Raw genomic sequence first — 57671 nt, 5'->3', positions numbered from 1 at the left:
CGGTGAAGCCGTGTCCCATGGCGTCGCCGATGAGCAGGGCACAGCGGTCGTCCCGGTGGGTGACGACGTCGTACCAGTCGCCGCCGACCTCGGTGCCCCGGGCCGGGATGTAGCGGTGGGCCAGGGTGATCCCCGGCGGCGGGACGAGGCGGCGGGGGAGGAGGGCCCGCTGCAGGGATTGGGCGGTGCGCGCCTGCCGCCGGTAGAGCCGGGCGTTGTCGATGCAGACGGCGGCGCGGCCGACGAGGTCGAGGGCGGGGTGGACGTCCGCGGTGGTGATGGGCGCGCGTCCGGGGCGCCGGGCGAAGACGGTGAACCCGAGGGTGCTCCCGCGGGCGATCAAGGGAATGATGAGCAGGTTGGTGTGGCCTGACCGGTCGTCACCGCCTTCGTCCTCCTCCCTGATGGCGTCGTGGACGGTCCACTGCCGTCCGTCCTCGGCGTCGAAGAGGAGGGGCTGGCCGGTGGCGACGCAGACGGCGTACGGCGAGTTCGGCAGGTAGACCATGGCCTCGTCGACGGGGAAGGCGCGGGTGCAGGGGGCTTCCGTGGTGTCGGCGACGGCGACGGCGAGGCGCCGTAGGACGGTCCGCTCGTCGGCTTCGCGTTCGCCGTGGTCGTCGGCGAGCATCTGCTCCAGGAGGTACACGGCGACGGCGTCGGCGAGGAGGGGGATGGCGGCGTCGGTCAGTTCGGCGGCGGTGCGCTGGAGGTCGAGGGTCGTTCCGATGCGGCGTCCGGCTTCGTGGAACTGGGTGGGCAGCCCCCGCGTCTCGGTGGGGGTGAGGGTGAGGAGCGAGGCTCCGGCGTCACCGGCGAGCGGTTCGAGGTGGATTTCGACGGGGCGGATCCGGCCGTCGGCGCAGAACAGCTCGGTCGTCTCCCGCCAGGTACGGCCTGCGGCGACGGCTTGGCAGGCGCGGGCCACCGCGCCTGCGGTCGGGCGGGGGAAGAGGTCTACGACGGCGCGGCCGAGTGCGTTCCGTTCGTCGTGGCCGAGCAGCCGGGCCGCCCCTCGGCTCCAGCCCGTCACGTGCGCCCGCCGGTCGAGGACGACCCCGGTGGCCGGCATCAGGTCGTGAACGCCGATCGCCAGTGATTCATCCGTCCTGGTGTGCATTCTGATGGCAGACCGGCTTTCGTGTTGACGCGCGCTTTAAGGTGGAAGCACGGACCGTACCGAAGGCGACGACTAATTACCACTGACTCTCGCCGATACAACACCATTTCGATGTTTCGGGAAACGTGGTTTCGGAATAAGCTCGGGAAAAATCTTCATGCCGAGTCTGTGGGGATGGCGACTGTGGAATCCGACTGGACGCTGGGCGTCGACGCGGAACGGCCGACCCTGGCCAGGGTTTACGACTACCTGCTGGGTGGCACGCACAATTTCGGCGTCGATCGTGACCTTGCCCACGGGTTGCTCAAAGTCGAGCCGCAGGCTCGCTCGGTCGCCGCGGCGAACCGGGCGTTTCTCCGCAGGGCGATTCGCCGGTTGAGCGCCCAGGGCATCCGTCAGTTCCTCGATCTCGGATCGGGTATCCCGACGCAGGGCAACGTTCATCAGATCGCCCGCGAAGCCGACGAAGACGCGCGGGTCGTCTACGTGGACATCGACCCGGTCGCCGTCGCGCACAGCCGGGCCATTCTCGGGGACGACCCGAACGCGATCGTGATCCAGGCGGACATGCGCCGCCCCGGGGAGATTCTGGCGGACCCGGCGGTGCGCAAGACGCTCGATCTGAGCGAGCCGGTGGGCGTGCTGCTTCTCGCGGTGCTGCACGCCATTCCCGAGGACGACGACCCCTACGGGCTGGTCCACGGTCTGCGCGACGCGGTCGCCCCCGGCAGCGCGGTGGTCGTCTCGCATCTCACCAACGAGGACCCGTACGGCACGTTCGAGGCGTTCGAGCAGCTCTCGGCGCGTTCGACGACGGCGGCCGTGGCGCGTTCCCGGACGGAGATCAGCAGGTTCTTCGAGGGCTGCGACCTGAGTGAGCCGGGGGTCGTGTTCATCCACGAGTGGCATCCGGACCCGCAGGACGACCCCGTCGACCAGCACAGCACCCTGATCCTCTGCGGGGTGGCCTTCAAGCCCTGAACCGGTACGGCATGCGGCGGGGGGACGCCGGTGCGGCACGGGCCGGGACGATCTCGTCACCTTCCGAATCCTGTCCGTAGTCGGTGCGGGGAACTCCGGTCCCGGTCGGCGGGTGTCGGGAGAGCGCGATACCGGGAGACGGAGGGTGGGCTTCCCGGCCGGTGGCCGGGATCCGTGCTGAGTTCCAGGGGAGAGCGGTGATCGTCTGCTTGCGTGGCCGGCGGATCGGCCGCCCGCGGTCGATTCTGCCAGACGGCGTGGTCGCGCACATGGTTCAGTAGGGATACCGGGAGCCGGCCTGATCGGCGCACGGAGGTCGGCGGGCGGCCTTCACCGGCGGATTCCAAACCGCGGGCCGTATGCCGTCACCGGCCGGCGGAGAGGAACCTCCGGGCGAGTCGCCGCCCGAGGGCGACCGCCTGCGCGTGATCTTCGATCACCTGGATCCGGGCCTCGGGTCCGGTGAACAGGATGTAGGTCACCCCCGAGGCCGCCCCACCGGTTCGGGGGTCGGGGTCGATCCCGAGGTTGACCGCCGCCCGGTAGGAGGCCTCGCCGATGACCCTGCTCGGCCCGATGTCGCCGACCACGGCGTACGCCACCTTCCCTTCGTAGATCACCGCGGCCACGGTACGGCAGCCGAGCCCCCAGTCCCGGTAGTCGAAGAGCCGGCTCGGATAAGGCAGGACGACGAACGGCAGGGAGGAGGCGTCCAGGTGCCGTCCGTCGGACTGCCGGCAGGCGGTGTGCGGCTGGTAGCAGCAGTCGCTGCGCTTGTTGCACTCCGGCGTCCGTTTCCCGTCGCAGTCGATGTCCATGTCGGCGGTCCAGTGGACCACCCCTTCCCCTCCGCAGATCGGAACGGTCGCGGTGCCTCCGGCGTCCCGCCGGTAGCGGCCGGTGGAGATCTGGGCGCATTCGGCGACCTCGTCGAGGAGCCGCCGGGCCATGGGCGGGCCGGACTCCTCACCGGCCGCGTGGTCCGCGGCCGCGAGGAGCGGTGGGGTGACCACGAGCAGGGTCACAAGGAAGGTTCTGGTGAATCGCATGGCTTCCTCCCGGCCTCCCCACGGCGGGGCGCTCCGCCACCGGCGGCCGCCGGGCGGCGGAGGGAGGCCGGCGTCTGCCGGGACCCGTCACCGATGGAGCGATACTCAGCCTGTGCGACCCGGGGGACGGCTTCGGCATGCGACGCGCTGTTTCACGCCGCTTTCTGGGCATCCGTTTACCGATCGGCGAATCGTTTCCCGGGAGGGCCGTATCGGCTCGACGTCCAGGGTCGGCCCCGAGCCGCCGGGGCGCGGCGGCCCCGACGTCGGCTCCGCGGGTCCGCCGGTGACGGCGGGATCCTGTCGCGAGACCCCGTGGGCGGTGCTGGCCAGGAGCGCGCCGACGGTGACCGCGACGACGACCGCGATCGCGAGCTGGCTTCGGGAGAGCCGTCCGCCGCGCTCCCCGTGCGCGGCGAGTTTGATGCCGACCATCGCGGTCCGCAGGAGGACGCCGCCCACCACTCCGAGGAGTATCGGCACCGCCCCGGCCGGAATGGGGGCGACCGTGGCGACGAGAGCCCCGACGGCCGGGCTTAGACATGCCGTCGCCAGCCACGGGCTCACCCGCTGCTTCGCCACGGTGAGCAGTGCCGTGAGCGCGAGTCCCTCACCCGCCGAGTGGATCACCAGGGCGATCGTCATCACGACGGACAGACTCAGCGCCACCGTCGCGCCTTCGATCGCCCGATGCGCGGTGAGCGCGATCGCCGTGCCGGCGCCGCCGAAGAGTGCGGCGCCCAGAACCTTCCGCAGCCGGCGGTGACGTCCGGGCGCGTGCTCGCCGACCCGGCGTCCCCCCGGGTTCTCGTCGCCGCAGCCGTCGCGGGTGAAGTAGCTGAGCACGAGAAAACCGGTGACGGCCGCGATCGCGACCAGCCAGATCGGCACGCCGGCCTCAACCGCGTCCATCCAGGCGTGGGGGAGCAGGTCCGCGACGGCGACGGTGAGCATGATCGCGGACGCGATGGCGAGCCAGGTCGCCACCCGGGCGGAGTCCCGCCGGGCCAGCCACGCCCCGGCGAGCGTCGACAGGCAGATCAGGAGGGTCGCGGACCAGGCGCCACCGGGGACCGACCAGCCCGTCGGCGCCGCGGCGACCTGGGTCCAGTTCACGACGGGCATGGGGCGGCCTTCCGTCGAGGCGTTGAGGAAGACGCCGGGCTTTTCCGGGCCGCCTGCCGCGGCCGCCGGTGGGGGAGACCGGGCCGGTACGGCGGGGCCGCTTGATCGGGTGAGGCGTCCACGGTCCGGTCCGGCCCGGCGGTCCGGCGGGGTACGGCCGGGTTGCGCGGGTTCACGGTGCCGTCCGAGGCCGGGATACGTGACCTTCGGCGAGGACGTCCTCAAGCGTGGGCGGCTCCGCGGGTCCGGACGGTCTTGCGGGCCTGGCCGGCCGCCCGGTCGGCGAACGCCGTGGATCCGTCTCGGCGGGTGGGGACGCCGGCTGGGGCGAGGTCAGGGCCGTCAGAGCGGTCTGTTCTCCGTCGAGCTCGGTCAGGACCGCGCGAAGCCGGTGAATCTGATCCTCCAGGGCGTCCCGAAGCCTGGCCCCGTGTTCGGCGAAGAGGCGCCGCGCCTCTTCACCGGCCCGTTCCCGTTCCCGCTCCGCGTGGTGGACGTCGCGGGCGTGCCGCGAGATCTCCTCGGCGTGCGCGCGGGCGGCCGCGACGATCCCGCACGCCTCCTCGCGTGCGGCGGTCACCGCCTTGTCGGCGGTCTCCTGGGCGAGCGTGATGATCCATAAGGCTCGATTCGCCGGCGGCGAGACGTCGGGGGAGCCGGCCGCCGACCCCGCCAGGCGGTCGTTGAGGTCGGCGTTCTCCCGGATCAGCAGGGTGAGGGCCGTTTCGACCTGGCGGAGGAAGGCGTCCACCTCGCCGAGGTCGTAGCCTTCCCGGAGCCGGACGGTGGTGAAGACCTTTCCCCGCACGTCGGCGGGGGTGAGCAGCCCGGTCGCCGGGCGTGGGCTGAGCCGCCCGCCCGGTGTCTCCCCGGGCGCGGCGTCGCTGTCGTGTTCCTCGTGTCCTTCGAACATGGCCTCTCTCCCCGAGTTCTCCTGTGAGTGGTCGCGATGCCCCGCGGGGCGGGTCCGGGCCACCGCGACCGGGGGCGGCCGGCGGCGGTGGCCCGGGGTGGACGGACGGGTGGGGGTCAGATGCGCCTGAGGTAGCGCGCCGAGGACCAGCCGAATCTCCCCTTGGCGGCCGGGACCAGGACCCAGCCGCGGCTCTTCACGCAGGAGCCGCTGATCCGGGCTCCGCGGTGGAACCGGCCGATGACCCGGGTGTTGAGCGACCGGCCTTTGCGGATGTTGAGGTGGCTGCCCCGGTCGACTTTGACCACCTTGTAGTGGCAGACCGTGACGGCGGCCGGGCGCGCCGTCCGCCGGGGACCGGTGTCGGCGCCGGCGGCGGCCGGCGCCGACACCACGGTGATTGCCGCGGTGGTCAGCAGGGCGGCTACGGTTGTCAGAGGCTTCATCGGGATTCTTCCTCTCTCGCCATACATCGCGGGGCTGCTAACAGATGAGCAATTGCTCAGTTGCTGTGTGTGACAAGAGTGGTTATGCCAGCGGCAAACCGACGGCAAACGTACTCTGGGTAACGAATTAATTGCTCTCGGTGATGTCGCGATGGAATCTCCGGAGATCCGGGGTGTCGGGCAGGTTTGGACGCACGCCCTGGGCGGGTACGCGGCATCGAAAGGGCGGCTCGAAAACTTGACCAGCTATTCAGAAATGGTGGACATGCTTGACCACCGCCCCCACGCGGAGCGTGCGGAGATCCGTGGGACGACGGTCACGGCCGCGGAGGCCGCGCGACTGGCGGAGCTGTTCCGTCTGCTCGGGGACCCGACCCGGGCCCGGCTGCTGTACGCCCTGCTGGAGGCGGGGGAGCTGTGCGTCTGCGATCTGGTGGCGATGGTGGAGGTGACGGACACCGCCGTGTCCCACGCGCTGCGGCTGCTGCGGACCGCGAAGATCGTCGCGAGCCGTCGCTCCGGCCGGATGATCTACTACCGGCTCGCCGACTCCCATGTCCGGATGCTGCTTGAACTGAGCCGAGAGCATTTGTGGCATTTGTCGCCTAATCCGAGAATGTAGCGATACGGCAAACCGGTACAAGCCGGTAATTTTCCGTGATGACTGAAGTGGTGTTCACCGGAAACACGGACACATATGATCGTCGCTCAACGGCGAGTCCACGCATTGTGGCGCGGTGCTGTCGACGAGTCTGATGCTGAAAGTCTCTTCTGGGAGAAAATGTCCCCGTGATCGTCAACTGCGTCTTCTACAACGGTGAAAAGGACGAACGGGTCGATGGGGATCTCAGTGACGCGCTGGATCACGCCCGGTCCGTCGAAGGCGGATTCATCTGGATCGGGCTCCACGAACCCGACACCTCGGAGTTTGATCTCGTCGCCGAGGAGTTCGGGCTGCACCCGCTCGCGGTCGAGGACGCGGTCCACGCCCACCAGCGCCCCAAGCTCGAGCGCTACGACGACACCCTCTTCATTGTATTGAAGTCACTGCACTACGAGGAGGAGAAGTCCGACATCACCGTCGGTGAGATCATGCTTTTCGTCGGCCGGGGATTCGTGGTCAGCGTGCGGCACGGGCAGGGCAACCCGCTGACCCGGGCGCGAAAGCGCTTCGAGAAGCACCACGAGCTCAAGCGGATGGGTCCGAGCGGGGTCCTGTACGCGGTGCTGGACGAGGTGGTCGACAACTACGTCTCCATCGCCCAGGAGGTCGACTCCGACATCATCGACCTGGAGAACCTGGTCTTCTCCAGCACGCGCGGCAAACCGGTCGAGGCGATCTACTCGCTCAAGCGCGAGGTGCTGGAGTTCCGCGGCGCGGTTCAGCCGCTCGTGCCGGTGGTGCGGGAACTCGCCGGCGGCGGGGTCGAGGTCGTGCCCACGGAGATGCTGCATTACTTCCGGGACATCAACGACCATCTGCTCCGGGTCACCGGAAGCGTGGACGCCTCCAACGAACTGCTCACCTCGGTGCTCAACGCCAATCTGACCCAGGCCAACTCCCGGATGAACGAGGATATGCGCCGGATCTCCGCCGTGGTCGCGATCATCGCGGTGCCGACCATGATCGCCGGACTGTACGGGATGAACTTCGAGTACATGCCGGAACTCGGCTGGACCTTCGGATATCCGCTCGTCCTGACCGTCATGGTCGTCGTGTGCTTCATCCTTTACCGGCTTTTCCGGCGGAACGGCTGGCTGTGACCCGCCGCCCGGGCCGCGTCGCCGTACCCCTGCGTCCGGAGTCCGGAAAGAAGATGTAAGGATCTTCTTTCGGCCAGGTGGATGATCTGGGGCCAATCTCACGGTAAGGTCATCCAATCCGCCGGGCGGGTCGCGAGACCACCGAGAATTCGGTGTTTCACGGAGGAGAAGACCCCCCGTTGCCTGCCCTGGCCGCCCCTCCCGATACGATCCGCGGACGTCCATAACGCATAAAATGGACATGAATACGTTGCGTCAGGAGATGACAGATGACGATTGCCGTCGCCCTGGGTGAGCTGACCGTCGCGGAGCGATTCCGTGGCCCGGAGGGGAGAGCCAACGGCGGGTGGATCGCCGGCACCCTCGCGAGCGGCCTGGTCAGACCCCAAGGTACGGCCGTCGAAGTCACCCTCCGCGCCGGCACCCCCCTCGACGTTCCGCTGACCGTGGCCACCGCCGAAGGCGAGGCCCGGCTCACCCGGGACGGTGAGCTGCTGGTCGAGGCCAAGGTGGTGGAGTCCGCGCCGGTCCCGCCGCCGTTCGTCTCGGTGGTGCGCGCGGCCCGGGCCGAGGAGGGGTACGCGGGCCGGGCCGAGGAGGGGTACGCGGGCCGGGCCGTCCACCCCTATCCGGGATGTTTCGTCTGCGGACTCCGGGAGCCCGGCAGCGGTATGCGGATCTTCCCCGGTCCGGTCGCGGGCACCGATCTGATCGCCGCCTGCTGGATGGTCTCCCCGTCGGTGACCACGGAGAGCGGCGAGGTCCCCGAGGCCGCGATCTGGGCCGCGCTGGACTGCCCGTCGGGCTGGGTTCACCTCCAGGAGGGCCGCACCGCGCTGCTCGGGCGCCTGACCGCCCAGGTCCACCGGCCGGTCTACCCGGGCGGCACCTACGTGGTCGTCGCGCGTTCCGGCGGAGGCGAGGGACGGAAGCTGTACGGCGAGAGCGCGCTCTACGAGGGCAACGGCACCTTGATCGCGTCCGCCCGCGCCACCTGGATCGCGACGGACCGATCCTGATCACAGGCGAGATCACTGAGCTGTACAACGAGAATCCTGCCCGATTTCGGGCAGGATTCTTGGTTTTCCGGGGGTGGCCCGGCTACTGTCCGGGGTCGTGAGGCATCACCATGAGGATCTGATCGCGCATCTGACCAGGACGACCCCGCTGGGCGAGGGTGAGGCGGCCAGGGTCGTGGCCGATGTGCTCAGCTACTTCGGCGAGTCCGCCGAGGACTTCGTCCGGCGCCGCCACACCGAGCTCCAGGCGCGCGGGCTCACCAACGATCAGATCTTCCAGGTGGTCGCGGCCGAACTGCCGCTGCGCAGGGTCAGCGCGCCCGACCTGTCCCTCCGCCAACTCCGGCGGATCGTGTACGGCTGACGCGGGCGGATCGCGCCGCGGCCGCCGTACCCACCGCCGTCCCTCGCAGAAGGAGAAACTCTGAAATGTGTGGCATCGTTGCCTACATCGGGCCAAAGGATGCGGTGCCGATCCTGCTCGAAGGGCTCCAGCGGCTGGAGTACCGCGGCTATGACTCCGCGGGAATCGCCGTCGGCACCAAGAACGGCGGAATCGGGCACCGCAAGGTCAAAGGCCGGGTCGCCGACCTCGCCAAAGCCCTGCCCGCGCGGCTCAAAGGCGGTCTCGGCATCGGGCACACCCGGTGGGCCACCCACGGCGAGCCGAGCGACGAGAACGCCCATCCCCACCTCGACGCCGCCGAGCGGATCGCCGTCGTGCACAACGGGATCATCGAGAACGCCGACGAGCTCAAGGACACCCTCAAGGGCCGGGGCGTGGAGTTCCGCTCGGAGACCGACACCGAGGTGCTCGCCCACCTGATCGCCGCCGCCGTGGCGCAGGGCGGGGAGCTGGAGGACGCGGTACGGCGGGCGCTGCGCGAGGTCGTCGGCACCTACGGCATCGCCGTGCTCGACGCGGAGCGCCCGGACCGGATCGTGGTGGCGCGCAACGGCAGCCCGATCGTGCTCGGCATCGGCGAGAAGGAGATGTTCGCCGCCTCCGACGTCGCCGCCCTGGTCCGGTACACCCGGCAGGTCGTCCACCTCGACGACGGCGAACTCGCCACCATCCGCGCCGACGGCTTCCGTACCGACACCGCCAAGGAGCCCGCCACGCTGGAGGTGGAGCCGGTCCACTACGACCGCGCCGGGTTCGAGCACTTCCTGCGCAAGGAGATCCACGAGCAGCCGGCCGCGGTCGGGCGGGCGCTGCGCGGGCGGCTCGACGAGCGGTTCCACACCGCGCGGCTGGGCGGGCTCAACCTGGACGCGCGGGAGATCCGCGGGTTCCGCCGGGTGAAGGTGCTCGGCTGCGGTTCGGCCTACTACGCCGGGCAGATCGGGGCGCAGCTGATCGAGGAGCTGGCGCGGATCCCCGCCGACGCCGAACCGGCCTCGGAGTTCCGGTACCGCAACCCGGTCGTCGAGTCCGACACCCTCTACATCGCGGTGAGCCAGTCGGGGGAGACCTACGACACCCTCGCCGCCGTCCAGGAGCTGCGGCGCAAGGGCGGGCGGGTGCTCGGCATCGTCAACGGCGTCGGCAGCGCGATCGCCCGCGAGTGCGACGGCGGGGTCTACCTGCACGCGGGCCCGGAGGTCTCGGTCGCCTCCACCAAGTCCTTCACCGCGACGGCGGTGGTCTTCGCGCTCCTCGCCCAGCATCTGGGGCGGCTCCACGACCTGTCGCCCGCGGACGGCCGCCGGATCACCGAGGGCCTCAAGGCCCTGCCCGGCCAGATCGCCGGGATCCTGGCGGAGGAGGAGCGGATCGCCGCCCTGGCCGCCGAGTACGTCCGGTACCCCGGCATGCTCTTCATCGGCCGGGTCCGCGGCTACCCGGTGGCCAGGGAGGGCGCGCAGAAGCTCAAGGAGGTCTCCTACCTGCACGCCGAGGCCTATCCGGCGAGCGAGCTGAAGCACGGGCCCCTCGCCCTGGTCGGCCCGGAGCTGCCCGTGATCGCCGTCGTCCCCGACGACGAGCTGCTGGACAAGAACCTCACCACCCTGGGGGAGGTACGGGCCAGGCGCGGCCGGGTGCTCATGGTCGGGCACCGGCGGACCGACGCGGCGGACGACGTCCTCCTCGTCCCGGCGAACGAGCCCGAGCTCGACCCGATTCTGCTCTCGATCCCGCTTCAGCTCTTCGCCTATCACGCCGCGGTCGCGCTGGGCCGGGACGTGGATCGCCCGCGCAACCTCGCCAAGAGCGTGACGGTGGAGTGAACGCGTGGCCCCGTGCACGTCGTAACCGTGCACGGGGCCGTACGGGCTCAGCTCCGCGGCGGCAGCCGGGGCACGGTGAGCCGCGGCCGGTCGGCCGGGTTCGGGACGTGCGGCGGCCGGGAGTCCAGCTGCTCCAAGGCCACCTCGATCGCCCGGTCGAGCTGGGGGTCCACCCCCCGCGCGTGGTCCTGCGGGGCGATGTCCACCTCGATGTCGGGGTCGGTGCCGTAGTTCTCCACCCGCCAGCCCACGTCGTCGAAGGTGAACGAGTACTCCGGCTGGGTGGTCGTGGTCCCGTCGGCGAGCCGGTGGGTCGGGGAGATGCCGATCACCCCGCCCCAGGTCCGTTTCCCGATGAGCGGTCCGAGCCGGAGCAGCTTGAAGGTGTGGCTGAAGATGTCCCCGTCGGAGCCGGACCACTCGTTGGTGAGCGCCACCAGGACACCCCGCGGCGACTCGGCCGGGTAGGGCTGCGGCGGTCCCCAGCGCGGGAAGTCGTAGCCGACCCGGCGCCGGGAGAGTTTCTGCAGGAGCAGCCCGGAGACGTGCCCGCCCCGGTTGAACCGCACGTCCACGATGAGCCCGTCGTGGTCGTATTCGGCGAGGAAGCCCCGGTGGAACTCGGCGTAGCCGTCCGCCCCCATGTCGGGGACGTGCAGGTAGCCGACCCGGCCGCCGGTCTTCTCCCGGACGTGGGCCCGGTTGGCGTCGACCCAGTCCCGGTAGCGGCCGGGGGTCTCGTCCCTGAGCGCGCGGACGGTGAAGGTACGGGGTTCCCCCGCGCCCCGCCGTACCGTGAGGGAGACCTCCTGCCCGGCCTGGTTGACCAGCCGTTCCCCGGGCCCGGCGACGTCGAGCGGGAGCCCGTTGACGGCGATCACCGCGTCTCCGGGCTCGATGTCGACGCCGGGCAGGTTGAGCGGCGAGGTCGATTCGGCGTCCCACGGGTCGCCTTGGACGATGCGTTCGACGATGTGGTGCCCTTCCGCGTCGCGGCGCCAGTCCACCCCGAGGAAGCCCTGCGCGTAGATCGGCCGCGGCCGGTACTCGCCGCCCATCTCGTAGGCGTGGGAGGTGCCGAGTTCGCCGTGGAGCTCCCAGAGCAGGTCGGAGAGCTCGGCGCGGGTGGCGACCCGCTCGACCAGCGGACGGTACCGGTCGTAGACCCCGTACCAGTCCACGCCCGACATGTCATCGGTCCAGAAGTGGTCGCGCTGGAGCCGCCACGCCTCGCGGAACATCTGCTTCCACTCCGCGCCGGGCCGGACGGAGACCTTGACCCGGTCGAGGTCGATCCAGCCGCCCGCCCGCCCGGTCTCGTCCTCGTCGGGGGCGTCCTTCCCCGCCTTGATCACGCGCAGGCGCCCGCCCGAGCGGTAGAGGAGGGTGTGGCCGTCCCGGCCGACCTGGAAGGAGGAGACGCCGGTGACGATCCGGTCGCTCTCGTGGGTCTGCAGGTCGAAGACGCTGAGCGTGCTCTCGGGTTCGTCCTCCTCGTCCTCGTCCTTGCCGCTCGGGAGCGGGGCGAAGGAGTAGAGCACCTTCCCTTTGATTCCGGCGAGGCCGTTGTAGCGGGCCTCGGGGAGCGGGAAGGCGACGACCCGCCGTTCGATGCCGTCGAACCGGATGCGCAGCGGCTCGGCCGACTCGGCGTCCTCGGCGGACTCGGCGTCGGCCGCCGGCTCCTCGGCGGGTTCCTTCGCCTCCTTCTCGGGGTTCTCCTTCTCGTGCTCCTTCTCCTCTTTGCCGTCTTCCTCGTTGAGCGGCCGCGGTACGGCGACGAACGGCGAGGGGACGTCCTCGCGCAGGGCGATCGCGTACAGCTGGGAGCCCCGGGGGAAACCCAGGTCGAACTGGAGCGCGTCGTAGACGGCGTTGAAGACCCGCCGGCCGATGAAGTAGAGGTACTTGCCCTCCGGATCCCAGGCCGGGGTGTGGTCGCCGAGCACCGGCCGGGTCACCGCATGGCTCTCCCCGGTCGTCGTCTCGTACACCTTGATCGCCGTGGTCTGCGGCGTGTCCGGGTAGGTGTAGGCGATCCAGTGCCCGTCGGCCGACCAGGTGGGATCCGAGATCGCCCCGTACGGACCACTGTCGGCGATCTTGAGGCGGTCGCCGTCCGCCACGCCGTCCGCGAGGTCGGCCAGGAGCAGCTCGCCCCGGTGGTTGACGAGTGCGAGCCGGTCCTCGCGCGGGGAGAGGACGAGTTCGACGATGCGGCCGGCGGGCAGGTCGAGCCGGCGCGGTTCGGCGCTCCCGTCCGCGGTGAGAATCACCAGCGACTCCTCGGGCCCGTCGTCCCCGGCCGCGGCGACCAGCCGTTTCGCGTCGCCGAGCCAGGTCAGCAGGCGGTACCGCACGCCGTCGGTCTCGCCGTGCTGCCGTACCGGCCCCTCCCACCCGCCGAAGGAGTACGCCTTGCCCCGGGTGGTGATCGCCAGGCCGCTCCCGTCCGGGTTGACGGTGGCGCTGTCCAGGTAGCGGGCGGCGGAGACGAACCTGCGGTTCCGCTGGCTCCGGGTGCTGCCCAGGTGGACGTCGAGCTTGCGCGGAGCGTCCTTGACCGGGTCGGGGCCGGGCTCCAGCACGAAGAGGTCGGCGCCCGCGTGGTAGACCAGCCGGCTGCCGTCGCCGGTGAGGTTCCGGGCGTAGTAGTCCTCGTGGTCGGTGTGCCGCCGCAGGTCGGCGCCGTCCGGGGTGCAGGAGTAGACGTTGCCGACGCCCTCGTGGTCGGAGAGGAAGAAGATCCGGTCGCCGGTCCAGCAGGGACCGGCGAGGTTCCCCTGGAGGGTGATCAGCGGGCGGAACTCGCCGTCGCCTTCCCGGTCGATCCAGAGCACCCCGACCGTGCCGCCCCGGTAGCGCTTCCACCGCGCCGGATCCGAGGTGTTCCGCCCGAGCACGACGCCGCCGCCGGGGCCGTACGAGATCGTCCGCGCGGGCCCGTACGGCAGCCGCTCGGGGAACCCGGCCGCCGCCCCGCCGGGTTCGCCGGTGCCGGGACGGACGCGGTGCAGCCACTGGCCCGATCGCTCGAACGGCTGACCGGCGTCGCTGGAGTAGACGATCGCCCCGGTCGGATCCCAGCCGACGACGGAGCAGGTGGCGCCCTCGTAGGTGAGGCGGTGGGCGATGCCGCCGGTCGCGGGCATCACGTAGACCTCGGTGGGCCCCTCGTCCCGTCCCGCGAACGCCAGGAGCGCCCCGTCCGGCGAGAGCCGTGGCGACCCGGGCTCGGCCACTCCGGCGGTGAGGCGCCACGCGCGTCCCCCGTCCACGGAGACCGTCCACAGATCGTCCTCGGCGACGAACGCAATGGTGTCACCACAGAGAGTGGGAAATCTCAGATAGCCGCTCATATGTTCTGCACAATATCTATGAACGGTGCCGCCATCCCGCCAGTATCCGTTCTTCCTTCTCCGGGTCGATCCCGTGTCGCAGCCGGTGGGGCGGCGTGTCGCCCCGATCGACCGGGCCGGGCAGGTCTTTCAGCCACGCCCACGTGTCGTCGACCGTCTCGCCGAGCGGGCGGCAGCGCAGTCCTTCCGCGGCGGCCTTCGCCGAGGAGGTGTGCCAGGCAGTGCCGCCGAGTGACCACAGCGGAAGCTCTGACCAGGGCTCCACCTCGTTCTCCAGCAGGTACTCGTCGGGCACCCAGACGAGTTCGGCGTCCGAGCCGGTCGCCCGGACGCACTCGTTCAGCCAGCTCCCGAAGGTGTCCCGCCCGCGCACGCCCCCGGTGAGGTACCGCCCGGTCGCGCCGGCGTCGATCCGCGCCAGGGTGAAGGCGGCGATGTCGCGGGCGTCGATGAGCTGGACGGGCAGGTCGGGGTCGCCGGGCGCGAGCACCGGTCCGCCCTTGGCGATCCGCCGCAGCCACCAGGGGAGGCGGCCGACGTTCTCGTGCGGGCCGAGGATGAGTCCCGGCTGGACGATGAGGACGCGGCCGGCGAACGCCTGCTCCACGGCGTACTCGCAGCCCGCCTTGAGGACGCCGTATTCGCCGCCCGGGCCTTCGTCGACGGCGCACTCGAACTGCCGGGCGTGCTCGTCCACCTCGACCTCGCCGAAATCCCGGTACACGCTGATCGTGGAGACGAAGGTGTAGGTGTCGGCGTGGCCGGACAGGTGGTGCGCCGATCGGCCGACCACGCGCGGGGTGTAGCCGCAGACGTCCACGACCGCGTCCCAGTGGCGGCCGTCGACGAGCCGCGCCAGGTCGGACTCGTCCTCCCGGTCCCCCCGGACGGTTTCGACCCCCGGCAGGTCGACGCCGGAACGTCCCCGGTTGAAGGTCGTCACCGTGTCTCCGCGCCGCAACGCCTCCTCCGTGAGGGCGCGGCCGAGGAAGATCGATCCGCCGATGATCAGAAGTCTCATGTCCACATGATTGTCCAATCATTCGGGAAATCCAGGGATTTAGCCGGAGGCGTACGCGCTCCCTACCCAGGTTTGTCAGGCAGGTGCCGGTACGGGCGAAGCCGGCTGCGCCCGTACGGACCGCACGGGTCTTGGGTGTCGGCCGGTCGGGTGATCGTTGTGGTGTGTGGCCCGGCGGGGGTGCGGAGAGCGCAACGATCACCTGGTACGGCGCGGTGGCCGATACTCTCAGAGGCGGTCGGGGCAATCGAGGTGGCGGCTCATCCCGGTATGCGACGATGGAGGTATGCCTCGGATCAGTGCGGCGACCATCAGTGAGCATCGCGCTCAGACGCTCGACCGGGTCTTCCAGGCGTTTTCCCGCCTTTCCAGAGCCCAGGGCATCGACGCGATCTCCATGACCGACGTCGCGGCGGAGGCGGGTATCACCCGGACGGTTCTCTACAACTACTTTCCCGACAAGGCCGCGCTCCTGCTCGCCTTCACCGAACGGGTCACCGCGTACTTCATCCAGGACTACCGGGGCGCGCTCCCGGAGGGCGCCTCCGCGGCGGAGCGGCTCGGCGTGTTCATCCGCCTCCAGCTCGCCGGGCTGGTCGCGCACCCCCACCCCGGAGCCGCGGAACTCGCCGCGGCCCTCGGACCCGAGGCGTACCAGTCCCTCGCCGACCACGTCGCGCCCATGAACCGCATCCTGTGCGAGATCATCTCCGACGGGATCGAGGCCGGCGACTTCCACGCCGCCGACGTGCGGTCCACGGCGCGCATGGTCCTCGCCGTGCTCGGCGCGGAGCGGGTTCCACTGCTCCGGGGCGAGATCTCCCCGGAGGGGGCGGAGACGCTGGTGACCGGCTTCGTGCTCCGCGCGCTCGGCGTCGACCCGGGCTCGGTCGCCGCGGGGTGAACCCGGCGCGCGGCCCGTCGGTCAGGACGCGCGGGAGGCCGAGCCCCGCGCGGGGACCAGGACGCGGTCCAGCTCGCCCAGCACCTCCATGTTGAGCAGGTAGGCGAGCTTGACCTCCCGGATGATGCGGCGCTTCTCCGCCTCGTCGACGGCGATCCCGTCCAGGCGGCGGCGGTACTCGGTCTTGAACCGGGGCAGGCTGCCCACCTCGTCGAAGACGTAGAAGTCGACGCCGCCCTCACCCGGGGTGAAGCCGTAGGTCTTCTGCAGGCCCTGCCGGATGAACTGCCCGCCGGACAGGTCGCCCAGGTAGCGGGTGTAGTGGTGGGCGATGTAGCCGCCGGCCCGCTCGCCCACCTGGTTGATCCGGGCGACATAGGTGAGGGTCGGTTTGGAGGGCCGGATCCGGTCCCGCCACGCGGCGCCGTACAGGACCCGCAGGTCACGTTCGAGGGCGGGGACGCGGTAGAGCTCGGGGAAGACGAACCCGCGGCCGACCGGGTCGCCCGTCATGTGCCGGGACGCGGCTTCCAGGGCGAGGTAGGCGAAGTAGTGCTGGGCCACCATCTCGCCGTAGCCCTCGCGGCTCAACCGCCCTTCCATCAGGGCCTTGAGGTAGCCGTCGGCCTCGGCCTCCTCGTGGTCGGTCCAGGTCGCCGTGCGGATCTGATCGGAAAACGTCTCGGTCACGCCGTTTCTCCCGCCGCCCGCAGGGTGTCCGCGCCGGAACCCGGTTCCGCGACGCCTTCGCGGACCTGTCCCCATCGAGATACCCAAAGTGCTGATTTTTCACGACATAGCGTCGCTAAAGAAGTCTCGCGGAGATCCGCCCGCCACGTCAACCGGTAAACGACAGGATGTCATGAAACCCCGGTCCCATCCCGAGAAAGGCCGCAAAGCCATCCGGTACGGGCCGCGCGGCGACGGACGGGGCGCCGTACCGGGAGTCCCGGCACGGCGCCCCGAATCCGGGCGATCAGGCGGCCGCGGGCTGCGCCGTCGTGGCCGGGGTGAGCGCGATCTCCAGCACCTCGCGGACGTCGCTCACCGTGTGCACGGTCAGCGCCTCGCGGACCTCGGCCGGGACGTCGTCCAGATCCGGCTCGTTGCGCTGCGGGATCAGCACGGTCGTGACCCCCGCGCGGTGCGCGGCGAGCAGCTTCTGCTTGACGCCGCCGATCGGCAGGACCCGCCCCGTCAGGGAGACCTCACCGGTCATCGCCACATCCGAGCGGACCTGACGGCCCGACAGCAGGGAGGCGAGGGCGGTCGTCATGGTGATGCCCGCCGACGGGCCGTCCTTGGGCACGGCCCCCGCCGGGACGTGGACGTGGACGCCGCGCTCCTTCAGATCGCCGACCGGCAGCTCCAGCTCGGCGCCGCGCGAGCGCAGGTAGGAGAGCGCGATCTGCGCGGACTCCTTCATCACCTCGCCCAGCTGGCCGGTGAGGGTGACCCCGGTCGAGCCGGTCTCCGGATCGGCCAGCGACGCCTCGATGTAGAGCACGTCGCCCCCGGCGCCGGTCACCGCCAGCCCGGTGGCGACCCCCGGCACCGCCGTACGCTGCGCCTGGTCGGGCAGCGCCGACTCGGGGACGTGGCGGGGCCGTCCCAGGTAGCCGACGAGGTCGTCCCGGCCCACGGTCACCGGCAGCGCGACGGTCTCCAGGGCGACCGCTGCGGTGATCTTACGCAGCACCCGGGCGATCGAGCGCTCCAGCGAGCGCACCCCGGCCTCCCGGGTGTACTCCCCGGCGAGGCTGCGCAGCGCCGCGTCCGCGAAGGACGTCTCCTCGGCCGTCAGGCCGGCCTTCTCCAGCTGGCGGGGGAGAAGATGATCGCGAGCGATCACGATCTTCTCGTCCTCGGTGTACCCGTCGAGCTGGATGACCTCCATCCGGTCCAGCAGCGGTCCGGGGATCGCCTCGATCACGTTGGCGGTGGCCAGGAAGAGCACGTCGGACAGGTCGAGCTCGACCTCCAGGTAGTGGTCGCGGAAGGTGTGGTTCTGCGCCGGGTCCAGGACCTCCAGCAGCGCCGCGGTCGGGTCGCCCCGGTAGTCGGCGCCGACCTTGTCCACCTCGTCCAGCAGGACCACCGGGTTCATCGACCCCGCCTCGCGGATGGCCCGGACGATCCGGCCCGGCATGGCGCCGACGTAGGTACGGCGATGCCCGCGGATCTCCGCCTCGTCGCGCACCCCGCCGAGGGCGACGCGGACGAAGGTACGGCCCATGGCCCGGGCGACCGACTCCCCGAGCGAGGTCTTGCCCACCCCGGGTGGACCGGCCAGGGCCAGCACCGCCCCGCTGCGCCGCCCGCCGATCACCCCCAGACCCTGGTCGGCGCGGCGTTTGCGGACCGCGAGGTACTCGATGACGCGGTCCTTGACGTCGCTCAGACCGGCGTGGTCCTCGTCCAGGATCGCGCGGGCCCCGGCGATGTCGTAGGAGTCCTCGGTCCGGTTGTTCCACGGGATGTCCAGGACGGTGTCCAGCCAGGTGCGGATCCAGCCGGTCTCCGGGGACTGGTCCGAGGTCCGCTCCAGCTTGCCGACCTCCTTGAGGGCGGCCTCGCGCACCTTCTCCGGCAGGTCCGCGGCCTCGATCCTGGCCCGGTAGTCCTCCTCCTCGTCCGCCGGGTCGCCGTTCAGCTCGGCGAGCTCCTTGCGGACCGCGGCCAGCTGCTGGCGCAGCAGGAACTCCCGCTGCTGCTTCTCCATCCCCTCCTGGACGTCTTTGCGGATCGTCTCCGCCACGTCCAGCTCGGCGAGGTGCTCGCGCGCCCAGGCCACGAGCTTCTCCAGCCGTTCGGCCGGATCGGCCGCCTCCAGCAGCTCGACCTTGCGCGACGTGCTCAGCCACGGCGCGTATCCGGCGGTGTCGGCGAGCGTCGAGGCGTCCTCGATGGTCTGCAGCTGGTCCACGACCTGCCAGGCGCCGCGCTTCTGCAGGATCGTGGTGGCGAGCGCCTTGTAGTCGCGGGCGAGCTCGGCGGCGCGTTCCCCGGCGGGCACGGTTTCGATCACCGCGGCCTCGACCCAGAGCGCGGCCCCGGGTCCGGTCGTGCCCGAGCCGACCCTGGCCCGGGAGGCTCCCCGGACCACCGCCGCGGGTTCGCCGCCGGGCAGGCGGCCGACCTGTTCGACGACGGCGACGACGCCGACCGGGCCGTACCGGCCGTCGAGCCGGGGGACCAGCAGCACTTTGGCCTTGCCCGGGTTCCGCGCGGAGCCGGCGCCCAGGTCGGCGTCGGCGCGTGCCGCCTCGATCGCGGCCCGGACCTCGGCGTCGGACATGTCCAGCGGTACCACCATGCCGGGGAGTACGACCTCGTCGTCCAGCGGCAGGACCGGAAGGATCACGTTCTCGCTCAAAGCTCTCTCCTTGCGTAGCGGCCTGTCGTCCGCACGAGGGGTTGCCCGATCATGCGCCCGAAGTTGAGTCTGATGGGCTCAATTAAAAAGAGTCCATGTTTGTTCCCAACCCTGCGCCTGTTCGCTGTAAGCGATCAAGATCCGCATCGCGCGAGCCCCGACGGCCAACGGCCTTCCGGCGCCGCGCCGACGGGCTTGCGTCGGGTACGGCCGGAGCCTGTTCCGCACGGGTCGTGTCGGCGGCATTGTCACCGGTGGATCGAAGGGGTACGGCCGGGGGCGGAACGGCCGTAGCCGGACGGGCTTGATCCCGTTCGAGGTGCGGAGAGGGGCTCCGGTCTCCTTGCATCGAAATATGAACGTTCTCGTCCTCTCGTACCCGAGCCCATTGATTGAATTGAAGGGTTTTCGCCTCCCAGGCGGGCGGAATTCTACGGTTGAACAACGGTAAGGCCGCTCACCCGTCAGAAAGGTGAACGGTCTTACCGGATTCAGGCTCGCGGCTCAGGCGAATTGGAGGGATATTTCGCCCGGCCCTCCGGTGAGCACCGTGGCCAGCAGGACGACGAGGAGCAGGATCCAGCCGGCCGGAGGTGGGCTGAACTCGCCTCCGAGCTTGACGTTGAGGTTGATCCTTCCCATGACGATCTCCTTCATTGAGACGACGGGAGCGTGCCGCGGAAACTGCGGTGGGGATCAACGCCTAGGGAAAAGCGGTGATGGAATAATTATGCGCCGTCAATCACAAAAGACAACGATGCAAATAATAGAGTCGCCGGTAAAACGAGGAGCCGGATTATTCGATTGGAAGAGTTCGAGGGTGGATTGTTCCATCGGGGCACACACGGGGCCGCGGTGCCCGCGGACCGTTCTGACTACAGGATTCTGCGGAAGCCTGGCTGCTCCGGGGTCGCACCGGGCACTCCGGCCGACCTCCCGTCGGCCTCCACCCAGGCGTGACCCCAGGCACCGGTCCAGCCGTCTCCGGGAGACGGCGGCCAGGAGCACCGCGGCGAGGGAGGTCTCCAGGCACGCCGCGCGGCCCGGGTAGCCGCGCACAGCCCACGCCACCGCAGCCGCGACGGCGGGCCCGCTCCGGAGTCGGCACCGTCCCGCACCATCGGCCGTACACCGCCCTGACCAGGCGATAAGTCGGCCGGAACGGAAGCCGGGTCAGGCCCGCGGCGACGACAAGGGCCAGACAGGCGGCGATTCCCGGGATCGGATGCCGGGTCCGGATCGGACTTGACGTGACCCCTGTGCGGTGTTCGCGGTGACCGTGGCGGATTACGGTATTCGAGGGAGGCGGCGAACGGTTGAAATCGAACGGTCAGCGCTCTTACGCCATCTTGTCGATGCCGAGAAGCAGCGCCCCGTGGGCGACGGCGTTGTCCACCCGGCTTACGTCCAGTTTGAAGCCCTCCTGGCACGCCGCGGCCATCGCCGTTCTCCGTACGCCCTCCCAGCAGGGGCCGAGCACCAGCTCACCCGCGGTCCCCAGCGTCCCGCCGATCACGACGGCGTCGAGGCTGAGCACGTTGCACAGGTTGCCCACCGCCTGGCCGAGCGCGGTGGCCGCCTCCCGGAGCACCCGGTCGCAGACCGCGTCCCCGTTCCGAGCCTTGTCGATCAACTCGGTGAGCGAGAGTTCTTGGGGGCTCCGGCCCAGTGCCGCCGCGGCCTGCCTGAGCATGGCGTTCGCCCCGGCCAGGGTCTCCAGGCAGCCCCGGCCGCCGCACTGGCAGAATGCCCCACCGGGATCGACCATCATGTGGCCGATCTCCCCTGCAGTGCCCGTTTTGCCCCGGTGCACCTTTCCACCGATGATGATGCCGGCCCCGATCCCTGTCGAGGACTTGATGTACAGCAGGGTGTCCTTGTCCGCGTGCTTGTAGACGCTCTCCGCGAGCGCGCCTAGGTTCGCGTCGTTGTCCACCTGTACCTTCGGCAGTGGCCAGGTGGCCTGCTTGTCGGGGAGCACCTCGTGCAGCCGTTCCTGCAGGGCGAGAGCCGGATTGTCATCGCCCGACCACGGCGGTAGCAGCGGTGGTGTCAGCCGCTGGTCCTCGGGGTTCACGATGCGGGGGATGCCGAGGCCGACCGTGCCGACGTCCAGGGTGCCGTCCGCGAACTCCTCGGCGAGGTCCACGATCGTCTCGGTGACCCAGTCCACCCAGGTGGGCAGTCCCGAGTCGGCACCGATGTCGAGGCGGTCCTTGAATTTGGCCTCGGTGTACTCCTGGTGGAACCGCCGCGCCACCACGACCGTGTGGCCAAAGCCGACCTCCACGCCGACGGCGATCCCCGGGATCTTGGCGAGCCTGACCCGGTTCTCCCGCCCGCTCCGCTTGACCAGGACGATCCCCTGGGCCCTCAGCTTCCCTACCACCTGGGACACCGAGGAGGGGGAGACCCCGCTCCGCTTCGCGATGTCACTGTTGTGACCGGGACGTGCCATGAGCGCACGAAGCATCCGACTCCTGCAGCTTTCCCGGTCCTTCAACAGGTAACGGACGTTTGGCATCGGGACGCTCCCGACTCTCAATCGTGCCTTCCGAACGGAGCAGGAGACTCATCGTGGCACGCATTCTTGAGGTTGGAAAGCGACTCCGTTCACTCTGGGGAATCCCGGTCTGACTTCGCGGTCATCGACCGGTTTGTGTGGATTCGTCATCGCCTGTTAGCGATGTACACATCATTTTTTATCGGACATTACATAAACACGTTCCATCCGCTAGGTTCTCGATAAGATCGAGAAAACGGAGGGCCACGTGTCAGGTCGGATCACCGTCTCTGCCGCGGAGATCGCCCGGCTCGCCCGGGTGGAGCGGGCCGCCGTCAGCAACTGGCGCCGGCGGCACCGGGACTTCCCGAGTCCGAGCGCCGGCACCCCGTCCCGGCCGCTTTACGCGTTGACGGCGGTCGAGGAGTGGCTGAAGGCCAAGGGAAAGGTCCGGTTCATCCCGACGGTGGACCTCCTCTGGCAGGAACTCCGCGCCGAGGACCGCCGTCTTGTGGAAACCCTCGCCGACGTCGCCGTCCTGCTGTGTCTCGTCGACATGCGAATCTGGGACGAGCTCGCCGCGCTCCCCGACGACCGGCTCTGCGAGGAGCTCCCCGACGCGCTCGCCGCGTACACGGCGACCCACCGGATCCCCGGCGGCGTACCCTTTGCCGACGGGCTTTCCGTCGAGCGGATCCCGGTGTGGCGCTCCGTGGCCCGCCTCGCCGAGGAGTTCGGCTCGGAACGGCTCTTCGACGACCTCCACGACCGTTTCGTCGGCGCGCACGGCCGGACCGCGGGGACGACCTCGCTGGAGCTCGCCATCCTCGTCGCCTCCATGGTCCCCCCGGTGATCGACGGTCCGATCCTCGACCCGGCCTGCGGGACCGGCACCCTCCTCGGCGTGGTCGGCAACAAGCGGGGCCTCGGGTCCGCCGAGGCCGGGCAGGAGCTCGACCCGGCTTTCGCCCGTATCGCATGGTTCCGGGTGGTCTGGTGTGGCGTGGGCGGGGAGACCGTCCGGCAGGGGGACTCGCTCCGCGACGACCGGTTCGCCGAGACCACCGCGCAGGTGGTCGTCTGCGACCCGCCGACCGGCCACCGGGACTGGGGTTTCGCCGAACTCGCCTACGACTCCCGCTGGGAGTTCGGCCTGCCGTCCCGCACCGAGCCCGAGCTCGCCTGGCTCCAGCACTGCTACGCGCACCTGCGGCCCGGCGGCACGGCGATCGTGGTCATGCCGGTGGCGGTCGCCTCCCGCCGCTCCGGACGGCGGATCCGCGCCGAGATACTCCGGCGCGGCGCGCTACGGGAGATCGTCGCGCTCCCCCCGGGTCTCGGGGCGCACGGGCTCGGCCTGCACCTGTGGATCCTCGGCCGACCGGACTCCGGCGGCCAGACGCGGGTGCCCGGCGGTGTGCGGATGGTCGACGGGTCCCGCTTCGACCGGGCCCGGCTCCGGGAACTCGACGAGGACTGGTGGCACCGGCTGCGCAACGAGCCCGGCGTCACGGCCGAGATCCCCGTCGTCGACCTGCTCGACGACGACGTCGACCTCACCCCCTCCCGCCACGTGCACCGCGGCGGGCCGGACCTGGCGGGCGCCTACGAGGCCGCCGAGCGTGGCCTGGTCCCGACGCTGACCCGGCTCGCCCGGCGGACGCCGCCGACGCTGAACCGGGCCGCGGCGCCGGCCGACTGGCCCATGGTGTCGATCGCCGAGCTGATCCGGGCCGAGGCGGTCGTCCTCATCCCGGGCCGGGAGCTGGCGCGGGGCCAGGTCGTCCTCCGGCGGGGGGACATCCTCGTCCCCGCGCTCCACTCCGAGGAGCTCCCGGTCGTCGTCGGCGAACCGCGCCGCCACCGGCTCGGCCGCATGCCGTACGACCGGCATCTGCTCCGCTGCGACCCGGGGCTGTTCGACCCGCACTTCGTCGCCGGGTTCCTCCGCAGCGAGGTCAACACCCGTCAGGCGGTGAAGGGCTCCGGCGCCGGCCTCCGGTTCGACCCGCGCCGGGCGCTCATCCCCCGGTTGCCGCTCGCCGAGCAGCGGCGGTACGGGGCCGAGTTCCTGCGTCTCGCCGAGTTCGCCGACCGCCTCACCCAGGCCGCCCGCGCCGGGGCGGACCTGGTCCGCCTCGCCCACGACGCCCTCACCTCGGGCACCGTCACCCCGTCCCCCTGACCGAGGCCCGCCGCGTTCGGCCGTCCCCGGTGAGGAGCGCGCGCGCCGGTACGGCCTTCAGGCCGCTCGGACAGGGCCCACCGGGACGGCCGTATCGTCCGCTATGTCGTGGCCCGGGGAAAGGGATGGGGGATTGCCGGTGAAATCCGCAGATCCATGGGTGATTTCGCAATAGGTGGGTGATTTGTGTGGTTAGTGGCTCCAGCGGGTAGCGCGAGGAGTATGGCTGTCGATATCAACGACCCGCTTAAAGGACTGGACCCGTTTGACATTCACGACGCGGAGGCGGCGCGGATCGACCGGTTCCTCGGCACGCTGAACGAGGCGGCCTGGGACAGTCCGTCGCGATGCACGGACTGGTCGGTCCGGGACGTCCTCGCCCACCTGGCCGGTGAGGAGATCTACAACCACGCCGTCCTCGACGACGACCTCGAAGGCTTCATCGCCATGCTCCAGCGGGAGGGGGTGGGTGAGGACCTGCAGGAGTTCAACGAGTGGTGTGTACGGCGGATGCGGGGACTGCCGGTGGCGGAGGTGCTGGACGAGTGGCGGACCATGAACGGTGAGACCCGCCGCCGCATGCGTGAGCTTGGCGCGGACGGGATCGTGCAGACCTCCGCGGGTCCGTACCCGGTGGGTCTGCAGACGTTTCACTACGCCTCCGAGTACGCCATCCACGCGGACGACATCGGGGTTCCGATATCGGAGGAGGAGGCGGCGGACCGGACCATGTGGCGGGCGAAGCTCGCCCTGTTCGTCCTCGCCGAACGGGAATCCGACGCCCAGGTGGAGATCACCGAAGGGCAGACCTGGGTCCGGGCGCACTGCCAGAGCGCCCAGCTGTCCACCCTGGCCTTCGTTGAGGCCACCGCGGGCCGGCTTCCCGAGGACTATCCCTTGGACGTCAAGATCAAGGCCGCGGTCCGCTGCTTCGCCTGACCCGGGTCAGAAGTTCGAGGTGACGGCGGTGAGGACCTTGGTGAGGCTGCTCGCGTCGCCGGAGTCGTAGGCCTTGGCGTCGGTCGCCTCGGAGATCCGCCGGAGCACGTCCAGGTCGGCGTCCCGGCCGTAGGCGATCGAAAAGATCCGCACCTCCTTCTCACCGCCGCGCAGCCGTTTGAGCAGGGCGCCGACGTCGATGCCCGCGGCGTCCTCGTTCCGGCCGTCGGTCAGCAGCACCACGGAGTTGATCGCGTCCTCGCGGAGGTTCTCCCCGAGGTAGGCGTGGGCGGCGGCCGTGGTGTCGTAGAGCCCGGTGCCACCCCGGGCCGACAACGCCTTGAGCCGCTGTTTCAGCGTGTCCCGCCGGGTTCGCTCCCCGGTTCGCGCGGACATGGGGCCGATCGAGGTGATCTGCCGCCAGTCGACGGAGCCGCGCTGGTTGGTGGAGAACACCCAGAATCCGACCCGGTCGGCGTCGATGAACCGGCTGAACACCTCGTCCAGGGACTCCTTGGCGAACGCCAGCTTGGTTTTGCGGGTACGGGGGATGCCCTGGTTCATCGAGCCCGACACGTCCAGGACCACCAGGACGTTGGCCCGTTTGCGGAGCTTCTCCCAGTTGCGCAGGGCGGTGTCCAGGACGGCGGGGTCCGGCGCGGCGAGGGTCTGGGCCGGCTCGTCCGGCAGCAGGCCGTTCTCCCGGGTGATGAGCTCGGTCGGCCGGTTGCGGTGGTCCCGAAGGGCGTTCCGCCCGAACTCCCGCTGGGCGCTCTCGCCCCGCAGGAAGGTGAGGAACTTCGCGGCCACCTTCCGCCGGGTGGCGTCGGCCCAGGTGAAGGAGACGAACGGGTGGTCGGAGACGAGTGTGCCCTCCTTGGGGTAGATCGCCACCAGGGGGGTCTTCGGTTTGGGGAGCCGACCGGCCTGTTCGGGGTCCCCGGTGGGGTTGCCCTGGTTGTAGTGCCAGACGGAGAGCTCCTCCACGGTGACGGCCGAGACGTAGCTTGGCCCGCGGCCCTCCGCGTCGGCTCTGAGCAGGGCGGACAGGAAGGTCAGGGTGGTGTCGCCGTAGTGCACGATCGAGCTCTCCACCCCGCGGACGAACGACTGCGTCCGCGGGTCGTCCAGATCCTCCTTGGCCAGGTCGTGCGATCGCTGGGTCGCCGCGAAGTACGCGCCGATCGTGGCGTTCAGTCCGGACGTGGAAAAGTTGGGATTCGTCTTGCCGAGCCGGAACTTCCCCCACTCGGCGTGGCCGTGGCGGCCCCAGCCCAGCGGGTCCTGGGCGAGCTTGAGCACGTCGCTCCAGCCGATCTTCTTCTCCGGCCAGCCCAGCACCTCCGCCATCGGCTTGGGCATCGCGATGACCAGCGGGGAGTTCGCGATCGAGGGGTTCTCCTCCGGGATGACGTCCCCCTCGCCCCCCAGGCGGTGGCGGAGCAGGTTGACCCAGCCGGAGCTCGCGGGGGACCAGATGTCCGGCCGGGGGGAGCCGTCGGCGGTCTCGTTCCAGCCCCGGGCCAGCGCGCTCATCGCCTCGCCCGAGTTCTTCACCGCCACCTGGATCCGCACACACTCACGCGCGCCGAACTCCTCCGCGAACCGCCGCATCGGCCCGGCCTTCTCCGGGGAGGTGAGCAGGGTGAGCCGGGTGCCCTCCCTGGCGCAGGCCGCCGCGCGGTTGTTCGCGTACACGATGATCCCGGTCGCGACGGCGAGGCTGACGACGGAGAGGATCGCTCCGATGATCTTTGGACCGCGTTTGCGCCGCATCGCCGAGACGGGCGGGTCCGGCGGCGGCTGAAACGGATCCGGAGCGGCGTGCGTTGGAGGGCCATACACGTCTTCACCGTACTGTTCGCACCCTGGCACCCGGATAACCCTCGTATATCATTCCCGGTCCGTCCCGGGGTGGGTCCGGCCCAGTACCGTTCGGACTATGCATCCAGGAGCCATCGCGGCGGACGCTCCGGAACGACCGGCCGTGATCATGGCGGAGTCCGGCCGGGTGGTGACGTACCGGGAGCTGGACGAGGAGTCGAACCGGCTGGCACACCTGCTGTACGACCGGGGCCTGCGCCCCGGCGACCACATCGCCTTCATGCTGGAGAACCACCCGCTCTTCCTGGCGGTCGCCTGGGCGGCGCAGCGGAGCGGTCTGCGCTACACGGCGGTGAGCTCGCGGCTGCTCGCCGACGAACTCGCCTACATCGTCGGCGACTGCGAGGCGAAGGTCTTCATCTCCTCCGCGGCGCTGGCCGAGGCCGCGGTCTCGATCGAGCCGGTCACCCCCGGGGTGGAGCTCCGGCTGATGCTCGACGGCGTCGCGCCGGGGTTCTCCTCCTACGAGGAGAGCACGGCGGCCTGCCCGGCGACGCCGATCGAGCACGAGTGCGAGGGAGCGGACATGCTCTACTCCTCGGGGACCACCGGCCGCCCGAAAGGGGTCAGGCCCCTGGTCCCGGCCCGGGCGCTCGGCTCGCCGAGCACCCTGTTCGGCCTGATCACCCGGCTGTTCGCCCCGGATCGGGACTCGGTCTACCTGTCCCCGGGGCCGCTCTACCACGCGGCGCCGCTCCGCTACTGCATGAACTTCCTCCGGCTGGGGGCGACCGTGGTGGTGATGGAGCGGTTCGATCCGGAGCGGGCGCTCGCGCACATCGAGCGGTACGGCGTCACGCACAGCCAGTGGGTGCCGACGATGTTCGTCCGCATGCTCAAGCTCCCAACCAGCGTCCGTACAAAATATGATTTGTCGTCATTAAAGGTGGCCATTCATGCGGCCGCGCCCTGCCCCATCCCGGTCAAAAAGCGGATGATCGCCTGGTGGGGGCCGATCCTGCACGAGTACTACGCCGGCACCGAGGCGAACTGCTTCGTCTACGTGAACTCGGCGGACTGGCTCGCCCACCCCGGGACCGTCGGCCGCGCGATCGTCGGCGTCCCGCACATCCTCGACGAGGCGGGCGAGGACCTGCCGACCGGGGAACGCGGCACGGTGTACTTCGCCGAGGGCACCCCGTTCGAATACCACCGGGACCCGGAGAAGACGCGGTCCGTGCAGGACCCGAAAGGCAGAGGCTGGACCACCCTCGGCGACGTCGGATACCTCGACGCCGAAGGCTACCTCTACCTGACCGACCGCCGCTCGTTCACCATCATCCGGGGCGGCGTCAACGTCTACCCCCAGGAGGCGGAGAACGTGCTCGCCCTCCACCCCGAGGTCGCCGACGTCGCCGTGATCGGCGTCCCCGACGAGGAGATGGGGGAAGCCGTGAAGGCGATCGTTCAGCCCGCCTCGCCCGAAGACGCCGGCCCCGCCCTCGAAGCCGAGCTCATCGCCTACTGCCGGGCCCGGCTCGCCGCCTACAAATGCCCCAGCACGGTGGACTTCCGCGCCGAGCTTCCCCGCCACCCCACCGGCAAGCTCTACAAACGCCTCCTCAAAGCCGAGTACTGGCCCTGACCCGCCCGGGGGTCAGGCGTCGTGGCGGGCGGTGAGCCGTTCGGACTCCCAGAGGTCGCGGTAGTAGCCGGGCGCCGCGAGCAGGTCGTCGTGGGAGCCTCGCTGGACCACGCGTCCGGCGTCCAGAACCACGATCTCGTCCACGCGGTCCAGTCCGTGCAGCCGGTGGGTGACCATGAGGGTGGTACGGCCTTCGGTCGCGGTGAGCAGATCGTCCAGCAGCCGGTCGGCCGTCTCGGAGTCCAGGGCCTCGGTGGGTTCGTCGAGGACGACCACGGCGGGGTCGGCCAGCAGCACCCGGGCGAGCGCGAGCCGCTGACGCTGACCGCCCGACATGGTCGCGCCGTCGCCGCCCATCACCGTCTCCCAGCCGGTGCGCTCGACGAAGGGGAGCAGCCTGGCGCGGCGAACCGCCTCGGTCAGCTCCGCCTCGGTCGCCTCCGGCCCGGCCAGCCGGAGGTTGTCCCGGAGACTGGCGTGGAAGACATAGGCGTCCTGGGTGAGGCCGCGGATCCCGGCACGCACGTCGTCCCCGGAGAGTTCGGCGATGTCGACCCCGTTGATCCGGATGCTCCCGGACTCGGGATCGAGGAAACGCATGAGCGCGGCGAGCAGCGTGCTCTTGCCCGCTCCGCTCGGCCCGATCAGCGCCGTCCGCCGGCCGGGCGCCAGCCGGAGCGAGACCCCGTCCAGCGCGGGCGGGCCCTCCGGCCGGTGGCGCACCCGGATGTCGTCGATCTCCACGGTCAGCGGGGTCGGGGGCATCGCAGCCGGTCGCTCCGGCTCGCGCAGGGCCGGCGGGGTGGCCAGCACGCTCCGCAGGCGGCCGAGCGCGGTGCCGATCCCGGCGAACCGTTCACCCGCCGCGGCCAGCGGCAGCACCGGCTCGAAGGCGACGAGCGAGGTCAGCGCGAGCACCGCCGTCGCCACCTGCCCGACCCCGGCACCGATCGCGAGCAGGGCGACCCCGACGACCGTGAGGCCTTGGACGAGCATGGAGGCCGCGAGCCCGGCGCCGCTCACCCGGGCGGCCGAACGCTCCAGACGGCCCAGCCGCGCCCCCACCTCGGACGCGGCGGACAGGGCCCGCTCGCTCGCGCCGTACGCCATCAGGTCCGGGGCGCCGTGGATCAGGTCGGCGGACCGCTCCGCCAGCTCACCGCGGGCGGGGGCCAGCCGTACGGCCGCCCGCCGCGCGGCGGCCGCGGTGCTCAAGGGGACCAGGATCCCGGCGACGACCAAGCCGACGGTGAGCACGGCCCCGGCCGAGGGGAGCAGGGCGAGTGAGAGCACGACCGCGACGACCCCTGTCACCAGGGCGGCGAGGGCGGGCAGCAGCACGCGGACGAGCAGGTCCTGTACGGCGTCCGCGTCGCCGACCATCCGGCTCAGCACGTCCCCGCCGCGCCGGTCCGCACGCGCCGGGACGAGCGCGTCGTAGAGTCGGCCCCGTACCTCGCTCTGGGCGCGGAGCGCGACGTCGTGCCCGGTGAGCCGCTCACCGTAGCGGAAGATCCCCTTGGTGATCGCGAAGGCCCGTACGGCGACGATCGCGACGGTGAGCGCGGCGAGTTCGGGCTGCTGGGCGGCGCGGGCGATCAGCCAGGCGGCGGCGGCGATGAGCCCGAGCCCGGCCAGCTCGGCCGCGGCACCGGCGAGGGCGGCCCAGGTCAGGCGAGGCAGCAGCCCGCCCCTGACCAGCAGCTTGGCGATCTCCGTCGGCGCGGCGGCCATCACATGCTCCGCAGGAGTGGCGAGTCGGCCGGGCCGGGCGCCGCGGTGACGATCCGGCCCTGGTCGACCCGGACGATTCGGTCGGCGATCCCCAGGATGGCCGGGCGGTGGGCGACGATCAGGGACGTGCGGCCCCGGGTCAGTTTCCGGGCCGCGTCCACCACGGCGGCCTCGCTCCGGCCGTCCAGCCGGGCCGTGGGCTCGTCGAGCAGCAGGATCGGGGCGTCGCGCAGGAAGGCGCGGGCGAGCGCGATGCGCTGTCGCTGGCCGGCGGAGAGCCCCAGGCCGCGTTCACCGAGCTCGGTGTCGTAACCGTGGGGCAGCCGGGAGACGAACTCGTCGGCGTGGGCCGCCACGGCGGCCTCGCGCACCGCGTCCAGGGGGGCGTCGGGGGAGCCGAGGCGGATGTTCTCGGCGATCGTGGTGGCGAACAGGTGCGGGTTCTGCGGCACGAACGCCAGCTCCCGCCGCCAGCGGTCCTCCGCCAGGGCGGCCAGGTCCACCCCGTCGATCAGGATCCGGCCTTCGGCGGGCCGGGCGAAGCCGAGAAGGAGGTGGAGCAGGGTGCTCTTGCCCGCACCGCTCGGTCCGACCAGCGCGACGCACTCGCCCGGCTCGACGGCGAGGTGCACCTCGTCGAGGGCGGGCTCGGCACGGCCGGGGAAGCGCACGGTCACCGCCTCGAACCGGATGCGCCCGGGTTCGGGGGGGACGCCCGTGGCCGCGGATTCGCCGTACGCCCGGCCGATCCGGGGTGTGACGGCGGCCGCGGGTTGGCCGGAACCCGGTGCGGTGTCGCCGGGCTGCTCCCCGCCGGAGGACGGGGCGAGTGCGGCGAACGCCTGGTCGGCCGCCGCCACCCCTTCCATCGCCGCGTGGAACCGCAGGCCGAGCACGCGGAGCGGGACGTACGCCTCGGGGGCGAGGATCAGGACGAGGAGGGCGGTGTGCAGGTCGAGGGAACCGGCCAGGAGCCGCAGCCCGACGGGGACGGCGACCAGGGCGAGGGAGAGCGTCGCGACCAGCTCCAGCACGAGGGAGGAGAGGAAGGCGATGCGCAGGGTGGCCATGGTCGCGGACCGGTGGGCGTCCGCGACCGACCGGATGACCGTGGCCTGGTGGCGGGCCCGGCCGAACACCCGCAGCGTCGGCAGGCCCTGGACCACGTCGAGGAAGTGGCCGCCGAGGCGGGTGAGCGCGTGCCACTGCCGTTCGGTGGCGACCTTGGTCTGCCAGCCGACGAGCGCACCGAAGATCGGTATCAGCGGCAGGGTGAGCAGCACGATCACCGCGGTGGCGAGGTCGGCGACCGTCAGGCGGATCAGCACCGCGACCGGGATGACCGCCGCGACGGCCGCCTGGGGCAGGTATCCGGTGATGTAGGGGTCGAGGGAGTCCAGACCGCGTCCGGTAAGGGTGACGAGTTCGCCCGAGCGGCGGTCCGCGCCGCCTCCGGGGGCCTGCCGGTGCAGGTGGGCGAGGAGGCGGTTTCGCAGGGTGAGCTTGAGGGCCGTCGCGGTCCGGGCGGCGAAGACCCCCTGGATCCAGACGAGCCCGGCCCGTGACGCGATCACCGTGGCGAGGACTCCCGCCAGGGCGGCCCCCTGCACGATCAGGGGGGCACCCGAGAGGAGTCCGGCCAGGAGTTCGGCCTGGACGAGCACGAGCAGACCCGCCGCGACGGCGGCCAGCAGGCAGACGTACAGGTGCCTGCCCCGCGCCAGCCGTACCAGGTCCTTGTGCATGGCGTCAGAAGAACGAGGGGATGTCGGAGGGCTTGGAGAACGTGCGCCAGACCCACCACTGGGCGAAGGCCATCACCGGGATGATCGGCCCGAGGATCCAGGCCATGGCGGTCAGCGCCCCGCCGTCGGCGGTGTTGTCCAGCAGGGTTCCGGCGAATCCGGCGATCAGGACGATCGCCGGGACGGCCGCCGCGATCGCCGACACGGCGAGGGCGCCTGCCTTGCCTCCCCTGAGGCGCCAGGCGGCGAATCTCATGCCGTGCAGGGCGAAGAGCGCCATGATGATTCCAGCGTAGAGCACGGCAAGGGCGGTCACCGATCCGTGTATCAACGCCGAGACGAGTGTCCCCCAGGAGAGCGCGAGCCCGACGCTGCCGACGGTGAGCAACGTCTCACAGCCCCTGCGCCAGACGATCCAGTCCGCCCTGGCCCGGAACCAGAGTCCGGCGTCCCTGAGCACCCAGGAGAGCACCAGCAGCACCACGACGGTGTGGTTCTCGGTGATGACCGGCTCCTCCAGCCGGGGGAACGCCCCGAACAGGACGCCGGCCAAGCCGACCAGCCAGACCTCGCCCGCCAGGACGAACGGGGCGATCGCCGTGATGTGCTCGCCCCGTTCCGCCTTGGGGCGCCACGGCAGGGTCAGGCCGACGCCGATCGTGAAGCCCTCAAGGGCGAAGTAGCCGATGAGCAGGATCGCGAAGATCGCGAGCCACAAGAGTTCCATGGTCTGGCGTCTCCTTTACAGGGTGAGCGCGGGCGTGCCGGCGGAGGCGGAGGTGCCGGGTCCGCCGCGGGCGCCCAGGGGGACGTCGCCGGGCCCGCGTCGGGCGGCTCGGATGATGAGCGCGTAGTCGGCGAGGGCGAGCAGGCCGAGCACCGTGGTGAAGGCGATGAAGGAGAAGGTCACGCTCGCCGTTGAAACGTGGGCGACGCCGTCGGCGACGGTGAGCTTGTTGTAGACGAGCCACGGCTGCCGCCCGATCTCCCGGACCAGCCAGCCGAGGATCGAGGCGATGAAGGGGAGCGGAACGCACAGGATCAGCAGGCCCAGCAGGATCCGCCGTCTGGCGATCCAGCCTCGGATCAGCAGGGGGGGCAGGATCAAGAAGGAGATCACGGTCAGCAGGTTCCCCAGCGTCATCATGTTGGCCAGGTAGCCTTCGACGCCGTCTGTCTTGCCGGGTTGGGTGTCCCCCAGGACGCCGAACTGCGCGTAGCCGAAACCGACCGTGACCAGGGAGGCGAGGAAACCGGTCCAGACCGCCAGCCGCATCGAGCGGAGGAAGAACTCCTGCTCGGCCGTTCGCTTGATGAAGTGGTACGCGCAGACACCGATCATCACGAAGCTCGCGGTCCAGAGTCCGGCCCCGACGGTGTGGCCCAGCGCCATGCCGAGGTTGGGGTTGGTGACCAGGGCGCCGAAGTCGACGATCACCAGCTTGCCGCCGCGGAGTTCGGAGCCCACCGGGTTCTGCAGGAACGAGTTGGCCACCATGATCCAGAAGGCCGAGGCGTAGGCGGTCAGGGTGACGATCCAGATGCAGGCCAGGTGGGCCCACTTGGGCAGACGGTGCCAGCCGAAGATCCACAGACCGAGGAAGGTGGACTCCAGGAAGAAGGCTCCCAAGGTTTCGATGGCCAGGGGCGCGCCGAAGACGTCGCCGGCGTAGTGCGCCAGGCCGCTCCAGTGCAGCCCGAACTGGAACTCCTGCACCAGTCCGGTGAAGATGCCGAGCCCGTAGTTGATCACGTAGATCTGGCCCCAGAACCGGGTCATCCGCTCGTGGATCTCCCGCCCGGTGATCACCGCCCTGGTCTGCATCAAAGCGACCAGCGGGGCGAGGCCGAGGGTGAGCACCACGAACAGAAAATGCAAGCTTGTCGTCACCGCGAACTGGGCGCGGGCGAGGTCAAGCGCTTCCATCAAGCCACCTTAGGTATGTCTGCCTACATGTAAAGAGCCTACATGTCGGCGGCTCCGCTGTGCGGCTCGGGCATTTCCGAAGAAAACCCTTGAAACAGTGAGAATCTTGGTGAAAGCGGATGAGTAAGGGGCGGCGGGCTCAGGCCGGTGTCGACGGGAAGTCGTCCTGCCGAGGCGCCGGGCGGACGAGGTCGCGCAGGTCACCGGGGCTCGCGGGCCGGTCCCGCTTGCGGGGGCCCGGGGTGCCGGGTCCGCCGCAGGTGTCCGGGGCGAGGTCCCGGGTCCGCGCCCGAAAGGCTCAGCAGGTCGCGGTGCGGATGCCCGGCCCCGGGGTGACGATGAGGCAGCGGGTCGCGCTCCGGATCTGGAGCAGGCAGAGGACCAGGCTGACCAGCACGGCGAGCAGACCCGGCGGGTAGTGCGAGTACGCGGCGATCCTGTCCCCGCCGGCCATCATGAGCGCCACGCAGGCGATCACCACCGGCATCTGGATCAGGGTGAGAAGCCCGATGGCCCGGGTGATCCGCCGGGTCCGCCGGATGCGGCGGAGCCCCCGGCCGAAGGCGTACATCCCCATCGCCCCGAACACGCCGACGAGGAGCTGCGCCCCGTCCACGAACCGGGCCACCGGGGTGAACCACCACGGCGGGGTGGGCTGCGGCCCCGCGGGCGAGAAGTTCTGCCCGATCAGGGCCCACATCAGCACGGTGGCGGGGAGGGCGAGGAAGAGCAGGGCCGCGGTGCGCCGCCCCTGGCCGACGGCGAGCTCCTCCTGCAGCCCCGGCGCCACCTCGTCGAGCCGCCCGAAATCCTCGATCGCGTGGCGCTCCGCCCGGTCCCGGTCGAACCCCTTCGCCCGGTAGGCCTCGGCGGCGTCCTCCAGGCTGTCCCGGACCTCGGCGAGCAGATCGCGCCGGGCTCTGCCCGTACCCTTCAAAGTCCGGTCGAGCAGGTCGACGTAGTCGTCGATCCGATTCGGCTCCGTCACCCGCCCACCTCCTGCGATCGTCGATATAGTGCACAGCCTAGGCGGAACAAGGGCTCCAGGACCGCCGGGTGCTCCGATTTGTCCGGGGCAAGGTCGCGAGCCGCCATAGCGCCGTTCTGGACTTCGACATGTTGTGTCAAAGCCACCTCATATCCATTTATAAGGTCATTTAACTGACCTACGCTCCGGCCATGCGTCTACGAAATCGGGCGTTCTCCGCCCTGGTCACCGTCGGCCTGGTCGTCGCCGGTGTCGCAACCCTCACCTCCCTTCCGGCCTCGGCCGAACCCGGCGCCGTGGTGATCAGCCAGGTCTACGGGGGTGGCGGGAACGCGGGTGCGCCGCTCACCAACGACTACGTCGAACTGTTCAACCGGAGCACGGGCACCCTCTCCCTCGACGGCTGGTCGGTTCAGTACGCGAGCGCCACCGGAACCGGGAACTTCGCCGCCAATCCGGTGGCCGCGCTCTCCGGGTCGATCCCGCCCGGCGGCTACCACCTGGTTCAGCTCGCGGGCGGAGCGAGCGGTTCCCCGCCACCGGCCGCCGACTCCACCGGCGCCGCCAACCTGAGCGGCGGCGCGGGCAAGGTGGCCCTGGTCAGATCCGCGACCGGCCTGGCCTGCAACGGAGGATCGGCCGCGTGCTCGGCCGAGCAGCTCGCCCTGGTCGCCGACCTGGTGGGGTACGGCACCGCCAACTTCTTCGAAGGGAGCGGCGCCGCGCCGGCCCTCTCCGTCACCACCGCGGGCCTGCGCAAGGAGAACGGCTGCCTCGACACCGACCAGAACGCCACGGACCTGGAGTCGGGCGCGCCCGCACCGCGTAACTCGGCCTCCCCGGCGGCGCCCTGCGGCCCGGACAGCAGCCCCACCCCGACCCCGACGGTCACCCCCACCCCGACCCCGACGGTGACGCCCGAGCCCTGCGACGTCGCACCCACCCATGAGGTCGCCCAGGTGCAGGGGTCGGGGGCGTCGACCCCGATCCCCGGTCAGACGGTCCGGGTCGAGGGCGTGGTGACGGGTGACTTCCAGGAGACGACGCAGCTCAGCGGCTTCTACCTGCAGGACCCGACCCCGGACGCCGACCCCGCCACCTCCGACGGGCTGTTCGTGTTCGCCCGAGCCTCGATCAAGGACGTCAACGTCGGGGACCGGGTGCTGGTCACCGGACGCGCGGCCGAGTTCAACGGCCTGACCCAGGTGTCCTCGGTGACCGCCGTGGACGTCTGCGGAACCGGGACCGTCGCGCCGCGGCCGGTGAGCCTGCCGCTCGCCGAGGGCGCGAGCTTCGAGCCGCTGGAGGGCGTGCTGCTCCGCTTCCCCGAGCCGCTCGTCGCCACCGAGCACTTCAACCTCGGCCGTTTCGGCGAGGTCACCGTCTCCTCCGAGGGGCGGCTCTTCCATCCGACCGACCGCGCGGGCGGTTCGCAGGCGCTGAACAACCGTCGTAGCCTGCTCGTCGACGACGGCTCAAACGTGCAGAACCCCGCCCAGGTGCCGTACACCTCACCGCGCACGGTGCGTCTGGGCGACGCCGCGGTCGGGATCGAGGGCGTGCTCTCCTACGGCTTCAACCTGTACCGGCTCCAGCCGACCAAGCCGATCACCTTCCTGCGCACCAACCCGCGGATCCCGGTGCCCTTCCCGGTGATCGGCAACGTGAAGGTCGCGAGCTTCAACACCCTGAACTGGTTCACCACCGACAACCCGCCCGGCCGCGGCGCGAACAACCCGGCCGAGCGGACCCGCCAGCTCGACAAGCTCGTCTCGGCGATCAAGACGATCAACGCGGACGTGGTCGGGCTGATGGAGGTCGAGAACAACGGCCAGACGGCCCTGGACGCGCTGGTCGGCGCCCTCAACGCCCAGATGGGCGCGGGTACCTACGCCGCGCTGGCGCATCCCTTCCCGGGGACCGACGTGATCCAGGTCGGTGTCGTCTACAAGCCCGGCAAGGTACGGCCGGTGGGCGCCGCCGAATCCAGCGAGGATCCGGTGTTCAGCCGGCCGCCGCTGATCCAGAAGTTCGAGCGGACCGGCGGCAGCGAGCCGTTCACCATGATCGTCAACCACTTCAAGTCGAAGCGGTGCGACGGCGCCACCGGGCCCGAAGCCGACCAGGGAGACGGCCAGGCCTGCTGGAACCCGACCCGGATCCGGCAGTCGCAGGCCGTGCTGGATCTGATCGCGACCCGGAACCTGGTGAACCCGCTCGTCATCGGCGACCTGAACTCCTACGGCGAGGAGGACCCGATCGACACCCTGGAGGCGGCCGGTCTGGTCAGCGCGACCAAGCGCTTCGTCCCGGCCCCGCTCCGCTACACCTACACCTTCGAGGCCCAGTCCGGCGAGCTCGACCACGCCATGGTCGGCGGGACGCTGCGCAACCGTCTGACCAGCGCCGCCATCTGGCACATCAACGCCGACGAGGCCCGGATCCTCGACTACAACACCGAGTTCAACCCACCGTCCCTCTACGCCCCCGACGCCTACCGCTCCTCCGACCACGACCCCGTCGTCCTCGGCCTGACCCTGCTCCGCCGCTAACCGGCCCCCGCGGCGTCTCCGCCCCCAACGGAGACGCCGCATGGTCCGTTCCGGCCGTGTTCCAATCGGCACCCGGTGCCCTCAGGTCACAACAGCCGGTAAGGACTCAGTCACCTCGGGTCTCATTGACGCGGTTGCCGGCGGCATCGAAGCTGCACCAGATGGGGCGACTCTCGGTCAGGAGCCATGATGCGTGACGATCAGAGGTCGGCTGCGGCACAGATCCATGTGGCGGAGGCGGGCTCGCCAAAAAGACGGCCGATGTCCGGTTGGTGGCTGGAGTTCGAGCTCACCGGTCGTTGCCAGCTCACCTGCGCTCACTGCTACGCCGACTCAGGGCCCGGCGTCGGGCAGGGCTCCATGACCACCGGGGAATGGCGAAAGCTCATCGCTGAGACCGCAGCGCTTGGAGTCACCCGTGTTCAACTGATCGGAGGTGAGCCGACCGCGCACCCGGATTTCCCGGTCCTCCTAGCCGAAGCCGTTGAAGTCGGTTTGATGGTGGAGGTCTACAGCAATCTCATCGCGGTACGTGATCAGTGGTGGGATCTGTTCCGTCACCCGCTGGTCAGTCTCGCAACCAGTTACTACTCCGATGATCCGGCTGAGCATGCTCGCATCACCGGGAATCGGGCTGCCCACGCTCGAACGATGCGAAGCATCGTCAAGGCGGTTCGCCTGGGAATCCCGGTGCGGGCTGGGATTGTGGCGATTCTGGCTGGACAGCGGATTGAGCAGGCACAGACCCAGTTGCGAACGTTTGGGGTAACCGAGATCGTGGTCGACCGTGTGCGCCGGGTCGGCCGGGCGGCTTTCACTGTTCCGGACGTGTCACAGCTTTGCGGCCGGTGTGGGGAGCGCAAGGCGACCGTTGGCCCATCCGGAGATGTCTGGCCATGCGTGTTGTCCCGCTGGATGGTGGCGGGTAACGTACGCACGACTCCTTTGGAAGAGATCGTCGGCGGTGACCGGTGGCGTGTGCTGGTATCGCAGATTCCCCGTGTGCGTTCAGGCCCCAAGAGTGATCCCGAACTGTGTGATCCGGTCCGAGGCGACGGACGGGACTGCCACCCGTCAACCACACCTGCTTGCAACCCCAAATATGACGAACCCTTTGGTCCTCCGCCAAAACCACCGAGAAAATGAGCAGTATGGAGTGGGAAGCCCGAGCCGAGGCGTTGGCCGCCACCACGACGCCGCGTGGGTCGCAGTGGCGGGAGCCGGTTGCGAGCACGCCCCGGCATGGTTTTGTCCCCCGGTGGTGGGAGATCGCATCGGGTGACGGACTAGGGGTGTGGGAACTGCGCGACGGGGAGTCCGATCCCGAGCGGTGGCTGGAGGCGGCCTACAGCGATCTGACCCTGGTGACCAGGGTAGGACCCGCCCACGCCGATCACGCTAAGCCCGACGATCATCCGGATGGCCGGCCGACGTCGTCTTCGACGCTCCCGGGGCTGGTCGTGTCGATGCTGCGGCACGCGGAGATCTACGAGGGTGCCGACGTGCTGGACGTGGCCACCGGGTCCGGATACAGCGCGGCGTTGCTGGCCAAACGACTGGGCGACCGGCGGGTGACCAGCATCGACGTCGATCCGTACCTGGTGGAGGCCGCCGCAGGTCGGCTGGCCGACATCGGGCTGTATCCACGGGTGATGGCGGTGGACGCCACCGGTCCGATCCCGGGGGACTACGACAGGATCGTGTCGATGGTGTCGGTACGACCGATTCCGGCGAGCTGGCTGAGCACGCTTCGGCATGGCGGTCGGCTGGTCACGGTGATCACGGGCACCTGTCTGATCGTCACCGCGACCAAGGTGCGCAATCGGAGGTGGGCGGCGGTCGGACGGGTGGAGTGGGATCGGGCCATGTTCATGTCCACACGGTCCGGGCCGGACTATCCGCCGGGTGTGAGCGAGATGTTGGGCGAGATACGGGATCGGGCGGGTGAAAGCGTCTCGACAGGGCGGTATCCGCTGGTCCGCGTCTCGTGGAACTGGGAGTTGCCTTCGATGCTGGAGATACTCGCCCCAGGTGTCGAGCACGGCTTTCTGGAAGAAGCCGACGGAGTCCGTACGGCGCTCATGGCGCACGAGGACGGTTCCTGGGCGCGGGCGAGCGCTCGGGGGGACGAACCACCGGTGATCCATCAGGGCGGTCCGCGCCGGTTGTGGGACATTCTCGATGGCATTCGGCATACGTGGCTGGTCGAGGGGGCGCTCCCTCTGCACGGGGCACAGGTGCTGATCGCGCACGACGGCTCGATGGTCCTGAGCCGAGGCTCCTGGGAAGGTCGTATCGCGTAGCGTTGACCAGGTGAAACTTTCCCGCGGGTGGGGCGCGGTGATCGGGTAGGGTCGAATCATGCGACGTATTTCCCGGCCGCTCGGGGTCATTGCCACCGTTTCTCTGACCGCGCTCCTCCTCGCCGGGTGCAGCGAGATCCAAGAGGTCAACAACGCCGTGGACAAGGTCCAGGCGTGCGCCGAGGCCACCAGGATCGGGACCACCGTCGCCGGGAAGGTCGTCGGCTTGGCGAACGATCCGGCCGCGGTGGAGAAGGCGCTCAACGAGGCGTCGAACGATCTCAAGGCGGCTGCGGACAAGGCGGGGAACACCACGCTTCAGGAGGCCATCAACGGTCTGGCGGAGAGCTACCGGAATCTGAGCCTGGACAGCGTCAACAACGCCGTGGACTCGGCGCAGAAGGCCGTGACCGACACCACCAGGTATCTCGCGGACATCGCCAAGGCCTGCGGCTGACCGCTCGGCCGGACTCGGAGAGCAGGGTGTAGCAGGCCAGGTGGAGGGGGAGCCGCAGGCCGGGGCGGTCCGGGTCGACGCCCCGGGCGCGGATTCGCTCCGGGCCAAGCGCCGCGTCGCGGCGCACGCCGAGCCGGGCCGCGGTCCGGCGGCGCGACGAGCATGGCGCCCGGCACGGGCGCGTCGTGCGCGGAGAGCGGCTCGGTGAGCACAACGTAGGCGGAGCCGACCGGCTCGGGCCGGGGGAGCCCGGCAGACATCACGCGGTGGCCGGGCTCCGGTGCGGCCTGACGCGAGAAATCCATGCTCCAGGTGGAGCCCTCCGATCTTTCGGGTTGTTTGCTTCGACGAACTGATTCCGGTCGGCCCATCCCGCGAACGAGAAGAAGCCTTTCCGGCCGGACGGCGGCCGAAGGGGGAGGACACCTCGGATCACGTGAGCCCGCCAAGCGGGCGAGGGGATGGGCCGTCTCCACGGTGCCTGCAGGGGTCCTGTCGTCGCCCTGGGCGCGTCGGCCCGGGGCGGTGCGGTACTCCTGGGCTGTCGTCGCGTGTTATTGACAAATTGGTTTTTCAATAACAGGATCGCCCCATGAGCACCGAGCTGGACGTCCTCAACGAGGCCGAACGCCTGAGGGGCACGCTGACCCCGCTGCGCCGACGGCTTCTGGAGGAGCTCCGCGAACCCGCCTCGGCCACCGTCCTCGCCACCCGCCTCGGCGAGACCCGTCAGCGGGTCAACTACCACCTGCGTGAGCTGGAGAAAGGCGGCCTCGTCGAGCTGGTCGAGACCCGGCAGCGCCGAGGCCGGGTCGAACGGCTCGTCCGCGCCACCGCCCGCGCGGTCATCGTCGCGCCCGAGGTCGTCGGCGAGCTCGGGCCGGCCGGCCAGGACGCCTTCGCCGTGGACGCGCTGCTCGCCGCCTCGGCACGCACCTTCGGCGAGCTGGTGGAGCTGCGCGACCTCGCCGCCGAGGCGGGCAAACGCCTTCTCACCTTCACCGTCGAGACCGAGGTCGGGTTCGAGACACCCGCCGACGTCCAACGGTTCGCCACCAGACTCGCCGAACTCACGGCCGAACTGGTGGCCGAATTCGACTCACCCCAGGCGACCCGCCGCTACCGCGTCGTGACCGGTGGGCACCCCCGGAGACGGCAAACCCCCAAGGAGACCACCCATGAATGAGCAGAAGCCCTTCACCGTCACCCAGGAGATCAAGGCGTCCCTGTCCGTCGTCTGGGACGCGCTCACCGACCTCGACCAGGTGTCCGAGTGGTTCGGCTGGCACCATCCGGGGATCGGCGAGGAGGTCCGTTTCATCTTCGCCGACCACGCGCGGCCCGTCCCGCCCGACCGGATCGAGCTCGCCGCCGATCAGGAGATCACCCTTAAGGCGGCCGGGGGCAGGACGATCGTGCGGGTCACCATGGCGGGCTCCGCCGAGGGCGTCGGCTGGGACGAGGTCTACGACGGGCTGGAGGAAGGCTGGCGCGGCTTCTTCGAGCAGCTCCGCTTCCGGCTGGAGCGCCGGCCGGAGGGACGTCGCCGCACGGTCTTCCTCTCCGGCGAAGCGGCCTGGCCAGATGTTCGCGGCGTCCTCACCTGGGCCGGGATGGCCGAGCCCTGGCACGACAGCCGCCACGTGCTGATGGCCGTCGACGGCGAAGGGCACCTGGCCACCGTCTTCGGCACCAGGCGCCAGGACGACGAGGGGAGCGGGCCGATCACCCTCACCCTCACCGTGTACGACATGGACGAGCAGGCCTTCACCATCCACCGCGACGCCTGGGAGTCCCGCTGGCGCGCGATCGCCAAGAACCCCGAGGTCACCGTCTGAGCGATCCGGTACGGCCGCAACTCATCCGGACGGCCGGTTCGCGTGGGACGACAGACACGGGGCCGTTCCACCGTGGCGACGGCGGTCCGGCACGACAATCGCCGTTCCCGCTGTTTCTCAGGGCATTAAATATCATTTCGGATATATGGTACTTATATGATGAAACGCAAATTTCTGGTGTAGGGGAATTCGTCGCTCTATACTGAGCCTGACCTCCTTCGGGCATTCAATGAAACGGGGAATCGTCATAGCGCGACCTTGGGAGGCGGATCCGTCGGCGACACTTGCCCGGCGTCTGGGAAAGTCTCCGTTGGAGCTCGGAAACACGACCGGTGACGACGACTGCCCCGATATCTGGGAACTGGACAACGGGGATTTCGCGGTGGTCGGGCGGGATCTCACCGCCGCCTACACCGCGAGACTTCCCCAGGGCATGGCGATTTCCGCAGATGAGCGTCTTGTGGTCATCCCCCGGAGTACTCTCCTCTCCGCGAAGGCGGACATCCCCGGTGAGTGATCTCTTCGCCGGTCTTACCGGGGAACAACTGACACGCGATGCCTATGAGAGCGAGTTCCGCGAGCACTTCTGGCGGATCAACGACCACGGTTTCTGGAAACTCGAGCGACAGCAGTGGTTCAAGGAGCCGGGAAACGGGAGCTGGGAGGCGTTCGCGGCAGGTGACTGGCGGAGATCCATGGATATTCTCGCCGCTCAAGTCGATACGATAAAGGCTGATCGACAGAAGGTAATCGACCACGGGTTTGTCCCCCACCGGGTCCGCGTCGTGGAGCAGCCGGTCACCCCCTACCTGCACTGGGAGCTCGTCGTGCTGTGCATGCGGGCCAAGCACGGTGAGCGCATCCGCGTCGTGGGGGCGGAGGAGATACGGTCCCTCGACGCCGACGAGCAGGCGCCGGAGATCGTGGTCCTCGGGAACAGGGTGATGTACCGGGTCCTCTACGACGAGGACGGGGTCTCCGCCGGGGCGATCCGTTTCACCGACCAGGACCTGATCACGTGGTGGCGCGAGACCATCAGCGGCCTCTACGAGGTCGGCGAGGACCTGGACACCTTCTTCGAGCGCGAGATAGCCCCCCTCGACCCTCCGATCGCCCAAGGGTAGACCCGCAGGCGCGCCACGATCCGGGAGGAGTACGCGAAGAGTGGACGGTCCGTCGTCCTCGACGGGCTCGCCATGTCGTGTCGTGAGCTCGGCGAGGTCGAGCGGGCGAGGACGGGATGGCTGGAGGCGATGGAGCTTCTGTCGGGTTTCGACGACGAGAAGGCGACGGTCATGTGCGGCCGCATCGCCGCCGCGGTGGCCGAGCTTGGGGAGGGGTAGGCCGCGGGTTCGCCCCGCAGTGGCGACGTATGGCTTACACGTCGACCAGGGCGCCGAACCCGGAGGGTTGGTCGGCCGCTGAATGCGCGAGCGCCGCGAAGGCGCGGTCCGGCGGGTCGTCCTTCAGGGAAGGCGAACGCGCCGACGGAGGATGAGTGGTTTCGATAACGGGGTTATGCCGCCGCGGCTGAAGGTCTATGGTGAGTACAGGCCCAAGAAGTGTGGCCTGAGGAATCCCCTGTGCGGGATCACGTCCGCCGGGCACGGCTCTCGTGCGTCCGGCGCTTCGCCCCTTTGCCAACCCACCGCCGGTCGTCGGATTCGCCACCGCCGGGTTGCGGGCATCATCCTTTGAGGTGCTTGTCGATGTACACACTGCTGGAAGACCGCGAGCTCACCGAAGACGAGAAGTTCGAGCTGCTGACCTGCTGCGATCGGGGCGGCGAGGAGTGGACTCGGATCCGCGCCGAGCTCATCGAGTCGTTCATCCCGCTCGTCCGCTTCGTCGCGAACCGCTTCGCCGGGCGGGGCGAGGGCATGGACGAGCTCGTCCAGGTCGGCAACGTCGGGCTGATCAAGGCCGTCGACCGCTTCGACCCCTCCCTCGGCAACGCGTTCGCCACGTTCGCCGTCCCCACCATCGCCGGTGAGCTCAAACGACATTTCCGCGACCGCACCTGGGCGGTTCGCCCGCCGCGCCGCCTTCAGGAGCTCCGCGGGGAACTGCGGATCGCCCGCGCCGAGCTCGCCCAGCGTCTCGGCCGCAGCCCCAAGGTCGCCGAGCTCGCCGAGGAGATGGGCTGCTCGGCGGAGGAGGTCCTGGAGACGATCGCCGCCGACGAGGCGCACGACACCTACTCCCTGGACCGCCCGCTCGACGACAACGAGGACTCCTCGCTCCTGGACACCCTCGGCCAGGAGGATCGCGAACTCGACCTGGTCGAGTTCCGCGAGTCGCTCAAGCCCGCGATGCGGCACCTGCCCGTCCGGGAGCGGCGCATCCTGCTGCTCAGGTTCTACGGCAACAAGACCCAGCAGGAGATCGCCGAGGAGATGGGCGTCTCCCAGATGCACGTCTCCCGGCTGCTCTCCCAGACCCTGCGCAGACTCCGCTCCGAACTCACCCGCGCGTGAGCCGGTCCTGCGCCCGGTACGGCGTGGGCGGCGCGCCCCGGCCACCGCGCGGTGGTCCGGTTCCGGTCCGGCCTGCGGGCCGGTTTCCCCACGCGTCCGGGAGGCCGGGCCTCCCGGCTTTCGCGACGGCGGGGCGTGCGAGGGTTCCACCGCGGCTCGGCGGGCGCCGCGGCGCCGTACGGGATGCCGATCCGGTACGGCCTGCGGCCGGTGCCCTCGGTGAGCGCGTGAATCGGGGGACACCCGGGCATCGGGTGGGCCCGGGGCCGGCTCCGGCGGGGTGGCGCCGCGGTGTGCCGTACGGGGTGCGCTGTTCCCGGTCGGTCAGCCGCCGGATCGGACCCGCAGGGCGAGCAGGGTGACGTCTTCGAGCAGGCGCCCGCCCGCGAACTGGTCGCGGTCGTCCTGAACAGCCTTGACGAGCGGCGCGGCGGCCAGCCCCAGCGATCGGGCGAGGACGTCCGGGAGCCGTGTGTCGCCGTACACCTCGCCGCTGTCGTCCCGGGACTCGATCAGGCCGTGGGAGCACAGGACGAGGGCGTCGCCGTCGGCCAGGGTGATGTCCTCGGCGGCCACCTCGGCGTCGGCGGAGACCCCGAGGGGGAGTCCGCCGCCGGAGCAGGGACGGACCCCGGTGTCCGCGCGGAGCAGCGCGGGGGGATGGTGACCGGCGCAGGCCATCCGCACCGAGGCCGAGCCGGGCGCCGGGCGGAGGAGGCCGGCGAGGACCGCGACGCCGCGTCCGGAGCCGGGGCCGGCCTCCAGGGCCTCGTTGACCCGCCGGAGGATCTCGGTGGGGCAGCCCTCCGAGAGGCTCAGCACCCGGACGGCGTGCCGGACCAGCGAGGCGATCTCCACCGCCTCCCCTCCCCGGCCGAGCACGTTCCCGAACACGAAACCCCAGCCGTCCCTGGCCGGGAAGATGTCGTAGAAGTCTCCGCCTACCAGGACGCCGTCGCCCGCCCGGAAGTCGTCGGCCAGGTCCAGTCCCGGGATCGCGGGCAGGGTGCGCGGCAGCATGCCCGCCTGCAGGGATCGGGCGCTCTCGGCGCGGCTGCGGAAGGTGCGCTCGGTGGTGAGCGCCCGGGCGATGTTCTCCCCGATGTCCTCCAGCAACCCCAGGTCGGCGAGGTTGAACGGGGTCCGCTGGCCGGTCCGCACCAGGGTGAGCACGCCGAGGGAGCCCGACTGCTCGCGGAGCGGGACACCGATCACGGAGCTGGCGTCGAGGAGCGGCAGGACGGGACGTTCGCCGTCGGCGACGCCGAGCATGGTGTCCTCGGCGGGGAGTTCGTGCAGGGCGGATCCGCCGCTCTCGGCGACCTCCCGCACCATCGGCGCGTCACCGGGGTCCAGCTGGGTGAGCCGCCGGACCAGGTCCGATACCGGCTGGTCCCGCGGCCCGACGACCACGGCGCGGCGCAGCACCCCGTCCCGGTGGACGTCGATCAGCACCCAGTCGGCGAGCGTACCGGCGAGCAGGCGGGCCGCCCGGCCGACGGCGACCGGCTCGTGCAGGCTCTCCTCGTCCAGCAGGAGCCGGGTCATCCGGGTCATCACGTCCAGCCGCCGCGCGGCCACGACCGCGAGCCCCTCCTCGTCGTCCTGGGCCTGGACCGGCGCGGTCCGGGCGGGCCCGGGTTCGGTGAGTGCCGCCGCGACCGCGATCATCGGATGGGGCTCGCCGGGGATGTTCACCATGGTGAGGGAGAGCCGTACCTCGCTGACGTGGGTGCCTTTGGCCAGGCGGCTGTCGAAGCGGACGGTCGTGGCGTCCCGCAGGACCTCCGAGAGCCGGGAGCGGAACGCGGCCCGTCGGGGGAGGTCGACGAAGAGGGCGAAGGGCTTGCCGGTGAGGTATCCGGCGGGCGTGCCGAGGATCGCGGCGGCCTCGGGGTTGACCCGCCGGACCGCGCCCTGGGCGTCGAGGAGGAAGGTCGGTACGGGCAGGGTGCGGAAGACCTGTTTGAGGAGCCGGTACTCCCGTTCCGCCGGGCTTCCGCGGCGGCGTCCCCGCTCGCCGGATCCGGGGCTCCGGGTCAGGCAGGCGCGGATGAGGTCTTCGGCCGCGGCGAGTTCGACGAGCGCCGCGTCGAGGACGCCGTCGATGTCTCCGGGATAGCTCGCCCGCGCCTGACGCAGGTCGGACACCCGGTCGCTCAGTGCGGTCAGCTCCGCTTCGAGGTCGGAGATGGCCATCCTTTCCGTCATCAGAGCGGTCCTTACCGGCACAGAGGCCACGATCGATCCGACGGTAGTTCAATTCGCATACGTTTAGCCAGTAGCTGAGTGGAGATGCGAGAGAGGCCACCGTGACGCCACCCAAGACGGACTGGCCAGTGTTCACCGAGAGACTCGCACGTGATCTTGCCGAGCTCGCCCGAGTGGGCGAGGCGTCGACGGAGCACGTCCTGCAGCGGATCAACGCCCTGGTGGTCCGGGACATCCCGGGCTGTTCCGGCGGGACCGTCCAGGTCTGGGAGAGTGAACTGATCACCCAGGTCGCCACCTCCCACAGTGAGCTCACGATGCTGCTGGACCGGGAACGGGCCCTCGGCCAAGGTGTCTCATTCGCGGCGCTCTCGTCAATGAACCAGGTGCTCGCCGAAGATCTCCTGCACGAGGAGCGCTGGCCCGGATACGCCCGCGCCGCGATCCGGTACGGCGTCCGCTCGGTGATGATGCTCCCCTTTCACGTGGGGTCGGCCGGGGACGACACCGTGGTCACCCTGGGGCTCTACGCGGCCCGCCCGCAGGCCTTCGGGGCCGCGGCCGGCGCGAACGCCTGGGCGATCCTGCTCGCCGAGCAGGTCCGGGTCGCGCTCCGCAACGCCCGTGACTACGACGTCGCGCTCGCCGAAGCCCTTCAGATGCAGGAGGCGCTGGCCAATCGCGCCGAGATCGACCAGGCCAAGGGCATCCTCATGCACGCCCGCGGGCTGGACGCCGAGTCCGCCTTCCAGGAGTTGCGGCGGGTCTCCCAGCACCATCAGATCAAGGTCTCCGACGTGGCGCGCAAACTCGTGCGCGAGCAGCGCAAGGATCCCCCGTAGCCCGGTCAGCCGTTCCGGCGGCGGGTCAACCGGGTCACCAGGGGCTGGACGAACCAGCACCAGGTGCCGATCATCGCGACGGCGAGACCCAGGCCGATCGCCCACCATTCGTTGGTGAGCACCCGCAGGACCATCATCGTCGCGGCCAGCATCGCCACGCCGAGCGACCCCGCGCCGAGGATGCTGTAGATGTTGGACCTGCGGAGCAGGAGCTCCTTGGCCTCCACCCCGCTCCGGAACAGCACCCGATGCTGGGCGGCGGGGCTGATGAGGCAGATGGAGGCCACGGCCGCGGAGAGGAGCGCGGTGAGCAGCAGCCCGTGCTGGTCCGCCCCGAGCCGGGGGAAACCCGGGGAGAACGGCACGATGAGCAGGAAGGCGAAGAGTACCTGGACCCCGGTGGTCGCCACCCGGAGGCCCGCGAGGAGTTCGCCGAGCTCACGGTCGATGCGCTGCTTGTGGGTCTCCCCGGGGTACTCCCCCGGGGTTTCCGATGAGTTCCGTCCCCCGTTGGGGCCCGGTCCGGCGGGCGGGGTCACCTGTCGCCGCTCGCCGGACGGTGCGCGGCGACCGCGGCCCCGGTCACGCGCTCGTAGACCTGTGCGGTCTCGGTCGCGACCCGGCTCCAGCAGAACCGGGAGCGGGCCCGGTCTGCTCCGCCGATGCCGTAGGCGGTCCGCAGCGTCGGGTCTTCCAGCAGTGCGACGGCGGCCTTGGCGAGGAGATCGGACCGGCGCGGCGGGACCAGGGTGCCGGTGACGCCGTCCACGACCGTGTCGACGTGCCCGCCGACGGAGGAGGCCAGCACCGGGACGCCGCAGGCCATCGCCTCGAGCGGGGTCAGTCCGAAGGACTCGTACCAGGGTACGGAGATCACCGCGTCGGCGGAGCGGATCAGGCTCGGGAGCGACCTGCGGCCGATCTGCCCGAGGAACCGGACCCGGTCGCCGACCCCGGCCCGGATCGCGATGCGGCGGAGCCGGGCCACCTCCGGGTGGTCGTCGAGGGGGACGCCGCCGGACGCCCCCACCACCAGCAGTTCGGCCTGGGGGATCCGGGTCAGCGCGACGATCGCGGTGTCCACGCCCTTGCGGGGGGTGAGGTCGGTGAAGCAGAGCAGCCGGGGTCGCGGGGGGCGGTCGGCACGCGGGCCCTCCGGGGTGAAGGCCGTCAGGTCGACTCCTCCGGGGACCACGCTCGCCCGCCGCCGCGGCATCCCCATCCGTACCAGCTCGAACACCTCTTCACTGCAGGTGGCGACGGTCGCGTCGGCGTTCCGGGCCAGCAGGGCCTCGACCTGTCGGCGCCCGGGTGGGCAGACCGAGTCGTCCTGGTGGTGCCGGCGCGCGGTGACCCCTAGGGAGTGGAAGGTCTGCACCAGGGGGACGCCCAGTCCCTTCGCGGCGGACAGGACGGCGAGGCCGCTCGTCCAGTGGTGCGCGTGGGCGACGTCCGGCGGGTCGTGCGCGAACTCCTCGGCGAGGCGTCCGCCGAACTCGGGGATCCACGGCGACAGCTCGTTTCCGGCGATCGGCTCGGCGGGACCGGCGGGGAGGCGGACGACGTGGGCGTCCCGGGTGAGGCGGGAACGGCGGGCGGGATCGGGTCGCTGGGCGCGGGTGTAGACGGTGACGCGGTGACCGAGCGCCGAGAGGTGCCGGGCGAGCGCGGCCACATGGGTGTGCTGCCCGCTCGAACCGGCCTCGCCTGCGGCGAGCGGGTCGGCGTTCTGGGACACCAAAGCGATCTTCATTGGGCACCTCGTCGAATCATGGGGGTGTCGAGCGAACAAGCGCCCAAGAAGACGGCCCAAGACGCACGGACACCCGTGGGGAGACACCGGCCGGGCCGGGTGGGCGTGCCTGCGTCTTAGACACTGCTATCAGTCCTTCACCCCCGTGCCGGTCTCTAAACATCTCCGGCGGGGCGGTACGCCGGCTCAGGGGTCCGCGAGGGCGGATTCCACGTCGTCGTAGACGGGGAGGCGTTCGATCAGGCCGGTGACCCAGAGTACTTTGGTGGAGCGGTACCGGGCTCCGGCGAGCGCCAGCCGGCCGTCCAGGGCGGCGAGCTGTTTCCAGTAGTGGAGGATGACGCCGAGGGCCCGGGAGTCCATGAAGGTCACTCCCGAGATCTCCAGGATGATCAGCGTGCCGTGCTCGCGGAGCACCTCCGCGAGATGTCGGTCGAGCCGGGTCGACGTCAGCGTGTCGAGCTCACCGGCCACGGTGACGACGGCTTGGCCGTTTCGGACCTCGGTCGACAGGACAAGACTCACCATACTCCGCTTCTCGTGCACACTTCCGTTATTCGGGCGGGGGCTTCAGATTTGTGTTCTATCAGGCACAGGGTTTGTCGAGAGCCGGTTCGCCGAGGGAATGCGTGCTTGAGACAGCCGGTTGACGACAGGGAACACGAGCGTAACTGTGAGGAGCCACGGTGGCCACCATTGAGATTACCGAGCAGAACTTCAACGAGTTCGCCGATGAAGGCATCGTCCTGCTGGACTTCTGGGCGGCGTGGTGCCCCCCGTGCCGTACCTTCGGCCCGGTCTTTGAGAAGGCCTCGGACAAGCACCGGGACATCAAGTTCGGGAAGATCGACACGGAGGCCCAGCAGGGACTCGCCTCGGGGTTCGACATCACCTCGATCCCGACCGTGATGGCCATCCGGGACGGGATCGTGGTCTTCCAGCAGCCCGGCGCCTTGCCGGCCAACGCCCTTGAGGACCTCATCTCCCAGGTTCGTGCCCTCGACATGGACGAGATCCGGCGTGAGCTGGCTCAGGAGCTGGCCGAGGGCGCGGGTAACTGATCGAGGCGAAAGGCCACCGCCGCGCCAGGGGGCGGCGGTGGCCTCACCGTGCCGGGCGGCCGGACCCGGGATCGCCCGGAGCACCTGCGAGCGGCCCGGATCGTGAGATCTTCCCGTCACGAAGGCCATGATGTGCCCTAGCCTGTAATGCTGTGAGAGCATACTCCTTGGATTCGTGGCGAGACCTGCCCGCGGCCCAGCAGCCCGAGTGGCCCGATCCCGCTGAGCTTGAGCGTGTCGTCAAGGAGCTCGCGGGGTTGCCGCCACTGGTCTTCGCCGGGGAGTGCGACCAGCTCAAGGCGAAGCTGGCCGAGGTGGCGCAGGGCAAGGCGTTCGTCCTCCAGGGCGGGGACTGCGCCGAGACCTTCGCGGGTGCGACCGCGGACGACGTGCGGAACAAGCTGAAGACGCTGCTGCAGATGGCGATCGTCCTCACCTACGCGGCGAGCGTGCCCGTGGTCAAGATCGGGCGGTTGGCCGGTCAGTTCGCCAAGCCGCGCTCCAGCTCCGTCGAGACCCGGGACGGTGTGACGCTTCCCGCCTACCGCGGCGACATGGTCAACGGCTTCGAGTTCACCGAGGCGTCCCGGGTTCCCGATCCGGTGCGGCTCCTGCGCGCGTACCACTCCGCGGCGGTGACGCTGAACCTCATCCGGGCCTTCACCCGCGGCGGATACGCCGACCTGAGGCAGGTTCACGCCTGGAACCAGGACTTCGTGGGCGAGAGTCCCGCGGGGCGCCGGTACGACCGGCTCGCCTCCGAGATCGACCGCGCGCTCTCCTTCATGCAGGCCTGCGGCGCCGACATGGACGAGTTCCACAGCGTCGAGCTCTACTCCTCGCACGAGGCGCTCATCCTCGACTACGATCGCGCCCTCACCCGGATCGACTCGCGCAGCGGGCTGCCGTACGACGTCTCCGCGCACTTCGTCTGGATCGGGGAGCGGACCCGCCAGCTCGACGGGGCGCACGTGGAGTTCTTCCGGCAGATCCGCAACCCCATCGGGGTGAAGCTGGGTCCGACCACCTCACCGCAGGACGCGCTCGCACTGATCGACAAGCTCGACCCCGATCGCGAGCCGGGACGGCTGACGTTCATCACCCGGATGGGCGCCGGGCGGATCCGCGACCACCTGCCCGGCCTGGTGGAGAAGGTCACCGCCTCGGGTGCCAAGGTCGCCTGGATCTGCGATCCGATGCACGGCAACACCTTCGAGGCGCCGAGCGGGCACAAGACCCGCCGCGTCGACGACGTGCTGGACGAGGTCGCGGGCTTCTTCGAGGTGCACCGGTCGCTCGGCACCCACCCCGGCGGCATCCACATCGAGTTCACCGGCGACGACGTCACCGAGTGCGTGGGCGGCGGCCACGAGATCGCCGAGGACGACCTGCACCAGCGGTACGAGACGGCCTGCGACCCGCGGCTCAACCGCAGCCAGTCGCTGGATCTGGCCTTCATCGTCGCCGAGATGTACAACCAGGTGCACTGAGCCGGTGCCGCGCCGGACCCCGGGACGGGGTCCGGCGCGGGTTCACGGCGAGGTCAGACCACCGCGCCGGAGTCCCGGCGGTCGACCGGCCGCTTGGACTTGCCTCCGGGCGGCATGGGCGGCGGAGCCTTGCTGTACTTCTCGAACTCCAAGGCGAGCGGGGTCGCGGTGAACATCGACGACCAGGTGCCGATGAGGATCCCGACGATGAGCGCGACGGCGAAGTCCGTGAGGGAGTCGCCGCCGAGCACCGCCAGCGCGGTGAGGATGAACAGCGCCCCGAGACCGGTGTTGATGGTTCGCGGCACGGTCTGCAGGATCGCGGAGTTCGCGATCGCCGGCAGCGGGTCGGCGCGGTTGGCCCCCCACATCTCCCGGATCCGGTCGAACACCACGACGGAGTCGTTGACCGAGTATCCGATGACGGTGAGGATCGCCGCCAGGAACACCCCGTCGACGGGTTTGCCCAGCCAGGCGAAGACACCGGTGACGATGAGCACGTCGTGGAACATGGCCAGGACGGCGCCGAGCGCGAGCGACCATCGGAACCGGACGGTCAGGTAGAGCAGCTGGGCCGCGAGCGCCACCGCGAGCGCGATGAGGGCGTTTCTTCGCAGCTCGTCGCCGAGACTCGGGCCGATGAGCTCGTCACGCTGCTTGACGACCTTCCCGCCTTCCGCGGCGAGGGCCTGCTCGATCCGGACGGCCTCGTCGTTGGTGAGCTGCCCGGTCCGGACGGAGATGTCGGACCCGTTGGAGGTCTGGACCACCGCCCGGGGGAACCCGGCGTCGGCGACCGCCTTCCGGGCGGTCTCCACGTCGAGCTGCTTGGAGGTCGCGTACTCGATGAGCCGACCGCCGGTGAACTCCACCCCGATGTCGAGTCCGCGGGCCCCGATCCCGGTCAGGGCGAGGATGACCGCGATCCCGGAGACCGCCAGCCACATCCGCCGTCGCTTCATGAGGTTGAAGTTCTTGCGGGTCAGCCACGCGCGCACCCGGCCGATGTCGGCGATGCCGGTGATCTGCGGCTTGTTTCCGACGGCCTTGCGGGACACCATGAACTCGGTGAACACCCGGGTGATCAGCATCGCCGAGACCAGGGAGGCGAGCACACCGATGATCAGGGTGACCCCGAAGCCCCGCACCGGCCCGGAGGCCAGGAAGAACAGCAGTCCCGCGGCGAGGATCGTGGTGATGTTGGAGTCGGCGATGGCGCTCCACGCGTTGCGGAATCCGCCGCGGAGCGCCTTGGTCAGGCTGCGGTTCCCGGCGTACTCCTCCCGGGCCCGTTCGAACACCAGGACGTTGGCGTCGACCGCCATACCGATGGCGAGGACGAATCCCGCCAGCCCCGGCAGGGTGAGCGTGGCGCCGATGGCCACGAGGGCGGCGTAGGAGATGAGCCCGTAGAAGCAGAGGGCGATGGCCGCCATGAGCCCGGAGAGCCGGTACACGATGATGATGAACAGGCCGGTGAGGACGACACCGATGATCGCGGCCTTGAAGCTCGCGTCGATGGCCTGGACACCGAGGGTCGGGCCGACGGTCCGCTGCTCGATGATCTCCACGGGTACGGGCAGGGCGCCGCCGGAGATGAGGGCGGCGAGCTCCTTGGACTCCTCGGCGGTGAAGTCGCCGGTGATCTGGGTGGAGCCGCCTACGATACCGACGTTGCAGTTGACATCCGGGTTGACCTGCGGCGATGAGATGATCTTGTTGTCCAGTACGATCGCGACCAGACGTTTTGGATCATTCATCGGGGCACAGGCGGCCGTCCCGGTCAGCTTCGACCAGGCCCGCTGTCCGGGGCCCTTGAAGTCGATGGTGACGACCCAGGCGTTCGTACCCGGCGTTTGATCGAGTCCGGCCGACGCGCCGCTGACCTGCTCACCGGTGATCGCGCTGGGGCCGAGCAGCAGCTTCTCGCCGTTCACGTCGGTGAACACCGTTTCACCCTTGCCGGGTTTGGTGGACTCGTCGGCGAAGGCGGTCACGGGATGAAAGGTGAGCTGGGCGGTCTTGCCGATGACCTCGGCGGCCTTCCGGGGATCCTGGAGCCCGGGAAGTTCCACGATGATCCGTTTCTCGCCCGAGCGGACCACAGACGGCTCGGCGACCCCGAGCGCGTCGACCCGCCGGGTGAGGACCTCCTTGGCACGGTCGGTGGATTCACCGTTCGCCTTGGTGGTGGGTGAGTCCCTGGTCTCCAAGACGATCTGGGTACCGCCTTTCAGGTCAAGCCCGAGGCGCGGTGCCGAGGTGAAGACGAAATAGAAAGATAGGCCGATGACGGCGAGCGTGAAGAACGCCCGCACCACTAGGGCGCGAGACATGGGTTATCCCTTCCAACAGGTGGGTTCCGATAGGGAGGTCAGAAACCTGTGTGGAGGGGAGGTGCACGGCCGCGCGGGCCGTCACGGGGTGGACTCGCCGGCGTCGCCAGGACGAGGCGGGTCAGGGAGGCGAAGTCGGGTGGGGCGGGGAGCGGTGGATTGGCTTCGGGGAGGAGGCCGGCGCCTTGGACGACGCCGGCTTCGGTCACGCCGAGGGCGGAGGCGGCGAGGTCCCAGAGCCGCAGGGCGAGCAGCCGGGCCCGGGAGTGGGTTCCGGCGGTCGGTCCGCCCGAGCCCTCCCCGGCCGCCGGGGTCTCCCCCGGGAGGGACCGGGCCGGCCGCACCGGGCGGGTGGGCGCGGCGGCACGCCACTCGGCATACGATTCGCTGTGCACGAGGGACGCGCCGCCCCCGGAGACCGGGGCGGGTACGGCGAACGCGACGCCGGGGATCGCGGTGAACCCGGCGAGGATCAGGGTGGTGACGAGTGCGCGCACCGTCGTCCGGGCACGCGCGAGCGCGGTCTGGGACTCGTGTCGCACGTTCACCCCCCGCGTTCTGTGACTGCGATCACGTTATAACACCCGGCCACGGACCGGCACATCGCCGATCCGCCACATACGCTTCGATCTCCTGGCTTTTGCCGGAAACTGACCGGTCCCGGGTGGGGATGGTGGCCGCCTCGCGGGTGGGCAGGCCCACAGGGGTACGGCTGGACGCGGGCCTGCTTCGCCTGTCGTACGGGCTGCGCCGGGTGATCCGGCGGACCGGAGCGCGATCGGTCCGCCGGCGGCCGTACCCGTGGTGCATCCGCCGCGGCCCGGGCGGGTGCGGATCAGCAGTCGACGAGTGCCGGGCTCTGGTTGAGGATCTGCGCGCGGGCGGTGGTGAACTCCCGGTAGGCGCCGACGGCGGCCGGGTCGAACACCGCGACGCGATGGCAGTTCTGGAAGGCCAGCCTGACCCCGAAGTGCCGCTCCAGGGCACCGCGCATGGCGTCACTGGCGAGGGCGCGCAGCAGTTGCCCGCGGGCCGCCTCGTCCGGCGGGGGAACCTGGTTGTCGGCGAACGCGGCGCCGGACTCGGCCCGTTCGGCGACCAGGCCGCTCACCAGCGACCAGGCGTAGGGAAGAGAGTCGCGGACGCAGTCCAGGAAGGCCTGGTCGTCGACCTCGCCGGTCCGCGCCTGCCGGAGAAGGTCGTCAGAGACGGTCAGAGACATGTCAGTGCTCCTTATCAGCTTGACTCCCGAAATATCGCTCTTGTGACGATATGTAGGGAGATTTTGTTAACCATCTGTCGATGCGGTCAGAGAGTGGTGGCCCCGGAGGTACACAGGTCGGCCGGGCCGAAGGTGAACTCCGGGTCGATCTGGGCCACCAGGTCCTCCCCGGTCGCCAGGTTGGCCCAGGCCCGCGCGTTGCGGATGTGGAACTCCACGGTCTGCCGGCCGAATCTCCCCCAGTCCTTGGGGCGCGCGTCCACCGCACTCCTGACGGTCTCCAGCGCCGACCGGTTGGTCGGCTCCAGGTCGTCCATGGTGAAGGCGCGGCCCTGCTCCATCGCGCGGACGGCGGGGGAGTGGTCGAGGTGGATCAGGAGGTCGTCGCCGACGTTCTCGCGGAGGAACGCGAGGTCTGTGGGGTTCTGCACCTTGTTCCCCACGACCGCGATGGCCACGTCGTAGTCGGCGGCGTACTCGGCGTACTGCCGGTAGACGCTCACCCCCTGGCGGGTCGGCTCGGCCACCAGGACGGTCAGGTCGAACCGGGTGAACAGTCCAGAGGCGAACGCGTCCGCCCCGGCCGTCATGTCCACCACGACGTACTCGCCGCCCTCGTCGACGAGATGGTTGAGGTAGATCTCCACGGCTCCGATCTTGGAGTGGTAGCAGGCGACCCCGAGGTCGGCCTCGCTGAACGGCCCGGTGACCATCAGCCGCACGCCCTCCGCGGTCGCGCGGGTGAAGCGCGTGTGGATCGGGTCGTCCCCGCACGGCCGTACCAGCCGCGACCCGCGGCCCGGGGGTGTCGTCTTCACCATGGCGGCGGCCGAGCTGATGCGGGGGTTGTCGCCGCGGAAGTACTCCTTGACGTCGGCGAGGTGGCCGCCCATCGGCGGCGGTGTCTCGCCTTCCAGCCCGAGGGTCATGCCGAGGTGCTGGTTGATGTCGGCGTCCACGGCCAGGACGGGCAGTCCCGCGCTCGCCAGATGGCGGGCGAACAACGCCGAGAGCGTCGTCTTCCCGCTCCCGCCTTTGCCGACGAATGCGACTCTCATCGCGCGCAACCCTCTCTCGAAATGAAAACGATTATCGTTCTGGCGACATGGTAGTGCCATAAGCGGCTCCCGCGTCCAGGAAACACACGGAATCGCCATACACAACGGGCATGACTCTGCCGGGTTATGGTCTGTCAAATCCCTGAAATCCAGGCAAGCCGGACATCCATTAAGGATTTACGCCGTGAATCGATCCTGGTTCAGGGAAGCCGGGAGGCCGGAAACGACCGGTCATCCGGCACCGGCACGCGGAGTCGCCGGGGCCGGACCGAGCCGACCGAGTCCGTACGGGCGTCGCCGCGGCCCGGGACGAAACCGGCGGCGCGGGTCAGCGACAGGGCCGGTAGGGGAGTTCGGGGATGTGCCGCCGCCACTCTGCGGCGCTGAGGTCCCCGTCCCGGTCGCAGAGCCCGGCGGCGACGGCCTCGGGGTTGACGGGGATCTCGTGCAGCGTCCCGTCCGGGGAGGAGACGAGCAGCGTGTCCCCGTGGAAGGCCACCGCGGGACGGGACTCCGTGGGCAACATGATCGGCGAGCCGACCGGCCGTACCCCGCGCGGATCCCAGAGCCGGACGACCTCGTCCCGCCCGGAGAGCGAGGCGATCAGCCCGCTCCGGGAGGCGACCAGGGCTCCGACCGCGCCGGAGCCGGTGTTCAACGGGGAGCCGACCTGCTCGCGCAGCCCCGGGTCCCAGAAGGCGAGGCGGCCCGAACCGTCCCCGGTCACGGCGCCCTCCGCGGTGAACAGGACCACCCCGCGGGCGCGTACGTCGGGACCCGGCCGCGCCACCGTACCGGAGGCCGTGTCGATCAGGGAGCCGTAGAAGCCGTCCCCCGCGTAGAGCCGGCGTCCGTCCCGGCCGAAGGCGAGGTAGGCCCCGCCGACCGCGGGGACGCTTCTGATCCAGGTGCGCGCCGCGACGTCCCACAGCTCGACCTCGGGGTAGTCGGCCTCCGGGTCGTGCACGCCGAACGCCACGATCCGTCCGTCGGGGGAGAAGGCCGTACCCGTCACCCTGGCCCCCGCGCGCCGCAGCCGGATCTCGCCGAGACGGGTGCCGGTGAGGACGTCCCAGAGCGTCGTCGTCGGGGATTCGGGGTGGGTGAGGGCGAGCGTGCGGCCGTCGGGGCCGAACACCGGATGGTACGGGCCGACGGCCCCGGCCCCGCGGTGGTCACGCGGCCGTCCGGCCACGATCGCGGCGCCCAGCGGCGCCCGGCGGGCGACGTCGAAGACCCGGACCCGCCAGCCGTGCTCCTGGTCGTCGGCGA

Annotated in this window: 49 protein-coding genes (2 of these 49 cut by a window edge); 23 read left to right on the top strand and 26 right to left on the bottom strand. The window is 70.3% G+C overall.

Translation table 11 applies throughout. The features are described from left to right. A protein-coding gene (locus RUR_RS03025) for a SpoIIE family protein phosphatase (protein WP_283133291.1) crosses the window boundary here: on the bottom strand, positions 1 to 1120 show its 5' portion. Its footprint begins 518 nt before the window's first position; the window shows 1120 of its 1638 coding nt (coding positions 1-1120); the start codon lies at positions 1118 to 1120; the stop codon falls past the left edge of the window. Positions 1121 to 1294: 174 nt separating this feature from the next. Here RUR_RS03025 and RUR_RS03020 point away from each other — a divergent pair, with 174 nt between their 5' ends. Beyond that, positions 1295 to 2101: an SAM-dependent methyltransferase gene (locus RUR_RS03020; RefSeq protein ID WP_283133290.1), complete on the top strand. Its 807-nt coding sequence runs from the start codon at positions 1295 to 1297 to the stop codon at positions 2099 to 2101. Positions 2102 to 2466: 365 nt separating this feature from the next. On the opposite strand, the gene RUR_RS03015 is transcribed toward RUR_RS03020, so the two are convergent. The 4 genes from RUR_RS03015 to RUR_RS03000 all read right to left on the bottom strand — a co-directional run bounded on the left by RUR_RS03015 (position 2467) and on the right by RUR_RS03000 (position 5634). Then, positions 2467 to 3150: a glycoside hydrolase family 75 protein gene (locus RUR_RS03015; RefSeq protein WP_283133289.1), complete on the bottom strand. Its 684-nt coding sequence runs from the start codon at positions 3148 to 3150 to the stop codon at positions 2467 to 2469. Between the two features lie 105 nt (positions 3151 to 3255). After that, the gene (locus RUR_RS03010; protein ID WP_283133288.1) at positions 3256 to 4275 is read right to left on the bottom strand and encodes a ZIP family metal transporter; all 1020 of its coding nucleotides are present in this window, start codon (positions 4273 to 4275) and stop codon (positions 3256 to 3258) included. Positions 4276 to 4447: 172 nt separating this feature from the next. Next, positions 4448 to 5188: a DivIVA domain-containing protein gene (locus tag RUR_RS03005; RefSeq protein WP_283133287.1), complete on the bottom strand. Its 741-nt coding sequence runs from the start codon at positions 5186 to 5188 to the stop codon at positions 4448 to 4450. A 116-nt stretch (positions 5189 to 5304) separates the two neighbouring features. Beyond that, entirely contained in the window at positions 5305 to 5634 is a 330-nt protein-coding gene (locus RUR_RS03000) for an SH3 domain-containing protein (protein ID WP_283133286.1), read from the bottom strand. A gap of 265 nt (positions 5635 to 5899) precedes the next feature. Between RUR_RS03000 and RUR_RS02995 the strand changes: the two genes are divergently transcribed. From RUR_RS02995 to glmS, 5 genes are all read left to right on the top strand, one after another. Beyond that, positions 5900 to 6256 (top strand): ArsR/SmtB family transcription factor, encoded by a 357-nt coding sequence (locus RUR_RS02995; protein ID WP_283133994.1) that lies wholly within the window; start codon positions 5900 to 5902, stop codon positions 6254 to 6256. A 167-nt stretch (positions 6257 to 6423) separates the two neighbouring features. Further along, the gene (corA, locus tag RUR_RS02990; protein WP_283133285.1) at positions 6424 to 7398 is read left to right on the top strand and encodes a magnesium/cobalt transporter CorA; all 975 of its coding nucleotides are present in this window, start codon (positions 6424 to 6426) and stop codon (positions 7396 to 7398) included. A gap of 269 nt (positions 7399 to 7667) precedes the next feature. Next, complete coding sequence (locus tag RUR_RS02985; protein WP_283133284.1) at positions 7668 to 8417, top strand: hotdog family protein; 750 nt, start codon at positions 7668 to 7670, stop codon at positions 8415 to 8417. 97 nt (positions 8418 to 8514) lie between these two features. Next, a complete protein-coding gene (locus tag RUR_RS02980; RefSeq protein ID WP_283133283.1) occupies positions 8515 to 8781 on the top strand; it encodes a hypothetical protein in 267 nt (88 codons plus the stop codon). Between the two features lie 65 nt (positions 8782 to 8846). Continuing rightward, positions 8847 to 10649, top strand: coding sequence for a glutamine--fructose-6-phosphate transaminase (isomerizing) (glmS, locus tag RUR_RS02975; protein ID WP_283133282.1), 1803 nt, complete (start codon positions 8847 to 8849; stop codon positions 10647 to 10649). A 47-nt stretch (positions 10650 to 10696) separates the two neighbouring features. Here the strand turns inward: glmS and RUR_RS02970 are convergent, their stop codons facing one another. Further along, positions 10697 to 14008, bottom strand: coding sequence for a S41 family peptidase (locus RUR_RS02970; RefSeq protein WP_283133281.1), 3312 nt, complete (start codon positions 14006 to 14008; stop codon positions 10697 to 10699). Between the two features lie 16 nt (positions 14009 to 14024). Then, on the bottom strand, positions 14025 to 15029 hold the full coding sequence (locus RUR_RS02965; RefSeq protein WP_283133280.1) for an NAD-dependent epimerase/dehydratase family protein: 1005 nt from the start codon (positions 15027 to 15029) through the stop codon (positions 14025 to 14027). 286 nt (positions 15030 to 15315) lie between these two features. Between RUR_RS02965 and RUR_RS02960 the strand changes: the two genes are divergently transcribed. Next, positions 15316 to 15933, top strand: coding sequence for a TetR/AcrR family transcriptional regulator (locus RUR_RS02960; RefSeq protein WP_283133279.1), 618 nt, complete (start codon positions 15316 to 15318; stop codon positions 15931 to 15933). A gap of 21 nt (positions 15934 to 15954) precedes the next feature. Here RUR_RS02960 and RUR_RS02955 read toward each other — a convergent pair whose 3' ends face one another. The 4 genes from RUR_RS02955 to RUR_RS02940 all read right to left on the bottom strand — a co-directional run bounded on the left by RUR_RS02955 (position 15955) and on the right by RUR_RS02940 (position 21782). Then, positions 15955 to 16623, bottom strand: a complete 669-nt coding sequence (locus tag RUR_RS02955) for a biliverdin-producing heme oxygenase (RefSeq protein ID WP_283133278.1) — start codon at positions 16621 to 16623, stop codon at positions 15955 to 15957. Between the two features lie 286 nt (positions 16624 to 16909). Continuing rightward, on the bottom strand, positions 16910 to 19309 hold the full coding sequence (gene lon, locus RUR_RS02950; protein WP_283133277.1) for an endopeptidase La: 2400 nt from the start codon (positions 19307 to 19309) through the stop codon (positions 16910 to 16912). A 504-nt stretch (positions 19310 to 19813) separates the two neighbouring features. Further along, positions 19814 to 19951, bottom strand: coding sequence for a hypothetical protein (locus tag RUR_RS02945; protein WP_283133276.1), 138 nt, complete (start codon positions 19949 to 19951; stop codon positions 19814 to 19816). Between the two features lie 697 nt (positions 19952 to 20648). Then, entirely contained in the window at positions 20649 to 21782 is a 1134-nt protein-coding gene (locus RUR_RS02940) for an ROK family protein (RefSeq protein ID WP_283133275.1), read from the bottom strand. Positions 21783 to 22080: 298 nt separating this feature from the next. On the opposite strand from RUR_RS02940, the gene RUR_RS02935 reads away from it, so the two are divergent. Both RUR_RS02935 and RUR_RS02930 read left to right on the top strand, forming a co-directional pair. Next, positions 22081 to 23997, top strand: a complete 1917-nt coding sequence (locus RUR_RS02935; protein ID WP_283133274.1) for an N-6 DNA methylase — start codon at positions 22081 to 22083, stop codon at positions 23995 to 23997. A gap of 222 nt (positions 23998 to 24219) precedes the next feature. Then, positions 24220 to 24936, top strand: coding sequence for a maleylpyruvate isomerase family mycothiol-dependent enzyme (locus RUR_RS02930; protein ID WP_283133273.1), 717 nt, complete (start codon positions 24220 to 24222; stop codon positions 24934 to 24936). Positions 24937 to 24942: 6 nt separating this feature from the next. Here the strand turns inward: RUR_RS02930 and RUR_RS02925 are convergent, their stop codons facing one another. Next, entirely contained in the window at positions 24943 to 26781 is a 1839-nt protein-coding gene (locus RUR_RS02925) for a substrate-binding and VWA domain-containing protein (RefSeq protein ID WP_283133272.1), read from the bottom strand. A 97-nt stretch (positions 26782 to 26878) separates the two neighbouring features. On the opposite strand from RUR_RS02925, the gene RUR_RS02920 reads away from it, so the two are divergent. Further along, positions 26879 to 28405, top strand: a complete 1527-nt coding sequence (locus RUR_RS02920) for an AMP-binding protein (RefSeq protein WP_283133271.1) — start codon at positions 26879 to 26881, stop codon at positions 28403 to 28405. A 12-nt stretch (positions 28406 to 28417) separates the two neighbouring features. On the opposite strand, the gene cydC is transcribed toward RUR_RS02920, so the two are convergent. From cydC to RUR_RS02895, 5 genes are all read right to left on the bottom strand, one after another. Next, entirely contained in the window at positions 28418 to 30139 is a 1722-nt protein-coding gene (cydC, locus tag RUR_RS02915) for a thiol reductant ABC exporter subunit CydC (RefSeq protein WP_283133270.1), read from the bottom strand. Continuing rightward, the gene (gene cydD, locus RUR_RS02910) at positions 30139 to 31884 is read right to left on the bottom strand and encodes a thiol reductant ABC exporter subunit CydD (protein WP_283133269.1); all 1746 of its coding nucleotides are present in this window, start codon (positions 31882 to 31884) and stop codon (positions 30139 to 30141) included. The genes cydC and cydD overlap by 1 nt, the downstream gene beginning before the upstream one ends. Positions 31885 to 31888: 4 nt before the next feature. Then, a complete protein-coding gene (locus RUR_RS02905; protein WP_283133268.1) occupies positions 31889 to 32611 on the bottom strand; it encodes a cytochrome d ubiquinol oxidase subunit II in 723 nt (240 codons plus the stop codon). A gap of 15 nt (positions 32612 to 32626) precedes the next feature. After that, positions 32627 to 33811, bottom strand: a complete 1185-nt coding sequence (locus tag RUR_RS02900; protein WP_283133267.1) for a cytochrome ubiquinol oxidase subunit I — start codon at positions 33809 to 33811, stop codon at positions 32627 to 32629. 298 nt (positions 33812 to 34109) lie between these two features. Next, on the bottom strand, positions 34110 to 34799 hold the full coding sequence (locus RUR_RS02895) for a permease prefix domain 1-containing protein (RefSeq protein ID WP_283133266.1): 690 nt from the start codon (positions 34797 to 34799) through the stop codon (positions 34110 to 34112). A 191-nt stretch (positions 34800 to 34990) separates the two neighbouring features. Between RUR_RS02895 and RUR_RS02890 the strand changes: the two genes are divergently transcribed. The 10 genes from RUR_RS02890 to RUR_RS02845 all read left to right on the top strand — a co-directional run bounded on the left by RUR_RS02890 (position 34991) and on the right by RUR_RS02845 (position 44426). Then, positions 34991 to 37351 (top strand): ExeM/NucH family extracellular endonuclease, encoded by a 2361-nt coding sequence (locus RUR_RS02890; protein WP_283133265.1) that lies wholly within the window; start codon positions 34991 to 34993, stop codon positions 37349 to 37351. A 189-nt stretch (positions 37352 to 37540) separates the two neighbouring features. Next, complete coding sequence (locus RUR_RS02885) at positions 37541 to 38497, top strand: radical SAM/SPASM domain-containing protein (RefSeq protein ID WP_283133264.1); 957 nt, start codon at positions 37541 to 37543, stop codon at positions 38495 to 38497. Between the two features lie 5 nt (positions 38498 to 38502). After that, the gene (locus RUR_RS02880) at positions 38503 to 39654 is read left to right on the top strand and encodes a methyltransferase domain-containing protein (protein ID WP_283133263.1); all 1152 of its coding nucleotides are present in this window, start codon (positions 38503 to 38505) and stop codon (positions 39652 to 39654) included. A 58-nt stretch (positions 39655 to 39712) separates the two neighbouring features. Continuing rightward, a complete protein-coding gene (locus RUR_RS02875) occupies positions 39713 to 40111 on the top strand; it encodes a hypothetical protein (RefSeq protein WP_283133262.1) in 399 nt (132 codons plus the stop codon). 592 nt (positions 40112 to 40703) lie between these two features. Then, positions 40704 to 41297 (top strand): helix-turn-helix domain-containing protein, encoded by a 594-nt coding sequence (locus RUR_RS02870; RefSeq protein ID WP_283133261.1) that lies wholly within the window; start codon positions 40704 to 40706, stop codon positions 41295 to 41297. Continuing rightward, positions 41290 to 41949 (top strand): SRPBCC family protein, encoded by a 660-nt coding sequence (locus tag RUR_RS02865; protein WP_283133260.1) that lies wholly within the window; start codon positions 41290 to 41292, stop codon positions 41947 to 41949. The genes RUR_RS02870 and RUR_RS02865 overlap by 8 nt, the downstream gene beginning before the upstream one ends. A gap of 247 nt (positions 41950 to 42196) precedes the next feature. Beyond that, on the top strand, positions 42197 to 42466 hold the full coding sequence (locus RUR_RS02860; RefSeq protein ID WP_283133993.1) for a hypothetical protein: 270 nt from the start codon (positions 42197 to 42199) through the stop codon (positions 42464 to 42466). Then, positions 42459 to 43073 carry a DUF6879 family protein gene (locus RUR_RS02855; RefSeq protein ID WP_283133259.1) on the top strand — a complete coding sequence of 205 codons (615 nt, stop codon included), beginning with the start codon at positions 42459 to 42461 and terminating at the stop codon, positions 43071 to 43073. The genes RUR_RS02860 and RUR_RS02855 overlap by 8 nt, the downstream gene beginning before the upstream one ends. A gap of 72 nt (positions 43074 to 43145) precedes the next feature. Then, a complete protein-coding gene (locus RUR_RS02850) occupies positions 43146 to 43292 on the top strand; it encodes a hypothetical protein (protein ID WP_283133258.1) in 147 nt (48 codons plus the stop codon). 366 nt (positions 43293 to 43658) lie between these two features. Beyond that, entirely contained in the window at positions 43659 to 44426 is a 768-nt protein-coding gene (locus RUR_RS02845) for a SigB/SigF/SigG family RNA polymerase sigma factor (RefSeq protein WP_283133257.1), read from the top strand. 324 nt (positions 44427 to 44750) lie between these two features. Here RUR_RS02845 and RUR_RS02840 read toward each other — a convergent pair whose 3' ends face one another. Beyond that, complete coding sequence (locus RUR_RS02840; RefSeq protein WP_283133256.1) at positions 44751 to 46637, bottom strand: SpoIIE family protein phosphatase; 1887 nt, start codon at positions 46635 to 46637, stop codon at positions 44751 to 44753. A gap of 128 nt (positions 46638 to 46765) precedes the next feature. Between RUR_RS02840 and RUR_RS02835 the strand changes: the two genes are divergently transcribed. After that, positions 46766 to 47479 carry an ANTAR domain-containing response regulator gene (locus RUR_RS02835; protein WP_283133255.1) on the top strand — a complete coding sequence of 238 codons (714 nt, stop codon included), beginning with the start codon at positions 46766 to 46768 and terminating at the stop codon, positions 47477 to 47479. A gap of 5 nt (positions 47480 to 47484) precedes the next feature. Here RUR_RS02835 and RUR_RS02830 read toward each other — a convergent pair whose 3' ends face one another. The 3 genes from RUR_RS02830 to RUR_RS02820 form a co-directional block, all read right to left on the bottom strand. Next, positions 47485 to 48018 carry a DUF6328 family protein gene (locus RUR_RS02830; RefSeq protein ID WP_283133254.1) on the bottom strand — a complete coding sequence of 178 codons (534 nt, stop codon included), beginning with the start codon at positions 48016 to 48018 and terminating at the stop codon, positions 47485 to 47487. Beyond that, positions 48015 to 49232, bottom strand: a complete 1218-nt coding sequence (locus RUR_RS02825; protein ID WP_283133253.1) for a glycosyltransferase — start codon at positions 49230 to 49232, stop codon at positions 48015 to 48017. The genes RUR_RS02830 and RUR_RS02825 overlap by 4 nt, the downstream gene beginning before the upstream one ends. A gap of 186 nt (positions 49233 to 49418) precedes the next feature. Then, complete coding sequence (locus RUR_RS02820; protein ID WP_283133252.1) at positions 49419 to 49760, bottom strand: STAS domain-containing protein; 342 nt, start codon at positions 49758 to 49760, stop codon at positions 49419 to 49421. 158 nt (positions 49761 to 49918) lie between these two features. Between RUR_RS02820 and RUR_RS02815 the strand changes: the two genes are divergently transcribed. Then, positions 49919 to 50293: a thioredoxin family protein gene (locus RUR_RS02815; RefSeq protein ID WP_283133251.1), complete on the top strand. Its 375-nt coding sequence runs from the start codon at positions 49919 to 49921 to the stop codon at positions 50291 to 50293. Positions 50294 to 50445: 152 nt separating this feature from the next. After that, on the top strand, positions 50446 to 51783 hold the full coding sequence (locus RUR_RS02810) for a class II 3-deoxy-7-phosphoheptulonate synthase (protein WP_283133250.1): 1338 nt from the start codon (positions 50446 to 50448) through the stop codon (positions 51781 to 51783). A gap of 53 nt (positions 51784 to 51836) precedes the next feature. On the opposite strand, the gene secD is transcribed toward RUR_RS02810, so the two are convergent. The 5 genes from secD to RUR_RS02785 all read right to left on the bottom strand — a co-directional run. Beyond that, entirely contained in the window at positions 51837 to 54119 is a 2283-nt protein-coding gene (secD, locus tag RUR_RS02805; protein ID WP_283133249.1) for a protein translocase subunit SecD, read from the bottom strand. Between the two features lie 38 nt (positions 54120 to 54157). Next, positions 54158 to 54661, bottom strand: a complete 504-nt coding sequence (locus RUR_RS02800; RefSeq protein WP_283133248.1) for a hypothetical protein — start codon at positions 54659 to 54661, stop codon at positions 54158 to 54160. A gap of 293 nt (positions 54662 to 54954) precedes the next feature. Continuing rightward, positions 54955 to 55341 carry an SCO5389 family protein gene (locus RUR_RS02795; RefSeq protein ID WP_283133247.1) on the bottom strand — a complete coding sequence of 129 codons (387 nt, stop codon included), beginning with the start codon at positions 55339 to 55341 and terminating at the stop codon, positions 54955 to 54957. 86 nt (positions 55342 to 55427) lie between these two features. Beyond that, the gene (locus RUR_RS02790; protein WP_283133246.1) at positions 55428 to 56399 is read right to left on the bottom strand and encodes an ATP-binding protein; all 972 of its coding nucleotides are present in this window, start codon (positions 56397 to 56399) and stop codon (positions 55428 to 55430) included. Between the two features lie 328 nt (positions 56400 to 56727). After that, positions 56728 to 57671: the 3' portion of an nSTAND1 domain-containing NTPase gene (locus RUR_RS02785; RefSeq protein WP_283133245.1), read on the bottom strand. The gene runs 2767 nt beyond the window's last position; the window shows 944 of its 3711 coding nt (coding positions 2768-3711); the start codon falls outside the window, past its right edge — the gene reads right to left on this strand; its stop codon occupies positions 56728 to 56730.

This window comes from Rhizohabitans arisaemae, from assembly GCF_025996515.1.
GTDB lineage: Bacteria > Actinomycetota > Actinomycetes > Streptosporangiales > Streptosporangiaceae > Rhizohabitans > Rhizohabitans arisaemae.
The sequence above is the reverse complement of the archived record's forward strand: the minus strand, read 5'-3'. Positions and strand labels throughout refer to the sequence as shown.

Coding starts and splice junctions, on each gene's coding strand:
- RUR_RS02970 (WP_283133281.1), bottom strand. CDS start 14,008: ATGAGCGGCTATCTGAGATTTCCCACTCTCTGTGGTGACACCATTGCG.
- RUR_RS02845 (WP_283133257.1), top strand. CDS start 43,659: ATGTACACACTGCTGGAAGACCGCGAGCTCACCGAAGACGAGAAGTTC.
- RUR_RS02905 (WP_283133268.1), bottom strand. CDS start 32,611: ATGGAACTCTTGTGGCTCGCGATCTTCGCGATCCTGCTCATCGGCTAC.
- RUR_RS02885 (WP_283133264.1), top strand. CDS start 37,541: ATGCGTGACGATCAGAGGTCGGCTGCGGCACAGATCCATGTGGCGGAG.
- RUR_RS03015 (WP_283133289.1), bottom strand. CDS start 3,150: ATGCGATTCACCAGAACCTTCCTTGTGACCCTGCTCGTGGTCACCCCA.
- RUR_RS02930 (WP_283133273.1), top strand. CDS start 24,220: ATGGCTGTCGATATCAACGACCCGCTTAAAGGACTGGACCCGTTTGAC.
- cydD (WP_283133269.1), bottom strand. CDS start 31,884: ATGCACAAGGACCTGGTACGGCTGGCGCGGGGCAGGCACCTGTACGTC.
- RUR_RS02870 (WP_283133261.1), top strand. CDS start 40,704: ATGAGCACCGAGCTGGACGTCCTCAACGAGGCCGAACGCCTGAGGGGC.
- RUR_RS02945 (WP_283133276.1), bottom strand. CDS start 19,951: ATGGGAAGGATCAACCTCAACGTCAAGCTCGGAGGCGAGTTCAGCCCA.
- RUR_RS02965 (WP_283133280.1), bottom strand. CDS start 15,029: ATGAGACTTCTGATCATCGGCGGATCGATCTTCCTCGGCCGCGCCCTC.
- RUR_RS02900 (WP_283133267.1), bottom strand. CDS start 33,811: ATGGAAGCGCTTGACCTCGCCCGCGCCCAGTTCGCGGTGACGACAAGC.
- RUR_RS02920 (WP_283133271.1), top strand. CDS start 26,879: ATGCATCCAGGAGCCATCGCGGCGGACGCTCCGGAACGACCGGCCGTG.
- RUR_RS03005 (WP_283133287.1), bottom strand. CDS start 5,188: ATGTTCGAAGGACACGAGGAACACGACAGCGACGCCGCGCCCGGGGAG.
- secD (WP_283133249.1), bottom strand. CDS start 54,119: ATGTCTCGCGCCCTAGTGGTGCGGGCGTTCTTCACGCTCGCCGTCATC.
- RUR_RS02890 (WP_283133265.1), top strand. CDS start 34,991: ATGCGTCTACGAAATCGGGCGTTCTCCGCCCTGGTCACCGTCGGCCTG.
- RUR_RS02940 (WP_283133275.1), bottom strand. CDS start 21,782: ATGCTTCGTGCGCTCATGGCACGTCCCGGTCACAACAGTGACATCGCG.
- RUR_RS02985 (WP_283133284.1), top strand. CDS start 7,668: ATGACGATTGCCGTCGCCCTGGGTGAGCTGACCGTCGCGGAGCGATTC.
- RUR_RS02865 (WP_283133260.1), top strand. CDS start 41,290: ATGAATGAGCAGAAGCCCTTCACCGTCACCCAGGAGATCAAGGCGTCC.
- RUR_RS02875 (WP_283133262.1), top strand. CDS start 39,713: ATGCGACGTATTTCCCGGCCGCTCGGGGTCATTGCCACCGTTTCTCTG.
- RUR_RS03010 (WP_283133288.1), bottom strand. CDS start 4,275: ATGCCCGTCGTGAACTGGACCCAGGTCGCCGCGGCGCCGACGGGCTGG.
- RUR_RS02960 (WP_283133279.1), top strand. CDS start 15,316: ATGCCTCGGATCAGTGCGGCGACCATCAGTGAGCATCGCGCTCAGACG.
- RUR_RS02795 (WP_283133247.1), bottom strand. CDS start 55,341: ATGTCTCTGACCGTCTCTGACGACCTTCTCCGGCAGGCGCGGACCGGC.
- RUR_RS03020 (WP_283133290.1), top strand. CDS start 1,295: ATGGCGACTGTGGAATCCGACTGGACGCTGGGCGTCGACGCGGAACGG.
- RUR_RS02840 (WP_283133256.1), bottom strand. CDS start 46,637: ATGACGGAAAGGATGGCCATCTCCGACCTCGAAGCGGAGCTGACCGCA.
- RUR_RS02850 (WP_283133258.1), top strand. CDS start 43,146: ATGTCGTGTCGTGAGCTCGGCGAGGTCGAGCGGGCGAGGACGGGATGG.
- RUR_RS02995 (WP_283133994.1), top strand. CDS start 5,900: ATGCTTGACCACCGCCCCCACGCGGAGCGTGCGGAGATCCGTGGGACG.
- RUR_RS02880 (WP_283133263.1), top strand. CDS start 38,503: ATGGAGTGGGAAGCCCGAGCCGAGGCGTTGGCCGCCACCACGACGCCG.
- glmS (WP_283133282.1), top strand. CDS start 8,847: ATGTGTGGCATCGTTGCCTACATCGGGCCAAAGGATGCGGTGCCGATC.
- cydC (WP_283133270.1), bottom strand. CDS start 30,139: ATGGCCGCCGCGCCGACGGAGATCGCCAAGCTGCTGGTCAGGGGCGGG.
- RUR_RS02820 (WP_283133252.1), bottom strand. CDS start 49,760: ATGGTGAGTCTTGTCCTGTCGACCGAGGTCCGAAACGGCCAAGCCGTC.
- RUR_RS02825 (WP_283133253.1), bottom strand. CDS start 49,232: ATGAAGATCGCTTTGGTGTCCCAGAACGCCGACCCGCTCGCCGCAGGC.
- RUR_RS02790 (WP_283133246.1), bottom strand. CDS start 56,399: ATGAGAGTCGCATTCGTCGGCAAAGGCGGGAGCGGGAAGACGACGCTC.
- RUR_RS03000 (WP_283133286.1), bottom strand. CDS start 5,634: ATGAAGCCTCTGACAACCGTAGCCGCCCTGCTGACCACCGCGGCAATC.